Annotated in this window: 65 protein-coding genes and 1 tRNA gene (1 of these 66 only partly in view); 30 read left to right on the top strand and 36 right to left on the bottom strand. The window is 65.1% G+C overall.

Annotation, left to right across the window (positions count from 1 at the left end; translation table 11 throughout):
- Together FYJ91_RS20235 and FYJ91_RS20230 are read left to right on the top strand one after the other, a co-directional pair.
- Positions 1-94, top strand: partial view of an alpha/beta hydrolase gene (locus tag FYJ91_RS20235; RefSeq protein ID WP_149524145.1) — the 3' portion only. It extends 554 nt beyond the left edge of the window; the window shows 94 of its 648 coding nt (coding positions 555-648); its start codon lies beyond the left edge, outside the window; its stop codon occupies positions 92-94.
- Positions 95-108: 14 nt separating this feature from the next.
- Positions 109-381, top strand: a complete 273-nt coding sequence (locus FYJ91_RS20230; protein ID WP_149524144.1) for a hypothetical protein — start codon at positions 109-111, stop codon at positions 379-381.
- On the opposite strand, the gene FYJ91_RS20225 is transcribed toward FYJ91_RS20230, so the two are convergent.
- Positions 382-1458, bottom strand: a complete 1077-nt coding sequence (locus tag FYJ91_RS20225) for a tyrosine-protein phosphatase (RefSeq protein ID WP_149524143.1) — start codon at positions 1456-1458, stop codon at positions 382-384.
- Positions 1459-1601: 143 nt separating this feature from the next.
- Here FYJ91_RS20225 and FYJ91_RS20220 point away from each other — a divergent pair, with 143 nt between their 5' ends.
- From FYJ91_RS20220 to FYJ91_RS20185, 8 genes are all read left to right on the top strand, one after another.
- Positions 1602-2645, top strand: coding sequence for an NAD(P)H-dependent amine dehydrogenase family protein (locus FYJ91_RS20220; protein WP_149524142.1), 1044 nt, complete (start codon positions 1602-1604; stop codon positions 2643-2645).
- A gap of 21 nt (positions 2646-2666) precedes the next feature.
- The gene (locus FYJ91_RS20215) at positions 2667-3890 is read left to right on the top strand and encodes a threonine synthase (protein WP_149524141.1); all 1224 of its coding nucleotides are present in this window, start codon (positions 2667-2669) and stop codon (positions 3888-3890) included.
- 206 nt (positions 3891-4096) lie between these two features.
- Entirely contained in the window at positions 4097-5728 is a 1632-nt protein-coding gene (locus tag FYJ91_RS20210) for an ABC-F family ATP-binding cassette domain-containing protein (protein WP_149524140.1), read from the top strand.
- 43 nt (positions 5729-5771) lie between these two features.
- On the top strand, positions 5772-6188 hold the full coding sequence (locus FYJ91_RS20205; protein ID WP_149524139.1) for a hypothetical protein: 417 nt from the start codon (positions 5772-5774) through the stop codon (positions 6186-6188).
- A 54-nt stretch (positions 6189-6242) separates the two neighbouring features.
- A complete protein-coding gene (locus FYJ91_RS20200; RefSeq protein ID WP_181008610.1) occupies positions 6243-6917 on the top strand; it encodes a TetR family transcriptional regulator in 675 nt (224 codons plus the stop codon).
- Between the two features lie 80 nt (positions 6918-6997).
- A complete protein-coding gene (locus FYJ91_RS20195; RefSeq protein ID WP_149524137.1) occupies positions 6998-7465 on the top strand; it encodes a nuclear transport factor 2 family protein in 468 nt (155 codons plus the stop codon).
- Positions 7465-8391, top strand: coding sequence for an SDR family NAD(P)-dependent oxidoreductase (locus tag FYJ91_RS20190; protein ID WP_149524136.1), 927 nt, complete (start codon positions 7465-7467; stop codon positions 8389-8391). Before FYJ91_RS20195 ends, FYJ91_RS20190 begins: the two co-directional genes overlap by 1 nt.
- Before the next feature lie 159 nt (positions 8392-8550).
- Positions 8551-9651: an alcohol dehydrogenase catalytic domain-containing protein gene (locus FYJ91_RS20185; protein WP_246152779.1), complete on the top strand. Its 1101-nt coding sequence runs from the start codon at positions 8551-8553 to the stop codon at positions 9649-9651.
- Here FYJ91_RS20185 and FYJ91_RS20180 read toward each other — a convergent pair.
- Both FYJ91_RS20180 and bla read right to left on the bottom strand, forming a co-directional pair.
- The gene (locus FYJ91_RS20180) at positions 9648-10742 is read right to left on the bottom strand and encodes a glycerophosphodiester phosphodiesterase (RefSeq protein ID WP_149524135.1); all 1095 of its coding nucleotides are present in this window, start codon (positions 10740-10742) and stop codon (positions 9648-9650) included. The genes FYJ91_RS20185 and FYJ91_RS20180 overlap by 4 nt on opposite strands.
- Complete coding sequence (gene bla / locus FYJ91_RS20175; RefSeq protein WP_149524134.1) at positions 10742-11659, bottom strand: subclass B3 metallo-beta-lactamase; 918 nt, start codon at positions 11657-11659, stop codon at positions 10742-10744. Before bla ends, FYJ91_RS20180 begins: the two co-directional genes overlap by 1 nt.
- Before the next feature lie 107 nt (positions 11660-11766).
- Between bla and FYJ91_RS20170 the strand changes: the two genes are divergently transcribed.
- Entirely contained in the window at positions 11767-12672 is a 906-nt protein-coding gene (locus tag FYJ91_RS20170) for a LysR family transcriptional regulator (protein ID WP_149524133.1), read from the top strand.
- Between the two features lie 86 nt (positions 12673-12758).
- On the opposite strand, the gene FYJ91_RS20165 is transcribed toward FYJ91_RS20170, so the two are convergent.
- Positions 12759-13745, bottom strand: a complete 987-nt coding sequence (locus tag FYJ91_RS20165) for a GlxA family transcriptional regulator (protein ID WP_246152777.1) — start codon at positions 13743-13745, stop codon at positions 12759-12761.
- 220 nt (positions 13746-13965) lie between these two features.
- On the opposite strand from FYJ91_RS20165, the gene FYJ91_RS20160 reads away from it, so the two are divergent.
- Genes FYJ91_RS20160 through FYJ91_RS20150 form a run of 3 tightly spaced genes read left to right on the top strand, consistent with a single transcriptional unit; the run spans position 13966 to position 15720 of the window.
- Positions 13966-14745 (top strand): SDR family NAD(P)-dependent oxidoreductase, encoded by a 780-nt coding sequence (locus FYJ91_RS20160; RefSeq protein ID WP_149524132.1) that lies wholly within the window; start codon positions 13966-13968, stop codon positions 14743-14745.
- A 31-nt stretch (positions 14746-14776) separates the two neighbouring features.
- Complete coding sequence (locus tag FYJ91_RS20155) at positions 14777-15271, top strand: hypothetical protein (protein ID WP_149524131.1); 495 nt, start codon at positions 14777-14779, stop codon at positions 15269-15271.
- Positions 15272-15294: 23 nt separating this feature from the next.
- Entirely contained in the window at positions 15295-15720 is a 426-nt protein-coding gene (locus FYJ91_RS20150) for an OsmC family protein (protein WP_149524130.1), read from the top strand.
- On the opposite strand, the gene cofC is transcribed toward FYJ91_RS20150, so the two are convergent.
- From cofC to FYJ91_RS20125, 5 genes are all read right to left on the bottom strand, one after another.
- Positions 15721-16254 carry a 2-phospho-L-lactate guanylyltransferase gene (gene cofC / locus FYJ91_RS20145; protein WP_149524129.1) on the bottom strand — a complete coding sequence of 178 codons (534 nt, stop codon included), beginning with the start codon at positions 16252-16254 and terminating at the stop codon, positions 15721-15723.
- On the bottom strand, positions 16251-17174 hold the full coding sequence (gene cofD, locus FYJ91_RS20140; protein WP_149524128.1) for a 2-phospho-L-lactate transferase: 924 nt from the start codon (positions 17172-17174) through the stop codon (positions 16251-16253). Before cofD ends, cofC begins: the two co-directional genes overlap by 4 nt.
- 26 nt (positions 17175-17200) lie before the next feature.
- The gene (locus tag FYJ91_RS20135; protein WP_149524127.1) at positions 17201-18118 is read right to left on the bottom strand and encodes a TIGR03619 family F420-dependent LLM class oxidoreductase; all 918 of its coding nucleotides are present in this window, start codon (positions 18116-18118) and stop codon (positions 17201-17203) included.
- A 100-nt stretch (positions 18119-18218) separates the two neighbouring features.
- Positions 18219-18992, bottom strand: a complete 774-nt coding sequence (locus FYJ91_RS20130) for an enoyl-CoA hydratase-related protein (RefSeq protein ID WP_149524126.1) — start codon at positions 18990-18992, stop codon at positions 18219-18221.
- A gap of 54 nt (positions 18993-19046) precedes the next feature.
- A complete protein-coding gene (locus FYJ91_RS20125) occupies positions 19047-20096 on the bottom strand; it encodes an aromatic ring-hydroxylating oxygenase subunit alpha (protein WP_149524125.1) in 1050 nt (349 codons plus the stop codon).
- 110 nt (positions 20097-20206) lie between these two features.
- Here FYJ91_RS20125 and FYJ91_RS20120 point away from each other — a divergent pair, with 110 nt between their 5' ends.
- The 3 genes from FYJ91_RS20120 (at position 20207) to FYJ91_RS20110 (ending at position 23179) form a co-directional block, all read left to right on the top strand.
- The gene (locus tag FYJ91_RS20120; protein WP_149524124.1) at positions 20207-21127 is read left to right on the top strand and encodes a LysR family transcriptional regulator; all 921 of its coding nucleotides are present in this window, start codon (positions 20207-20209) and stop codon (positions 21125-21127) included.
- Between the two features lie 49 nt (positions 21128-21176).
- Positions 21177-22127 carry a TIGR03619 family F420-dependent LLM class oxidoreductase gene (locus FYJ91_RS20115; protein ID WP_149524123.1) on the top strand — a complete coding sequence of 317 codons (951 nt, stop codon included), beginning with the start codon at positions 21177-21179 and terminating at the stop codon, positions 22125-22127.
- A 77-nt stretch (positions 22128-22204) separates the two neighbouring features.
- Positions 22205-23179, top strand: a complete 975-nt coding sequence (locus FYJ91_RS20110; protein WP_149524122.1) for an LLM class flavin-dependent oxidoreductase — start codon at positions 22205-22207, stop codon at positions 23177-23179.
- Positions 23180-23201: 22 nt separating this feature from the next.
- Here the strand turns inward: FYJ91_RS20110 and FYJ91_RS20105 are convergent, their stop codons facing one another.
- Together FYJ91_RS20105 and FYJ91_RS20100 are read right to left on the bottom strand one after the other, a co-directional pair.
- Positions 23202-23966: an SDR family NAD(P)-dependent oxidoreductase gene (locus FYJ91_RS20105; protein ID WP_149524121.1), complete on the bottom strand. Its 765-nt coding sequence runs from the start codon at positions 23964-23966 to the stop codon at positions 23202-23204.
- A gap of 109 nt (positions 23967-24075) precedes the next feature.
- A tRNA-Arg gene (locus FYJ91_RS20100) sits at positions 24076-24152 on the bottom strand.
- A 122-nt stretch (positions 24153-24274) separates the two neighbouring features.
- On the opposite strand from FYJ91_RS20100, the gene FYJ91_RS20095 reads away from it, so the two are divergent.
- Complete coding sequence (locus tag FYJ91_RS20095; protein WP_149524120.1) at positions 24275-24760, top strand: hypothetical protein; 486 nt, start codon at positions 24275-24277, stop codon at positions 24758-24760.
- On the opposite strand, the gene FYJ91_RS20090 is transcribed toward FYJ91_RS20095, so the two are convergent.
- Genes FYJ91_RS20090 through hemB form a run of 3 tightly spaced genes read right to left on the bottom strand, consistent with a single transcriptional unit; the run spans position 24757 to position 26840 of the window.
- Positions 24757-25305, bottom strand: coding sequence for a gamma carbonic anhydrase family protein (locus FYJ91_RS20090; protein ID WP_149524119.1), 549 nt, complete (start codon positions 25303-25305; stop codon positions 24757-24759). The genes FYJ91_RS20095 and FYJ91_RS20090 overlap by 4 nt on opposite strands.
- A complete protein-coding gene (locus FYJ91_RS20085; RefSeq protein WP_149524118.1) occupies positions 25302-25835 on the bottom strand; it encodes a GNAT family N-acetyltransferase in 534 nt (177 codons plus the stop codon). Before FYJ91_RS20085 ends, FYJ91_RS20090 begins: the two co-directional genes overlap by 4 nt.
- A gap of 12 nt (positions 25836-25847) precedes the next feature.
- Positions 25848-26840, bottom strand: coding sequence for a porphobilinogen synthase (gene hemB, locus FYJ91_RS20080; protein WP_149524117.1), 993 nt, complete (start codon positions 26838-26840; stop codon positions 25848-25850).
- Between the two features lie 80 nt (positions 26841-26920).
- On the opposite strand from hemB, the gene FYJ91_RS20075 reads away from it, so the two are divergent.
- From FYJ91_RS20075 to arsC, 4 genes are read left to right on the top strand one after another with little or no spacing between them, the layout of a single operon-like run.
- Positions 26921-27565, top strand: coding sequence for a glutathione S-transferase family protein (locus FYJ91_RS20075; RefSeq protein WP_149524116.1), 645 nt, complete (start codon positions 26921-26923; stop codon positions 27563-27565).
- A gap of 52 nt (positions 27566-27617) precedes the next feature.
- Entirely contained in the window at positions 27618-27971 is a 354-nt protein-coding gene (locus FYJ91_RS20070; RefSeq protein WP_246152775.1) for an ArsR/SmtB family transcription factor, read from the top strand.
- Positions 27968-28633 carry an MIP/aquaporin family protein gene (locus FYJ91_RS20065; RefSeq protein ID WP_149524115.1) on the top strand — a complete coding sequence of 222 codons (666 nt, stop codon included), beginning with the start codon at positions 27968-27970 and terminating at the stop codon, positions 28631-28633. The genes FYJ91_RS20070 and FYJ91_RS20065 overlap by 4 nt, the downstream gene beginning before the upstream one ends.
- A complete protein-coding gene (arsC, locus tag FYJ91_RS20060) occupies positions 28630-29040 on the top strand; it encodes an arsenate reductase (glutaredoxin) (RefSeq protein ID WP_149524114.1) in 411 nt (136 codons plus the stop codon). Before FYJ91_RS20065 ends, arsC begins: the two co-directional genes overlap by 4 nt.
- A gap of 7 nt (positions 29041-29047) precedes the next feature.
- Here the strand turns inward: arsC and FYJ91_RS20055 are convergent, their stop codons facing one another.
- Positions 29048-29398, bottom strand: a complete 351-nt coding sequence (locus FYJ91_RS20055; RefSeq protein WP_149524113.1) for a hypothetical protein — start codon at positions 29396-29398, stop codon at positions 29048-29050.
- A 122-nt stretch (positions 29399-29520) separates the two neighbouring features.
- Positions 29521-30786, bottom strand: coding sequence for a Rieske 2Fe-2S domain-containing protein (locus FYJ91_RS20050; RefSeq protein WP_149524112.1), 1266 nt, complete (start codon positions 30784-30786; stop codon positions 29521-29523).
- Between the two features lie 164 nt (positions 30787-30950).
- Between FYJ91_RS20050 and FYJ91_RS20045 the strand changes: the two genes are divergently transcribed.
- Entirely contained in the window at positions 30951-31583 is a 633-nt protein-coding gene (locus FYJ91_RS20045; RefSeq protein WP_181008609.1) for a TetR/AcrR family transcriptional regulator, read from the top strand.
- Here the strand turns inward: FYJ91_RS20045 and FYJ91_RS20040 are convergent.
- From FYJ91_RS20040 to FYJ91_RS20020, 5 genes are read right to left on the bottom strand one after another with little or no spacing between them, the layout of a single operon-like run.
- On the bottom strand, positions 31580-32200 hold the full coding sequence (locus FYJ91_RS20040; protein ID WP_149524110.1) for a nuclear transport factor 2 family protein: 621 nt from the start codon (positions 32198-32200) through the stop codon (positions 31580-31582). The genes FYJ91_RS20045 and FYJ91_RS20040 overlap by 4 nt on opposite strands.
- A 10-nt stretch (positions 32201-32210) precedes the next feature.
- On the bottom strand, positions 32211-32966 hold the full coding sequence (locus FYJ91_RS20035) for an SDR family NAD(P)-dependent oxidoreductase (protein ID WP_149524109.1): 756 nt from the start codon (positions 32964-32966) through the stop codon (positions 32211-32213).
- Between the two features lie 21 nt (positions 32967-32987).
- Positions 32988-33635 carry a heme exporter protein CcmB gene (locus tag FYJ91_RS20030; RefSeq protein ID WP_149524108.1) on the bottom strand — a complete coding sequence of 216 codons (648 nt, stop codon included), beginning with the start codon at positions 33633-33635 and terminating at the stop codon, positions 32988-32990.
- Positions 33632-34231: a heme ABC exporter ATP-binding protein CcmA gene (gene ccmA / locus FYJ91_RS20025; RefSeq protein WP_149524164.1), complete on the bottom strand. Its 600-nt coding sequence runs from the start codon at positions 34229-34231 to the stop codon at positions 33632-33634. The genes FYJ91_RS20030 and ccmA overlap by 4 nt, the downstream gene beginning before the upstream one ends.
- Positions 34227-34631 (bottom strand): metallopeptidase family protein, encoded by a 405-nt coding sequence (locus FYJ91_RS20020; protein WP_149524107.1) that lies wholly within the window; start codon positions 34629-34631, stop codon positions 34227-34229. The genes ccmA and FYJ91_RS20020 overlap by 5 nt, the downstream gene beginning before the upstream one ends.
- A 50-nt stretch (positions 34632-34681) precedes the next feature.
- Between FYJ91_RS20020 and FYJ91_RS20015 the strand changes: the two genes are divergently transcribed.
- Complete coding sequence (locus tag FYJ91_RS20015) at positions 34682-34975, top strand: 4a-hydroxytetrahydrobiopterin dehydratase (protein WP_149524106.1); 294 nt, start codon at positions 34682-34684, stop codon at positions 34973-34975.
- On the opposite strand, the gene FYJ91_RS20010 is transcribed toward FYJ91_RS20015, so the two are convergent.
- The 3 genes from FYJ91_RS20010 to FYJ91_RS20000 are packed head-to-tail and all read right to left on the bottom strand — an operon-like array spanning position 34972 to position 38424.
- Positions 34972-36423, bottom strand: coding sequence for a glycosyltransferase family 39 protein (locus FYJ91_RS20010; protein ID WP_149524105.1), 1452 nt, complete (start codon positions 36421-36423; stop codon positions 34972-34974). The genes FYJ91_RS20015 and FYJ91_RS20010 overlap by 4 nt on opposite strands.
- The gene (locus FYJ91_RS20005) at positions 36420-37553 is read right to left on the bottom strand and encodes a glycosyltransferase (RefSeq protein WP_149524104.1); all 1134 of its coding nucleotides are present in this window, start codon (positions 37551-37553) and stop codon (positions 36420-36422) included. Before FYJ91_RS20005 ends, FYJ91_RS20010 begins: the two co-directional genes overlap by 4 nt.
- A gap of 55 nt (positions 37554-37608) precedes the next feature.
- On the bottom strand, positions 37609-38424 hold the full coding sequence (locus FYJ91_RS20000) for an SDR family NAD(P)-dependent oxidoreductase (RefSeq protein ID WP_149524103.1): 816 nt from the start codon (positions 38422-38424) through the stop codon (positions 37609-37611).
- 211 nt (positions 38425-38635) lie between these two features.
- On the opposite strand from FYJ91_RS20000, the gene FYJ91_RS19995 reads away from it, so the two are divergent.
- Positions 38636-39265 (top strand): TetR/AcrR family transcriptional regulator C-terminal domain-containing protein, encoded by a 630-nt coding sequence (locus FYJ91_RS19995; protein ID WP_181008607.1) that lies wholly within the window; start codon positions 38636-38638, stop codon positions 39263-39265.
- A gap of 20 nt (positions 39266-39285) precedes the next feature.
- Entirely contained in the window at positions 39286-40149 is an 864-nt protein-coding gene (locus FYJ91_RS19990) for a Coq4 family protein (RefSeq protein ID WP_149524101.1), read from the top strand.
- On the opposite strand, the gene FYJ91_RS19985 is transcribed toward FYJ91_RS19990, so the two are convergent.
- Genes FYJ91_RS19985 through FYJ91_RS19975 form a run of 3 tightly spaced genes read right to left on the bottom strand, consistent with a single transcriptional unit; the run spans position 40122 to position 46275 of the window.
- Positions 40122-41783: a purine-nucleoside phosphorylase gene (locus FYJ91_RS19985; RefSeq protein ID WP_149524100.1), complete on the bottom strand. Its 1662-nt coding sequence runs from the start codon at positions 41781-41783 to the stop codon at positions 40122-40124. The genes FYJ91_RS19990 and FYJ91_RS19985 overlap by 28 nt on opposite strands.
- Entirely contained in the window at positions 41780-44491 is a 2712-nt protein-coding gene (locus FYJ91_RS19980; RefSeq protein WP_149524099.1) for an adenylate/guanylate cyclase domain-containing protein, read from the bottom strand. Before FYJ91_RS19980 ends, FYJ91_RS19985 begins: the two co-directional genes overlap by 4 nt.
- On the bottom strand, positions 44488-46275 hold the full coding sequence (locus tag FYJ91_RS19975; protein ID WP_149524098.1) for a GAF domain-containing protein: 1788 nt from the start codon (positions 46273-46275) through the stop codon (positions 44488-44490). The genes FYJ91_RS19980 and FYJ91_RS19975 overlap by 4 nt, the downstream gene beginning before the upstream one ends.
- Positions 46276-46424: 149 nt before the next feature.
- Between FYJ91_RS19975 and FYJ91_RS19970 the strand changes: the two genes are divergently transcribed.
- The 4 genes from FYJ91_RS19970 (at position 46425) to FYJ91_RS19955 (ending at position 49408) form a co-directional block, all read left to right on the top strand.
- Positions 46425-47714 carry an OmpP1/FadL family transporter gene (locus FYJ91_RS19970; RefSeq protein ID WP_149524097.1) on the top strand — a complete coding sequence of 430 codons (1290 nt, stop codon included), beginning with the start codon at positions 46425-46427 and terminating at the stop codon, positions 47712-47714.
- A 32-nt stretch (positions 47715-47746) separates the two neighbouring features.
- Positions 47747-48724 carry a class I SAM-dependent methyltransferase gene (locus tag FYJ91_RS19965; protein WP_149524096.1) on the top strand — a complete coding sequence of 326 codons (978 nt, stop codon included), beginning with the start codon at positions 47747-47749 and terminating at the stop codon, positions 48722-48724.
- A gap of 9 nt (positions 48725-48733) precedes the next feature.
- Entirely contained in the window at positions 48734-49012 is a 279-nt protein-coding gene (locus FYJ91_RS19960; protein ID WP_149524095.1) for a hypothetical protein, read from the top strand.
- A gap of 210 nt (positions 49013-49222) precedes the next feature.
- Complete coding sequence (locus FYJ91_RS19955; RefSeq protein ID WP_149524094.1) at positions 49223-49408, top strand: hypothetical protein; 186 nt, start codon at positions 49223-49225, stop codon at positions 49406-49408.
- 263 nt (positions 49409-49671) lie between these two features.
- Here FYJ91_RS19955 and lysC read toward each other — a convergent pair whose 3' ends face one another.
- The 9 genes from lysC to FYJ91_RS20745 form a co-directional block, all read right to left on the bottom strand.
- On the bottom strand, positions 49672-49914 hold the full coding sequence (gene lysC, locus FYJ91_RS21135) for an Rz1-like lysis system protein LysC (RefSeq protein ID WP_425474080.1): 243 nt from the start codon (positions 49912-49914) through the stop codon (positions 49672-49674).
- The gene (locus tag FYJ91_RS19950; RefSeq protein WP_149524093.1) at positions 49808-50197 is read right to left on the bottom strand and encodes a hypothetical protein; all 390 of its coding nucleotides are present in this window, start codon (positions 50195-50197) and stop codon (positions 49808-49810) included. The genes lysC and FYJ91_RS19950 overlap by 107 nt, the downstream gene beginning before the upstream one ends.
- Positions 50194-50463: a hypothetical protein gene (locus FYJ91_RS19945; RefSeq protein ID WP_246152773.1), complete on the bottom strand. Its 270-nt coding sequence runs from the start codon at positions 50461-50463 to the stop codon at positions 50194-50196. Before FYJ91_RS19945 ends, FYJ91_RS19950 begins: the two co-directional genes overlap by 4 nt.
- On the bottom strand, positions 50460-50819 hold the full coding sequence (locus FYJ91_RS19940) for a hypothetical protein (protein ID WP_149524092.1): 360 nt from the start codon (positions 50817-50819) through the stop codon (positions 50460-50462). Before FYJ91_RS19940 ends, FYJ91_RS19945 begins: the two co-directional genes overlap by 4 nt.
- Entirely contained in the window at positions 50816-51406 is a 591-nt protein-coding gene (locus FYJ91_RS19935) for a TIGR02594 family protein (RefSeq protein ID WP_149524091.1), read from the bottom strand. Before FYJ91_RS19935 ends, FYJ91_RS19940 begins: the two co-directional genes overlap by 4 nt.
- Positions 51393-51899 carry a hypothetical protein gene (locus tag FYJ91_RS19930; protein ID WP_149524090.1) on the bottom strand — a complete coding sequence of 169 codons (507 nt, stop codon included), beginning with the start codon at positions 51897-51899 and terminating at the stop codon, positions 51393-51395. Before FYJ91_RS19930 ends, FYJ91_RS19935 begins: the two co-directional genes overlap by 14 nt.
- Before the next feature lie 52 nt (positions 51900-51951).
- The gene (locus FYJ91_RS19925) at positions 51952-52236 is read right to left on the bottom strand and encodes a hypothetical protein (RefSeq protein ID WP_149524089.1); all 285 of its coding nucleotides are present in this window, start codon (positions 52234-52236) and stop codon (positions 51952-51954) included.
- Positions 52233-52799, bottom strand: a complete 567-nt coding sequence (locus tag FYJ91_RS19920) for a hypothetical protein (protein WP_149524088.1) — start codon at positions 52797-52799, stop codon at positions 52233-52235. The genes FYJ91_RS19925 and FYJ91_RS19920 overlap by 4 nt, the downstream gene beginning before the upstream one ends.
- Before the next feature lie 7 nt (positions 52800-52806).
- Positions 52807-53130, bottom strand: a 324-nt coding sequence (locus FYJ91_RS20745; protein ID WP_181008606.1) for a hypothetical protein, incomplete at its 5' end; no start/stop codon positions are given.

The following is a 53130-nucleotide window of genomic DNA, read 5'->3' as shown; positions in this document are numbered from 1 at the left end:
GGAAACGCACGCGTCGCCGGGCGTCGCACATAGCGTCGGTCAGGACGGGCTCGTCGCGGCGACCGAGTTCGCCAGGCGCTCTCTATTGCCCTGACGATTGGAAGGCGGATGGCCAAGAAAAAACGCTACCTCATCGCCACGATGGCGGACGGTTACGTCAAGACGATAGGGCCGACGGCGTCGCCCTTCACCCATTATTGGCGGATCGTCGCCTATCGGGGCGAAGGGAAGCCCGAGGTGTTCTGGGGGCATGCCAAGTCACTGAAGGAAGCGACCGGCCGAAAGGCGGCGATTGCCGAAGCGGCGAAGCAGCGCGGGTGGGATCGGTACGATTATGAGGTCGTCGAACTCATCGAAGCCGATTCACCACCCGCCCCGTAATCACTCCAGATAGGTCGCGCGCAGCGTCGCGATGTCGGCGGCGCTGACGCCCAGCTTCTTGTCCAGATAGCCTTCGACCGAGCCATAATCCTTGTCGATCTGATCGAGCGCATAGGTGATGAACGGCGTGCCGTCCGGCATGTAGAGCGGGTTGGCCGGGCGGACCGGCGCATCCTTGGGCCGAGCGAACATCTGCGCGGCGGCGTTGTCCGGATAGGCGGCCGGATCGAACCAGGGCATTTCCCATTCGGGGTGCCGGTTCGGCGTGGACAGCAGATAATCCGCCTTGATCACGTCGCGCGATACGCCGAGCGCCGAGAGGACGAGCGCGGTGGCAAGTCCGGTGCGATCCTGCCCCGCCGAGCAATTGTAGGCGAGCGGGCCGGAGCGATCGAGCAGGCGATCGAACAGCAGCTTCATCTGCGGCGCGAGCATATCGGGCATCTTGCGATAGAGCGCGTCGCCATTGGTGGGCATCGCGTTTGCCGGCGTGCCCGTCGCCTTCATCGCATTGGTGATCTGCGCCATCGAATAACCGATCGCGTTATAGGGCACGCCATAGATGCGCGACGGTGCGAGCTGTCGCTCCTCCGACGAGCGCAGGTCGACCATGTTGGCGAGGTGGAGGCCCGACACCTGCTGCACGTCGGCGTCGCTCAACAGCGGGGTCGCGCCGGATCGGAAGATCATGCCCCATTTGACATGCTTGCCGCCCGCCGCGGCATAGCCGCCGACGTCGCGGAAGTTGGAGCCCTGCGCGAGCGGGAGGACGCGTTCGGCGACGCGGATCGCATCGCCGCTCTTATGGTCGCGCAGCAGGAAATAGGCGCGCTCGCCCGGGCGGACGGTCTGTTCGTGGGCGCCGTCGCGATCGTCGGGCGAGACGAGGGTAGATGCCTTTGCAGTCGCGTCGGCATGATCGGACATCAGCACGTCGGCGCCGTTCGCATCCTTCCAGCTGATCCGCACCTTATCGGGCGCGACGCGGGTGACGGTCGCATCGGTGGGCGCCGCGGCAATAACGGGCAAAGGTATGGCGGCAAGGAGCAGAACAGCCAATCGGCCAGTGATGCGCATATGAGTCCCCTAATTTGACGGTGATCGCCTCATCCGCCCGATCGGCGACAATGTGATGACGAACCGTCCCGCGTTTCGTGCTGTTGTCACCCCTCCATGGGCCATGTAATCGATCGTTTACAAGATAAGTTCGGGAGAGAGACATGGCCTATCGCGTCATCCAGTGGACCACCGGCAATGTCGGCCGGCGATCATTGCGCGCGGTGATCGAGAACCCGCTCTACGAGCTGGTTGGCGTCTATTCGCATGGCACGTCGAAAGTGGGGAGGGACGCAGCCGAATTGTGCGGGTTGGATACGCCCACAGGCGTGCTCGCGACAAACGATGTCGAGGCGCTGTTCGCGCTGAAACCCGACGTGTGCGTCTATAATCCGATGTGGTCGAACGTGGACGAACTGTGTCGTATCCTGGAAGCGGGCATCAACATCGTCGCGACCGCCGCCTTCATCACCGGCCGGTGGATGGGCGAGGAGGAGCGCGCCCGCATCCGCGCGGCCGGCGAAAAGGGCGGCGCCACCCTGTTCGGATCGGGCATGAACCCCGGCTTCGCCAACATGATGGCAATCGTCAGCAGCCAGGTGTGCAACCGCGTCGATCAGGTGCGCGTGCTCGAATCGGTCGACTCGACCGGCTATGACAGCTGGGAGACCGAGGTGAATGTCGGTTTCGGCAAGCTGCCGGGCACGCCGGGCCTGGTCGAGGCCGCCGCCAAGACGACCGAGGTGTTCAGCGACGCGGTCGAGCTGACCGCCGACGCGCTGGGCGTGACCCTCGACGAGATCACGTTCGACATCGATTATGCGGTGGCCAGCGCCGACAACGAGCTGGGTTACGCCACGATCCGCAAGGGCGAGATCACCGCGGTCGACGGCCGCTGGCGCGGGAAGGTGGGCGGGAAGGACCTGATCGTCCTGCGCTTCCAGTGGCTCAAGGGACCGAATGTCGAGAACGGCTTCGACATCAAGCATGGCTATTTCATCGACGTGATCGGTATGCCGACGGTCCACACCCACGTCCTGCTCGTCCCGCCCAAGGACTGGAACGAGGAAAACTATATGGGCCTGGGCATGATCATGACCGCAATGCCGGCCGTAAACGCGATCCCGCATGTCGTGGCGGCGAAACCCGGCATCGTGATGCAGCACGAACTGCCCGCCTATGGCGCGAAGGGGTTCGCGCGCGGCTGACACTCACGCTAAAGCGGCGGCATGAACGAGAATCTTTCCGCCGATCGGCCCAGCTTCGTCACCCACCTCGAATGCTCGATGACGGGGGAGCGATATGAGGCGGACAAGCTTCACGGCCTGTCGAAGGTCGGCCGTCCCCTCCTCGTACGCTACGATCTGGAGGCGATCGGCAAGGCGGTGTCGCGTGACGAGATTGCGGCGCGGCCGACCGATTTGTGGCGGTGGCGCGAGTTGCTGCCGGTGCGACACACGAAGGACATCGTCTCGCTGGGCGAGATCGAGACGCCGCTGGTACCGATCCCCGCAAGCGGCGGCGCGAATGTGCTGGTGAAGGACGAAGGCCGCCTGCCGACCGGGTCGTTCAAGGCGCGCGGGCTGGTGATGGCCGTATCGATGGCGAAGGAGCTTGGTGTCACGAAGATCGCGATGCCGACCAACGGCAATGCGGGCGCGGCGCTGGCCGCTTATGCCAGCCGCTGCGGGATCGAGACGATCGTGCTGTGTCCGGAGGATACGCCCGAGATCAACGTGCGCGAGATCGCGCTGCAGGGCGCGAGGGTGTGGCGGGTCAACGGGCTGATCGACGATTGCGGCGCGATCGTCGGCAAGGGCGCGGCTGAGGGGCGCTGGTTCGACTTTTCGACCCTGAAGGAGCCGTATCGGATCGAGGGCAAGAAGACGATGGGGCTGGAACTGGCCGCGCAGTTCGGCTGGGAATTGCCCGATGCAATCTTCTACCCCACCGGCGGGGGCACCGGCCTGATCGGCATGTGGAAGGCGTTCGACGAGCTGGAGAAGCTCGGCTGGATCGGCAGCAAGCGGCCGCGCATGTATGCGGTGCAGGCGTCCGGCTGTGCGCCGATCGTGAAGGCTTATGATGACGGCGTAGAGCATGCCGATCGCTGGGAGAATTCGCACACGGTGGCGGCGGGCATCCGCGTGCCCAAAGCTGTCGGCGACTTCCTGATCCTGCGCGCGGTGCGCGAGAGCGGCGGCAAGGCGATCGCGGTGGATGACGATGCGATCCTGAAGGCAGTCGACGATACCGCGCGTCAGGACGGGCTACTACTGTGCCCCGAGGGCGGCGCGACGCTGGCGGCCTATCGCGCCGCGCTGGCCGACGGGCTGGTGAGCGAAAGCGAGACGGCGGTGCTGTTCAACTGCGCGACGGGGCTGAAATATCCGATGCCCGAGGCGACGAACTGGCTGGATCGCCACGGCGAGGTGGATTTCGACCGACTCTAATTTCCGATCGTCATTGCGAGTGTAGCGAAGCAATCCATTCCGAACTGCGGACTGGATTGCCGCGTCGCCGTCGGCTCCTCGCAATGACGAGGGTTTACGGGAATAGGTCGGGAGCCTATTCTGCTTCCTCCGCCATCGAAGGATTTTCGCCATGGATTTCTCCCCAACCGCATCGCCCATCTGCCTTGCCGTTCCGGGAATCCACCATGTCCGCTTCGATCGCCCTTTCCGATATCAGCTGGTCCGCGCCTGACGGGACCAGAGTTCTCGACCGACTGACCATCGCCTTCGGTCAGGAGCGCGCCGGGATCGTCGGGCGCAACGGGGTCGGGAAATCGACTTTGCTGCGGCTGATCGCGGGTGACATCCAACCGACCGGCGGGCGCATCAGTATCGACGGGCGGATCGGGGTGCTGCGACAGATTGTCGACGTCGACCCGCAAGAGACTATCGCCGACCTGTTCGGCGTGCGCGACGCGCTGGCGCTGCTGGCGAAGGCCGAGGCAGGTGAGGCAACGGTCGACGAACTGGCCGAGGCCGACTGGACGATCGAGGCGCGGATCGACGAGGCGCTCGCGTCGGTGAAGCTGGCGGCCGATGCGGGCACGCGGCTCGCCACCCTGTCGGGCGGGCAGAGGACGCGCGCGGCGCTGGCGGCGGCGGTGTTTGCCCAACCCGACATGCTGCTGCTCGACGAGCCGACCAACCATCTCGATCGCAACGGACGCGAGGCGGTGATCGATCTGCTGCGCGGCTGGCGCACGGGTGCGATCGTGGTGAGCCATGACCGCGAACTGCTGGCCGCGATGGATGCGATCGTCGAACTGACCAGCCTCGGCGCGACGCGATATGGCGGCAATTATGATGATTTTGCCGAGCGCAAGGCGATCGAACTGGCGGCGGCCGAACATGACCTCGCCACCGCCGAGAAGCGCGTTTCCGACGTCGCGCGACAGGCGCAGGCAACGCGCGAACGCCAGCAGCGCCGCGACGCCGCCGGTGCGCGCAAGGGAGCGAAAGGCGACATGCCGCGCATCCTGATCGGGCTGCGCAAGGATCGCGCGGAGGGCACTGGCGGCGGCAATGCGCGCCTCGTCGAGCGGCAGGCTAGCGATGCAAGCGAGCGACTGGGCGTGGCGCGCGATCGGATCGAGGTGCTGGAGACGGTGCGGGTCGACCTGCCGTCGACGGGCCTCGCACCAGGGCGCGTCGTGCTGGCGCTGGAGAGCGTGACCGGCGGATATGATCCGGCACACCCGATCCTGCGCGACATCGACTTCACGATCGCGGGGCCGGAGCGGGTGGCGGTCGTCGGCCCGAACGGATCTGGCAAGACGACGTTGATCGATCTGCTGACCGGTCGATTGAAGCCCGTGTCGGGCGAGGTGCGGCGCCCGGTACGGATGGCGTTGCTCGATCAGAGCGCCAGCCTGCTCGACCCGGCGATCGGCGTCGCCGACAATTTCGCCGCGCTCCATCCGGGCAGCGACGCCAATGCCGGGCGGGCGGCGCTCGCGCGGCTGGGGTTCCGGGGCGATGCAGCGCTGCAGAGTGCGGGGAGCCTGAGCGGCGGGCAGGCGCTGCGCGCGGCGCTGGCCTGCGCGATCGGGATCGATCCGCCGCCGCTGCTGATCCTCGACGAGCCGACCAATCACCTCGATCTCGATTCGATCGCCGCGATCGAAGCGGGCCTGCGCATCTATGACGGCGCTCTGATCGTAGTGAGTCATGATACCCGCTTCCTCGACGCGATCGGCATCACGCGACGGCTGGTGCTGGATGGCGAAGGGGGCTTGCGCGACGAGCCGGTCAGCCCCAATTCAGGTGCTGCACGGTAAAGCGTGCAATTCCGGGGTCGCACCACGGAGAAGGACGATCGCCATGCGCATCATTTCCACATTGATCCTCACCGCTGCTCTGGCCGCGACGGCCGTCTCCGCCGCGCCGGAGCCGACCAAGACGCAGGTGCGGGGCGAAGCGCGCCTCACCAAGCTGCTCGAAGGGCGCACCGCGGGTACGCCGGTGAATTGCATCAACCTGCGCGACATCCAGCAGACCCAGATCATCGACGGCACCGCGATCGTCTATCGCGTCAGCGGCAACAAGCTGTACGTCAACCGGCCGGTGCATCCGGGCACGCTCGACGACGACGACATCCTGATCACCGACACCCGCACGCCGCAGCTGTGCAACATCGACACGATCCGCCTGATGAGCCGCATCAGCCGTTTCCCGAGCGGTGTCGTGTTCCTGAACAAGTTCGTGCCCTACACCAAGGCGCCTGCTCCCAAATCCTGATGCGGTAAGCCTTACCGCATTGCCCCGGTTCGTCCGCTGGGGCACATGCGGGATATGGGGAAGCAACAGTCAGAGCGGCCGGCGCGTCGCGAACGCGGTTCGATCAGCGCCGAGGAGATCATCGCGGGCGCGCTGGCGCTGGCAGAGGCGGAGGGGCTCGACGCGCTGTCGATGCCACGTCTCGGCCGTGCGCTCGGCATCGGCGTGACCAGCATCTATTGGTATTTCGATAATAAGGACGCGCTGATCGACGCGATCACGATCGAGGCCGCGCGCCGACTCCACGACCTGATCACGCCGCCCGAGGCCGGCGCATGGCAGGACCGGGTCGAACAACTTTACTGCCGGATGCGCGATGCGCTGCGCGACAACGACCTGCTGTGCGACCTGCTCTACATGCGCGGCAGCCGGCTGGGCGAGAATGCGCTGGTCCACCTGTGGCCCGAAGTCGAGCTCAACCTGACCAAGATGACCGCGGCGGGGTTTACAGCCGAAGCGGCGCTGCGCGGGTTGGTGGCCTTGTCGCTCTACACGCGTGGCGCGGTGGTGTTGGAGCGACAGATGCGGCGTTCGGGAATCGATCCGGCGACGCCGACCCCGGTGCCCGCGGACTTCCCATTGCTGTCCGCCGCCGCCGAGCAGCAGAATATGCGCGGCGTGACCGACGACGCCTTTCGCGCGCAGCTCCGCCTGCTGATCGACGGCCTCGCCGCCCTATCGGAAAAGTGACGATCGCGACTTATCGAAAGGTTTACTATAAGCGATTCGCTTGATAGCCTTCCTCCAGCATAAGGAGAGGGCAAAGCCGAATGAGCGACGACATCAAACAATGGGCGGGGCCGATCGCGCCGCCCGATCCGGCCAAGCTGGCGGACATCTATGCGATCAGCCAACTCGCCAAGGTCTATGCGCTGGGCACCGACATGCGCGATCCCGATCTGGTGCTGAGCTGTTTTGCCGAGGACGGCCTGGGCGAAGGCAAGATGGGATCGGCGCCACTGCACGATTATCTGCGCGCCACTTATAAGGGCGCGGCCGGATTCGAGGCCACCCAGCACACGATGCTGAACCAGCACGTCACCGTCGACGGGGATGACGCGACAATGTGGACCTATGCGGTCGCCTATCACATCCGCCCCGCCGGCGATCCCGACGGCAACCTGACCGTTGGCGTCCAGTATCGCGACAAGGTGCGTCGCACCGACAAGGGCTGGATCATCTATCGCCGGCGCGCGGTGATGCAGTGGTCCGAAGGCAAATTTCCGGAGATGAAGTGATGGCGAACAAGGTAGCATTCATTACCGGCGCGAGCCGGGGCATCGGCAAGGCCTGCGCGATCGAACTGGCCGACGCGGGTTATGACGTCGCGATCGTCGCGCGCACCGTGACCGAGGGCGAACAGCGCGAGCATTCGTCCACGCTCAAGGCGTCCGATCTGTCGCCGCTGCCCGGCAGCCTGGAAAGCACGTCCGCCGCGATCCGAGCCAAGGGCGTCCAGTGCATGGCGATCCAGGCCGACCTGCTCGACCTCGCATCGATCGGCGCGGCGGTGACGCAGGTGCTGGAACGCTGGGGCCGGATCGATCTGGTCCTCCACAATGGCCGCTATATCGGGCCGGGCCATATGGACCGCTTCCTCGAGACGCCGATCTCACTGCTCAAGCTGCAGATGGATGCCAATGTCTGGGCGCCGCTGACGATCAACCAGCTCGTTCTGCCCGCGATGATCAAGCAGGGGGGCGGCACCATCGTCAACATCACGTCGGCATCGGGCTATGGCGACCCGGACAAGCCCGCAGGTTCGGGCGGCTGGGGCATGGGCTATGGCCTGTCCAAGGGCGCGTTCCAGCGGATCGCAGGTTTCCTGAAGACCGAGTTGAGCGATCAGGGCATCCGTTGCTTCAACATCCAGCCGGGCCTGATCGCGACCGAGCGCATCGGGCAGGACATGGCGAAGTTCGGCATCAAGAATGACGGCGCGCCGATGGAGGTTCTGGCCAAGGTCACCCGCTGGCTCGCGACCGATCCGGACGCCGACCAGTTCAACGGCAAGAATATCGAGGCGCAGTTCTTCTGCCACGAAAAGGGCCTGCTGCCGGGTTGGGGCGGCCCGAAGATCCATACCAACAACATCACTTATGATGCGTCTGCAGCGAACCTGACGCAGCTGGAGAAGGAATTGCACGAGCGCCTGGGGGCGTGAGTGTTTGGGGTGGGGTGTCTTATGCCGCCCCACCCTCCCTTACCCCGTTCGTGTCGAGCGAAGTCGAGACACGGTCCCGCGCACCCAGCCAACGTGTCTCGACTTCGCTCGACACGAACGGATTTATGTGGACCTCTGCCCCCATAGGGAGAGGACAAGATGATGATCGAAACCCGCGCGGCCGTTTGCCACGCGCCCGACGCGGCGCTGACGATCGAGACGGTGCAATTAGCACCTCCCGGCCCTGGCGAGGTTCTGATCGAGATCTGCGCATGCGGCATCTGCCATTCGGACCATCATCAACGGCTGCGCGAACCACCGTCGGGCCTCTATCCGATCATCCTGGGCCATGAAGGCGCAGGCGTGGTTCGTGAGTGCGGGCCGGGCGTCGAAAGCGTGCGGCCGGGCGATCACGTCATCCCGCTGTCCATCGCCGAGTGCGGCGTCTGCGCCAATTGCCGATCGGGCCGCACCAATATCTGCGAAGCCTTCCTGGCCGACATGCGCGACAAGAGGCCGCGCTTCTTCCTGAACGGCGAACCCGTCGCGGTCATGTCCAACAACGGCGCCTTCGCGCAACATATGGTGATGCCCGAACGGCAGGTTGCGAAGATACGCGACGACGTGCCGCTCGACATCGCCTGTGCGATCGGATGCGCGGTCGCGACCGGGGTGGGCGCGGCGCTCCACACGGCGCGGGTCCGTGAGGGATCGAACGTGGTGATCTTCGGTCTGGGCGGCGTCGGCGTGAACGTGGCGCAGGGTGCGCGCGTGGCAGGGGCGAGCCGGATCATCGGGGTTGACGTCAATCCGGATCGGGGAGCGGCGGCGGCGCAGTTCGGCGTCACCGATTTCGTCGACGCGCGCGCGCATGGCGACCGGTTGGTCGATCATCTGCGCGCCCTCACCGGCGGCGGCGCGGACTATTGCTTCGAATGTGTCGGCGACGCCACCCTGATGAACCAGGCGATCGAGGTGTCGCACATCGGCTGGGGCATGTCGGTGCTGCTGGGCGTGCTCGATCCCAGCGCGACCTTGCCGGTCCCGCTGACATCGCTCCAGATCGGGCGGACCGTGACCGGATCCTATATGGGCAACATGCGCGGGCGGACGCAATTGCCGGGGCTGCTCGACCTCTATGTCGATGGCCGCATCCTGCTCGATCCCTTCATCACCCACCGCCTGCCGATCGGCCGGATCAACGAAGGGTTCGACCTGATGCTGAGCGGGCAGGCGTTGAGGGCAGCGGTGACCTTCTAGAGACCGTCGACGGCCGCGCGGCCGAGGGCCGGATCGTCGGTGAAGAAGCCGTCGATGCCGGCGGCAAGATAGCGGCGCATCTCGGCGACCGAACCCTTGGGATTGCGCGCGGCATCGCCCTGCCCGTCCTTGAAGTCGGCGGCGAGGAAGTCGTTTTCCGGGCGGAAGGTCCAGGGGCGGACGAGCAGGCCGGCGGCGTGCGCATCCTTCACCAGCGCGGTCGGCGCGGTGAGCTTGCCGTCCGGGCCGAGCGGGATGATCGCACGCACCGGCGGCCCCAGCACATCGGCATAGGTCGCGATTTCGGCGAGGCCCTTGGGTGTCAGCATGTCGAGGAAAGTCGTCTTGCCGCCCGCGGCCGCAACATCGGAGGGCGGATAGGGCACGTCGGCGACGAGTTGGAGCAGCTTGATGTTCGCCGGCTTGCCGATCTTTCCACGCAAATAGCGCAAATTGGCGACTTCGAAAGACTGAACCTCGACCGGCGCGGTCTTCGTATAAGCGTGCGCCGCGAGGGTGGCGAGGAAACGATCCTCGACCGGCAGGCCGGCCTTGGCGAAATAGGTCGAATGCTTGAGTTCGGGGACGAGGCCGATCGTGCGCCCGCGCGCCGCCGCTTCGGCCGCGACGAAATCGATCACCTCGTCGAGCGTGAGCAATTGGAACTGCCCGTCAAAGGACTGGCTTTCGGGGCGCAGCTTGCCCAGCCGCTCGATCGCGCGCAGCGTCTTGAGTTCGACAAGGGTGAAGTCTTCGGTGAACCAGCCGATCTGGCTCTGGCCGTCGATCGTTTTGGTCGTCTTGCGCGATGCGAATTCCGCGCGGGTGGCGACGTCGGTCGTCTCGGCGATGTTGTTTTCATGCCGGGCGACCAGCGCGCCGTCGCGGGTGGGCACAAGATCGGGTTCGACATAGTCGGCGCCGTCGGCAATCGCCTTGGCATAAGCCGCCAGCGTATGTTCGGGCCGAAGCGCCGAACAGCCGCGATGCGCGAAGACGGGCACCTTCTTGGGTGCCGCCGCGACGAGCGGCCCTGCCATTAGCAGAGCCGCCGTCGATGCCATCATCTGCCTGCGATCCAACGCGACCATCAGTCCCCTTTCGCAATCTTCTCGTTCAGCGCCTTTTCGAAGCGATCGGCATAGGCGCTGCACGATGCGGGATCGATGTAGGGGTTCGGATCGGACGATTTTGTGAACGCGGCATATTTCTCGTCCCCGCCCGACTGCATCGGATGCGCGGAGAACAGGATGTCGCACGGCAGCTTGCGCACCTTGGTAAGCGTCGCGCGGAAGGTGGCGACCCAGGGGGCATGCTTGCGATCGGAATATTTCCAGTCGGGCGCGGCGGTCGGGCTGAGGCTCGATCCGAACACGATGTTCTTGCAGACATCGCCTTCGCAATCCTTCCACGTCCAGCTCATGCTGCCGGCGGTGTGGCTGGGCGTGGCGACCGCGCGGATCGTCATGCCGCCGATCCGGATCGTCATGCCGTCGCGCAGGCCCAGCACCTTGGGCACGCCCGGATAGGTCGAAAGCCAGCTCGCCTGCGGATCGCTGGCGCTGCCCTTGCCCGTCCGCAGCTCCGCCGCGGCGGGGATGCTCGAAACCACGCGTGCGCCGCTGTCGCGCTGGAGCGCGGCGATGCCGCCGGCATGGTCGTAATGCGGTTCGGTGCTGAGGATGTACTTCACGTCCTTTATGTCGAAGCCGAGCGTACGGATGTTCGCTTCGATCCCGCGCACCGCCTGCGGCACCGCGCCATCGATCAGGACCAGCCCGTCGTCGGTCTTGATCAAAGCGACGGTAAGGCCGTCATAGCCCACAAGATATGTACGACCGAAGACCTTGATCGGCGTCTGCGGTGTCAACCACTGCTTGGCGAAATCGGCGCTGACGGGCGCGAGCAGCGGATCGTTCGCGTCGTCCTGCGTAGTCCCTTGCCCCCACGCCATCGAACCCAGCAGCGCGCCTGCAATCCCCACAGCCAGACCAATTCCGTTCCGCATTGCTTATTCCCCATCTGCCGAATGATGGGGAGAGGATGGCCTGTGCACTGCCAATCGGCAAAGCATCAATTCTCGACAGAAGCATGAAACCAATTCATGCCTGATGCATGGATCGGCCCAACCTGCCCCTCAACGCGCTGCGCGCCTTCGAAGCATCGGCACGGCACCTGAACTTCACCCGCGCCGCGCTGGAACTGTGCGTGAGCCAGGGGGCGGTAAGCCATCAGGTCGCGGCGCTCGAACGACGGCTGGGGACGCGGCTGTTCCGCCGCCTGCCGCGCGGCCTGGCGCTGACCGACGAGGGGCGCGCGCTGGTGCCGGTGCTGGCCGACGCGTTCGACCGGATCGGCGCGACGCTCGATCGCTATGCGGGCGGGCATCTGACCGAGGTGCTGACGGTAGGCGTGGTGGGGACTTTCGCGGTCGGCTGGCTGCTGCCTCGGCTTGACGATTTCGCGGCCAGGCATCCGCACGTCGACCTGCGCGTGCTGACCAACAACAACCGGGTCGATCTGGCGGGTGAGGGGCTCGACCTCGCGATCCGCTTCGGCGACGGGGCGTGGCATGGGACGCAGGCCGATCCGATCCTTGACGCGCCGCTCAGCCCGCTCTGCTCGCCCGCCATCGCAGCGCGGCTCGACCGGCCCGAGGCGCTGGGCGGCGAGATGTTGCTGCGATCCTATCGCGCCGACGAATGGCCGCGCTGGTTCGCCGCCGCCCGCCTGCCCTGCCCTCCCTTGCGCGGGCCATTGTTCGACAGTTCGGTGCTGATGGTCGCCGCCGCGGCGCAGGGGCAGGGCGTCGCGCTCGCCCCGCCGGCTCTGTTCGCGGCCGAACTGGCGGCAGGGCGGATCGTCCAGCCGTTCGACATCACCGTCACGACCGGCCGATACTGGCTCACCCGCCTCCATTCGCGCGCCGAGACCGCAGCGATGCGCGCGTTCCGGGAGTGGGTGGCTGATCAATCCTCCCCCGGAGGGGGAGGGGGACCGCCAAAGGCGGTGGAGGGGTAGTCGCCACAATTACGGACCTTCGCTGCCGGGCAATACCCCTCCACCAGCTTCGCTGGTCCCCCTCCCCCTCCGGGGGAGGATCAAGGTCAGGCCGCCTCCTCCATCGGCGCGGCGAATTTCTGGCGATAGTCGCCGGGGGACAGGCCGATCATGCGGTGGAACAGTTTGCGGAAGGCGGCGGCGTCTTCATAGCCGACGCCCCACGCGATCTGTTCGACCGAGCGCTTCGTGAATTCGAGCAGCTCGCGCGCCTTGCCGATGCGCAGATGCTGGACATATTCGATCGGCTTGAGGCCCGTCGCAGCCTTGAAGCGGCGCAGGAAGGTGCGTTCCTCCAGATGCGCCTCGCGCGCCATGTCGGCGACGCTGACCGCCCGCGCCTCTCGTGCCTGCAGCCAGTGCTGGACCTTCAATATCGCCTCGTCACCGTGCGTCAGCTTCGGCGCGAACGGGGCGTAATGGCGCTGCTCGCGTGAACCCGGATCGAGCAGCAGGAACTTCGCGGTTTCCATCATCAAGGTCTGGCCGAGAAAGCGTTCGACGATGCGCAGGCCCAGATCGGTCCACGCCATCAACCCGCCCGCGGTGAGGATGTCGCCATCGTCGATCACCATCCGATCAATTTCGAGACGCACGCCCGGAAAGCGATCGCGGAAGGCATCGGCGAAATACCAGTGAGTCGTGGCCGGACGCCCTTCGAGCAGCCGGGTCTCCGCCAGCAGGAAGGCGCCGGCACAGGTCGACGCCAGCAAGGCACCCTGAGCGTGATGATCCCGCAGGAAGCGGGCAAAAGGCGCGGCATCCTCAGCGGAGATCAGATTGTGCATGCTGCCCGGAGCAATCAACATGTCGGGGACGGCCCGGCGTTTCACATCCGGGTGGCTGTCGAACGATCGTTCGACCGTGCCGTCGCGCAATTGCCAGTGGCTAACCCGCAACGGTGCCCGATCACGCGCGACGGCAAATCGGCCGGCGACGTCGAGCATCTCGGTCAGGCCGTGGACCATGCCGAGCTGACAATCGGGATAGATGATGATGCCGACTTCGGCCGTCAGCTCGCCCTTATCCACCACCGCGCAGCTCCTTTGTCGGAAATGACCCGCCTAATGTCGTATCCGCCAATCCCGAGCGATCCGCAACCGACCTATTCCTCTGATCACGGAGAGCGACGACGGCCTGGCAATCACACTCAGGTATAGGTGCAACGTCGCCCTCCTTTGATTTCATAAGGGATCGACAGGGAACGCGGACGAAACGATCATCCGCCCTGTCCTCCGAAACGGGAGACTCGACATGAGCAAGGGAACTGCCCTCGTCACCGGCGCATCGATCGGTATCGGCGCCACTTATGCGGACCGGCTCGCGCGCCGGGGCCACGACCTGATCCTCGTCGCGCGCAACGCCGCGAAGCTGGAGCAACTGGCCGAAACGCTGCGCCGCGACACCGGCGTCAAGGTCGAGATCATCGCCGCCGATCTGGGCAAGGCCGAAGACCTTGCGAAGGTCGAGGCGCGGTTGCGCGACGATGCCGCGATCACGACCCTGGTCAACAATGCGGGGATCGCCGGCGAGACCGCCTTCGTCGAAGCCGATCTGTCGCACCTCCAGCAGATGATCGACCTGAACGTCACCGCCGTCACCCGGCTGTCGGCCGCGATCGCCCCGCGTCTCGCCAAGGCAGGCAACGGCACGATCATCAACATCACGTCGGTCACCGCGCTGATGCCCGAGGCGTTCACCGCGGTCTATCCGGCGACCAAGGCATTCGTGCTCGCCTTCAGTGAAGGGCTGAATGCCGAACTGGCGCCGAAGGGTGTGCGCGTCCAGGCGGTATTGCCCGGCATCACCCGCACCGCGATCTGGGACGAGGCACAGCTCGCCAATCTGCCCGCGCACATGATCATGGAGGTCGACGACATGGTCGACGCCGCGATCGGAGGGCTGGATCTGGGCGAGACGATCACGATCCCGTCGCTGCCCGACACGGCCGATCTCGACACCTACCTGACGGCGCGCGGTGCGCTCCGCCCCAACCTGTCCCGCAACCAGCCGGCCGCACGCTACGCCGCGTGATGCCCGCATCGATGATGAAAGGAGACACGTCATGATCCTCGGACTTTCGGTGCAGGCCTTCGTCGCGCTGCACGTCGCCATCAGCCTGATCGGGATTGCCGCGGGGCTGATCGCCCTCCCCGCCATGATCGCCGGGCGGTACATGAAGATCACCACGGCGATCTTCCTCGCCTTTACCGCACTGACCAGCCTGACCGGCTTCCTGTTCCCCTTTGCGGGCTTCACGCCGGCGCTCGGTTTCGGGGTGATCTCGACGATCGACCTGATCATCGCCGCGGTCGCGCTCTACGTCGTCAAACTGCAAGGCATGGCGCGCATCACCTACACCGTGACGGCGGTGATCGCGCTCTACCTGAACCTGTTCGTGCTGGTGGTGCAGTCCTTCCTGAAGGTGCCCGCGCTCAACGCACTTGCGCCCACCGGCACTGAACCGCCGTTTGCCGTCGCGCAAGGCGTGGTCCTGATCGCGAATGTCGCGTTGGGATATCTGATCGCAACCCGTTTCCGTCCCGCCGCGTTGGCGTAACCGTCTGAAAAAGGAGATTTCCAATGAAGATCAATCGCAAGGGCAGTGCCCATTGGGAAGGTGGCCTGAAGGATGGCCGCGGCGCAATCAGCACCGACAGCAAGGCAATCGACGCACATCCTTATGGCTTTGCCAGCCGTTTCGAAGGCGTGGCGGGCACCAACCCGGAAGAATTGCTGGGCGCGGCGCATGCCGGCTGCTTCACGATGGCGCTGTCGCTCGCGCTCGAACAGGCGGGCTTCAAGGCCGACGCGATGGATACCGTCGCGACGGTGACGCTGGAGGATGTCGACGGCTTCTCGATCACCGCGATCAAGCTCGACCTGACGGCCACAATCCCCGGCATCGACAACGCCAAATTCCAGGAGATCGCGGCCGGCGCCAAGGCGGGTTGCCCGGTGTCGAAGCTGTTCAAGGCACCGATCACGCTCGACGCCAAACTCGCCTAACTACCCGATCAGATCCTCGATCCGATCGACATCGTGCATCAGCCCGGGGCTCTCGACGATGAGAGTTCCGGGTTTCGCGCGATGGGCGGCAAAGCTGTTTTCCCCGAATGCGAAGGTGAAAGCGGCGCCGGCGGGCAATGCGATTGCATTCGTCCCGACATGGTGGCGATCGGGGACGATCGCAGCGACGTCGACAGCGTCCGCCAACAACGTCTCGACATCATGGACCGTCAGCCGCGGCAGATCGGCGTGGAGGACGAGCAGATCGCAATCCAGATGCGCGCGAGCACCCTCCAGCTCGGCATTGAGGCCGCGTCCTTCGTCGGCGATCCAGCCGTCGAAGCCGTCTTCGGGCGGTTCGGGTGACAGCAGGATTGCCCGCGCGACCGACGGACTGGCCTTCAGCACTTCGGCGACGTGAGCGAGCATGTCGTCGGTCAGCGCCTCACGCTCGGCCGGCGAGAGATGGGGAGCCAGGCGGGTCTTGCGGTCGGCTGGCGCCTTGATCGGGACCAGAGCGGTCCAACCGATCATTTGAGGCTTTCGGCGAGGGCGAGCGCGGCGCGGGCGACGCGGATGCGGTCGTCAAGATCGTGCATCAGTGTGTCGGCGCGCGCGACCACGACACCGCCGATATCCTCGGGCGGATCGCGTTCGTCGACCAGCAGGCCATCGAGGATGTCGCCATAATGGGCGGCGACCGCCGAGGCGCTGACCATCAGGCCAAGTTCGCCCATCAGCTTGGCGGTCGGCCCCTTCACCGCCGCGCCGCCGACGATCGGCGACACCGCGACGACGGGTGCCTTGGTCTCCGCCAGCGCCGCGCGGATCGCGGGGACGGCAAGGATCGGATCGACGCTGAGGAAGGGATTGGAGGGCGCGATGACGATCGCGCTCGCGCCCATGATCGCGTCGACCACACCGGGCGCAGGCTTTGCGGCATCCGCGCCGTCGAAACGGATCGCCGAAGTCGCGGGGGCGCAGCGCAGGCGGACGAAATAGTCCTGGAAATCGAGCAGGCCCGCGTCGGTTTCCAGCCGGGTCGCGACCGCATCGTCGGTCATCGGCAGGACGGAAAGGCCGATATCCCACTTCGCGGCGAAATCCGCGATGATCGCCGATAGCGGCTCGCCTGCCGCCAGCCGCGCGCTGCGCAGGACATGGAGCGCGAGATCGCCATCGCCCAGATTGAACCAGTCGGGCGCGCTGAGCGACCGCAGCGCCGCCATGAAGTTCCAGCTTTCCCCCGCGCGACCCCAGCCGAGTTCGGTGTTGGACTTGCCCGACAACGTATAGAGCAGCGTGTCGATATCGGGTGAGATGGCGAGGCCGAAATGGCGGAAGTCATCGCCCGTGTTGACGATCGCGGTCAGATCGGCGGCGGAGACGAGCTGCGCGAGCCCCAGCACCAATTTGGCGCCGCCGACCCCACCCGTGAGGACGACGACGCTCATTCAATCCCACCCGACTTCGACACAATTCATCCTTCGAACTTGGCGATCACCTCTTCGCCATAGCGGCGGATGAAGTCTTCCGCATCCTCCGGCGTGTCGCCCATCCCGCCGACGGTGAGCCCGGTGACGCCGATCGCCTGATATTCCTTCAGCAGATCGACCTGCTCGTCCCAGGGGATGTTGGGCATGACGAGGCCGGAGGAGATCACGATGTCGATCGGATCGGTGCGGCCGATCTTCTCCTTATGCTCGAACATTTCGGGCAGCAGGTTCTTCAGATCTTCGACGCTCTCGAGCGCCGGCACCTTGTGATCGGTATTGCCGCGGCTGCGCTTGAGCGGCATCGGCAGCCAGCCCTGCGCGAACTCGGCGACGCGACGGCGGGTGAGCTTGGCGTTGCCGCCCAGCCAGATCGGCGGGTGCGGGCGCTGGATCGCGGTCGGCTGGATCACGACGCCGCGCGCAGTGAAACCCGCCCCGTCATAGTCGACGGGTTCGCCGGTCGATGCCTTGCGGAACACCTCCAGCGATTCGACGAACAGTTCGTTGCGCTTGTCGAAGTCGATCCCCATCGCCTCGAATTCGCCCTGCATATAGCCGATGCCCGCGCCCAGGATCAGGCGGCCGTCGCTGAACATGTCGAGCGTGTTGACCATCTTGGTCAGCTGGAACGGATTGTAGAACGGGATCACCGCCAGATAGGTGAGCAGGCGCAGTTTCGGCGCGACGGCGGCGGCCGATGCCAGGCCGATGAATGGATCGAAGCAATGATGCCCGCCCGGCCCCTGCAGCCACGGCATGACGGGGGCGGGATGTTGATCGAGGCCGACGCCGTAAAAGCCCGCTTGCTCCGCCGCGATCGCGAGCCGGTTGCACACCTTGCCCGACATCAGCGCCTCGTTGACCGGCACGCCGCGCCCGGGGAACAGGTAGAAGAATTTCATGGCCGCCTCTCCTTTTCAGATGCGCCTTCATCGACCACCGCGCGGACGCTGTAGCGCTCCTTTTTGCGATGGATGCGCCGTCCGCGATCGCTTCAGGCGATCAGCGCCCCTTCCACTTCGGTGCGCGCTTCTCGGCGAAGGCGCGCGGGCCTTCGCGCATATCCTCCGAGGTGAAGAGCGCCTTTACGGCGGGCCATTGCGACTGCTGCTTCAGCGCGTCTTCGAGCGGCAACTCCATCCCGCGCACGACCACCTCCTTCGCCGCACGGACCGCCATCGGCGAGCAGCGCAGGATATCGGCCGCGAAGGCACGCGCGGCCTCCAGCACGTCGCCCTCGACAACCTGGTAAACGAAACCAAGGCGATGCCCCTCCGCCGCGCTGACAGGCTTGCCGGTCAGCATCATCGGCATCGCCGCCTTGACCCCGATCGTGCGCGGCAAGCGCAGGAGGCCGCCCGCGAGCGCCGCGACCCCGACGACCGGCTCGGGCAGGCCGAACTGGGCATTGGCCGACGCGATGATCACGTCACAGGCGAGCGCAGTTTCGAAACCGCCGCCCATCGCGACGCCGTTGACCGCAGCGATGATCGGCTTGGTGCAGTCGAACCGGTGGGTGAGCCCGGCAAAGCCGCTCTTGGGAAGCGCGCCCATGCCCTTGCTGACCTCTTTCAGGTCCATGCCTGCGGAGAAAGCCTTGTCGCCCGCGCCGGTGACGATCGCGACCCATTGATCGGGATCGGCGGCGAAATCGTCAAAGATCGCGTCGAGTTCGCGATGCGCGGCGGAATTGAGCGCGTTGCGGCTTTCGGGCCGGTTCAGCGTGACGATCGTCAGCGGCCCTTCGCGCGTGACGGTGACGAACTCATAGGCCATTGCCGATCCCCTCTCAGTTTATGAGGGGCCATCAAGGGGATCGGGCGGATCGGGTCAAGCGGTGAAGAAGCGGCTGAGCCCCATGTCCTTGAGGCCGCGACGATAGGCCATCGAGCTCATGTCGGCCGGGATGTGCGCCTCCATCATCGGATCGAGCGGCAGGCATTCGGGCATCTGCGCTTCGACGATCGCCTTGTCCTCCTCAAACACGCGCTGGTTGAAGTCGTACACCTCCTGCACCGGCCGATCGGTGTCGAAGTTGCGGCCGATCGGCGCGAACAGGCGCGTGACTTTCGCGGAAACCGGCGACGCGGCGTTCATGATCACCAGCCGGTCCTTGCCCGGAAAATGGATCGTCAGCGTCGCTGTGAAAGGCAGGAAACATTCGAAGTGGCGCAGCCAATCGAAGCCCGGGACGCCTTTCTCCACGCCGATCGGATAATTGCCGACCGAGCTCCAATAATCGGCATAGAAGCCGTCCTCGGTCTTGATCGCCTTGTACGCCGGCACCTCAGCATTGTTCGCGTCGCCGAAGGTCGCGGTGTGGACGAAGGCAAAGTGCGCGACGTCGAGGAAACCCTCCATCTGTCGCCCCGCGAAACCGTGGATGTCGATCCATGGGCAGGTGATCTGCTGAAATCCTTCGTCGTCCCAATGCGGCATCGGGCAGATGACCGGATCGGCGCCGGCTTCGGGGCGCAGGCAGGTCCAGACGAGGCCGTAGCGCTCGACCGCCGGATAGGTGGTGACGCGCATCCGATCGGGCGCCGCGCGATCGGGGCTGGCGGGGATATGGTTGCAGCGGCCGTCGGCGCCGAAGCGCAGGCCGTGATAAGCGCAGACGACGCCCGCTTCGGTCTGCGTGCCCAGGCTGAGCGGCACACCACGATGCGGGCAGATATCGCCCGCGACCACGATCTTCCCATTGGCGCGATAGACGACCAGAGGCTCGTCGAGCAGCTTGGTGCCGACCGGCTTGTCGCCCAGTTCGCGGACCAGCGCGACCGGATACCAATGCTTCGCCAGGATCGCCCAGTCATCGGGATCGAAGGTCGATCCGCGCGGGACATAATCGGGGACGGGCGGGCGAAGCTGGGTGGCCATGATGGACTCGTTTGCGACGTTGTTTTGATGCGTCGCAGCATCACCCGCTTGACACGCGCGATCAAACGCAATGATTTTGACGAGGTGTTGCAAAAAAGAGAGCAGGTCCGATGCCAGCCTTCTCGCGCTTCCTGCGCTACTTCATGGTGGTGGGCCGCACCGGATCGATCCGGCGTGCGGCGGAGATCCTGAACGTCTCGGCTTCGGCGATCGACCGGCAGATCCTGCAGGCGGAGGCCGAACTGGGTGCGCGGCTGTTCGAACGGCTGCCGACCGGCCTCAGGCTGACCGCGGCGGGCGAGCAGATGATGGCGGCGGGCGGGCGCTGGCAGAAGGGGCTGGAGGATGTCCGCGCCTCAATCGACGACCTGACGGGTCTGCGGCGCGGCCATGTAGACATCGCCCTGATCGACGCGCTGGCGCGCGGGACGATCCCCCGCATCGTCCGCGCGATCCGCGACGAGCATCCGGGCATCACGATCGGCCTCAGCGTCCTCGACAATGCCAATGTCCAGGGCGCGATCGAGAGCGGTGCGGCCGACTTCGGCCTGTTGCTCGAACCCCGCAGCGGCCGCAACCTCGTAGTCCGCGCGCATGCCGATGTCGTGCTGGGCTTCGTCACGCGGCCCGATCATCGTCTGGCCAAAGGTGGTCCGACCCGTTTCGCAGCCTGCGTCGGCGAACCCGTCGTCGTGCCCGCCGAACCGCTCGCCTTATGCCAACAGGTGCAGGCGCTGGAGGTTGCGAGCGGGGTGCCCATCGAGATCGCGGCGCGCGCCGACAATATCCAGATGCTCAAGTCACTGGTCGTCGAGGGCGTCGGCATCGGCCTGCTCACCTCGCTCGACGTGGCGAGCGAGGTCGCGGCGGGCGAACTCGCCTTCGTGCCGATTGTCGACGCGACCGTGCGCCCGCTGACTTTGGGCCTGTGCGTGGTACCCGCGCGATCGCTGTCGCACGCCGCCAATCTGGTGCTGACGCGGATCGAAGCCGATTTCGGCACTATCGGAAGCGGCGAAAGTGCTCGGTGACGTGATCGATCACCGCCGATAGCTTCTCCTGAAAGACAGGAGAGCATTGATGATCGAACGCGCGGTTCCGCAACTCACGCTGGGCCTCAACAGCTATTCGGCCGAGGATCCGGGCGGCTGGGAGCATATGTTCGCCCGCGCCCGCGCCGCCGATCGCGCCGGGATCGACAGTTTGATGGTGTCCGATCACGTCGTGTTCGGCGAAAATCTGGACGAATATGCCAAGCCCGAAGTCGGCGGCGCCAAGGGCGGCAAGCAGCCCACCGGGCCGGACGGACACTGGCTCGAGCCGCTGACCACCCTGTCGGTGGTCGCGGGGATGACGAAGCGCATCCGTCTGCGCACCCAGATATTGCTCGCCGCGCTGCGCCGTCCGGTGACGCTGGCCAAGGCGGCCGCGACGCTCGACGTGCTGTCGGGCGGGCGGCTCGATCTGGGCGTCGGCGTCGGCTGGCAGCGCGAGGAATATGAGGCAGCGGGCCTCACCTTCGACACACGCGGCCGCCTGCTCGATCACAGCCTGGAGGTATGCCAGACGTTGTGGCGCAATCAGCGCGCCAGCTATTCGGCGCCCGAACTCGGCTTCGACGCGATCCACCAGATGCCCAAGCCGCTCCAGCCAGGCGGCGTGCCCTTCTGGATCGCGGGCACCCTGCGATCCTCGACAATCCGCCGCGTCGCGCACTATGGATCGGGCTGGATCCCCTGGGGTGCGGACGCCGCCAACCTGCTCGATTCGGTCCCGCGCCTGAAGGACGGCGTCGCCGCGGCGGGCGGCAATCCGGATGGGCTACAGATCGTCGGCTATATGCCGCGCGAGGCGAAGGGCGACGACGGCAGCATCGATCCGCGCCGCGCCGCCGATCAGATCAAGGCACTGATGGAAGTCGGCGTCACCGACTTCGTCCTGCACATGGATGTGCCGAACGACGAGGCCGCGGCGGAAGATCTGCTGAGCGGCATTGTCACCAAATTCCGCGAGACGGTTGGGCGCAGCTGACGTCCGTTACAGGTTGACGCGGAAGGGCGAACGAGGCTCATTCCCGGGCGAAAATTAAAAAGCTCCGGGGAGATTCGATGTTCACCTTCCGCTTCGACATGCGCGCGCCAAGCTTCGGCGCGCCTGCGCGCGACCTCTATACGGCCGCGATCGAGATGACCGAGTGGGCGGAGGACAAGGGCCTGCTCGCTGCCTTACTGTGCGAGCATCATGGTGCGGAGGACGGCTATCTCCCCGCCCCGCTGATCCTCGCCTCCGCGATCGCTGCGCGCACCAAGAAGGTGCCGCTGTCGATCGCGATCATTCAGTTGCCCTTCTACGATCCCGTGCGGCTGGCCGAGGAGATGAGCGTCATCGACATCATCAGCGGTGGTCGCGTCTCCTATGTCGGCGGCCTCGGTTATCTGCCGGCCGAATATGAGATGATGGGCGAGGATTTCAAAAGCCGCGGCAAGATCGCCGACGAAAAGCTCTCGCTGCTGCTCAAGGCCAAGACCGGCGAGCCGTTCGAACATGAAGGACGCCGCATCCACGTCACTCCGCCCCCCTTCACTCCCGGCGGCCCGCGCATGGGCTGGGGCGGCGGCAGTCCCCCCGCCGCGCGCCGCGCGGGCAAGCACGGCCTCGACTTCATGGCGCAGAAGGAGGACGCCGCGCTGGGCGAACTTTACGCCGAAACCTGCCGCGCCAACGGACATACCCCCGGCGCCTGTTTCCTGCCCCCGCGCGACATGCCCACCACCACCTTCGTCGCCGAGGATGTCGACAAGGCCTGGGAGGAACTGGGCGACTTTCTGATGCACGACGTGCTGAGCTACGCGAAGTGGAACGAGGGCAATGACGACGTCAGCAGCCTGTCCTTCGTGAGCAGCGTCGCCGAACTGCGCGCCGAAAAGCGCAGCCACCGCATCATGTCAGTCGACGAGGCGGTCGGCTGGGTGAAGGGTGGCATGCCGCTGTCGCTTCACCCGCTGATCGGCGGCCTGCCGCCCGAACTCGGCTGGAAATATCTGCGCATCGTCACCGACAAGGTGCTGCCGCAGCTTAGCTAGGGGACAGCGCCGGCGGCGCGCATCACATATGCGTGCCGCCGTCGATGCGGATCTCGGTGCCGGTAACGAAGGCGCCGTCGTCCGACGCCAGCATCGCCACGACCCCGGCGATCACCTCCGGCCCGGCAAAGCCAGCGCCAATCGCGGGGAGCAGCTTCATGAACATCGTCATGTCCGCATCCTCGGGGATGCCGGGATTGCGGGTCATGCCCGATTCGATGCTGCCGGGGGCAACCGCGACGGCGCGCAGGCCCTGTTTGGCATATTCGGCGGCGATGGCATGCGTGAAGGACTGGATACCACCCTTCGTCGCGGCATAAGCGGCCATATAGGGATGCGCGAAGCTGGCCGAGGTCGAGCTGAAATTGACGACGACCCCGCGGCCCGAACGCAGCAAGGCGGGCAGGCAGTCGCGCGTCATCAGGAAGGTGCTGGTCAGGTTCGTCTTGAGGATATGATTCCACAGGTCCAGCGAAGTCGCGTGCGTGTGGCTCGACCGTAATATGCCGGCGGCGTTCACCAGAACGTCGAGCGACGTATCGCCAAGACCGGCATCCGCGATCAGGGCGGCGATCGGCGCCTCCTCCGAAACATCGACGGTGAAGGTTCGAAGCCGGCCGGCATACCCCGCTTCGGCCGCGCGCTGGCGCGTCGCCTCCAGTCCTTCGGCGCTGATATCGACCGCGATCACCTGCGCATCTTCGGCCAGCACGCGCGCCACGATCGCCTGGCCGATGCCCGAGCCCGCGCCGGTAACAAGCACGACGCGCCCGTCAAATCTGGTCATGGTCAAATCCTCTCCATCACGATCTCTGCGGATCATGGGCAAAGAGGACGCAGCGAACCCGCCACCTCGCAAGGGGTGTTACACGCTGTTCCAGTAATGTGGAGGAAAATGGCGCGCCCGGAACGATTCGAACGTCCGACCCTCAGATTCGTAGTCTGATGCTCTATCCAGCTGAGCTACGGGCGCGCATTTTTCGACGAGGGTTCCATCTGGTGTCAGACCGATCCGCCGTGGGGGGCGTCTCTAGGGGCGGAGATCGAACAACGCAAGCCCGTTGCGGAGAAAATCTGCGCGACTAAGACAGGCGCATGATCTTGCTTCGCCAATCCGCCCCGATCTTCGCCGTGCTGATGCTGGCGGGATGCGCCTCCGACATGAGCGCTTATCCCTCGCTCGCGCCGCGCAAGGTCGAGAAAAGCGCCGAACCAGCGCCCGCAGAACCGGCCCCGCCGATGCCGCCCGCCGGGTCAACCGATGTGAGTGCGATCGTGACGGCTGCGAAGGCGGCCGATGCCGCGTTCAATGCGGAGGTCGCCAAGGCGCGGCCGACGATCGAAAAGGGCCGCAACGCGGCGCAAGGCGGCGACGCCTGGGTCGCGGCGCAGCAGGCCTATAGCGGGGTCGAATCGGCGCGCGGTGGTGTCGGCTCCGCGCTGGCCGATCTCGATCGGTTGCATCAGGAGGCGGTCGCCACGGGCGATCCCGCCCGTCTGGCCGGGGTCGAGGCCGCGATCGCAGAGGTCCAGGCGATCGACGGCGCCGAACAGGCAACCCTGGCGTCGCTTCAGCCCTAGTCGTTCGCCTCCGCCGCGATCGCCGCGGCATGGAGTCGTGCTTTGTCGACATAGGAAGCGGATCCGCGTGGATTGCGGACGATCTCCTCGTCGCTGAGCTTGCGCAGGAATTTGGCGGGGCGACCGGCCCACAATTCGCCCGAGGGTATGCGCTTGCCGGGCGTCAGCATCGCCCCGGCGGCGAGCATTGCGTCCGATTCGATCACGCAGCCATCCATCACGATCGATCCAAGGCCGACAAAGGCGCGATCGTGGATGTCGCAGCCGTGGATCATTGCGAGATGGCCGATCAGCACGTCGTTGCCGATCGTGGTCGGGTGGGTGCCGCTGGTCACGTGGACGACGGTGCCGTCCTGAATATTCGTGCCGCGCCCGATGCGGATCGGCTGATCGTCGCCACGCACGACGACGTTATACCAGAGACTTGAATCGGCGCCGATCTCGACATCACCGATCACATGCGCGCCCGGCGCGACGAAGGCGGTGGGATCGATCCTGGGCACCTGATCGCCCAGCGCGAGGATCGTGTGGGGGGCGACAGTCATGACGGGCGGTCCTTCGAATAGACGATATGGGCCTTGAGCCGTTCGGCGAGGCCGGGCAGCGGATGATCGAAATCGAACTCGGCACGGCGGACCATGCCCAGCCGCTCCATCAACCCCCAACTGCGGCTGTTGGCCACCACCGTCATCGCCCACACCGTATTGCCGGGAAGATGCACGAAGGCCCAGTCGAGGCTCGCCTGCGCCGCTTCGCGCGCATAGCCATGCCCCCAATGATCAGCGGCGAGACGCCAGCCGATCTCGGCACGGCCCTCCAGCGGCGTATCGATCGCGCCGGGCTTCACCCCACAAAAGCCGAGGAACGCACCATCCTCGCGCCGCTCGATCGCCCAGAAACCATGGCCTAGCGTGTCGATGAAGCCATTCTGCCGATCGATCATCGCATCGACCGCATCGCGCGGCTGGGGATCGCCGAGATATTCCATGACGCGCGCGTCCTGGCACATCGCGTGGAACGGCGCGCGATCGGCGTCGGTCCAGCGGCGCAGCAACAGGCGTTCAGTGGAGATCATGCGCCGTCTCGATCACGCGCCCATAAGGCGCGCGGCGTGGAGCGCGTGATAGGTGAGGACGCCCGAAGCGCCCGCGCGCTTGAACGACATCAGCGTTTCCATGACCATCGCATCGCGATCGGCAGCGCCGGCAGCGATCGCATGCTCGATCATCGCGTACTCGCCGGACACCTGGTACGCGAAGACGGGCACCTCGAACCGCTCCTTCACGAGCCGGACGATGTCGAGGTAGGGCAGGCCGGGCTTCACCATCACGCTGTCGGCGCCCTCGGCGAGATCGAGCGCGACTTCGCGCAGCGCCTCTTCGGCGTTGGAGGGGCTCATCTGATAGCCCTTCTTGTCGCCCTTCAGCAGCCCGCGCGTATCGACCGCGTCGCGGAACGGGCCGTAGAAGGCCGACGCATATTTGGCGGCATAGGCCATGATCTGCACGTCGACCTTGCCCGCGCCCTCCAGCGCCGCACGGATCGCGCCGACGCGGCCGTCCATCATGTCGGACGGGGCAACGATGTCGCTCCCCGCCTCGGCCTGCACCAGCGCCTGGGCGACCAGCAATTCGCTGGTAACGTCGTTCAGGACGTGCCCGCTTTCGTCAATGATCCCGTCATGGCCGTGCGAGGTATAAGGATCGAGCGCGACATCGGTGAGCAGGCCGATATCGGGCACCTTGTCCTTGATCGCGCGGATCGCGCGGCACATCAGATTGTCGGGATTGAACGCCTCGGCCGCATCCTCGGTGCGCTTGTCGCGCGGCGTGTTGGGGAAGAGCGCGAGGCACGGAATACCCGCCGCCTTAGCCTCGGCCGCCCGCTCCGCGATCTTGGCGACCGGCCAGCGCGATACGCCCGGCAGCGACGCGATCGGTTCGACATCGTCATTGTTCGAAATGAACAACGGCCAGATCAGGTCGGCCGGGGTCAGCACCGTTTCGGCATAGAGCGCGCGGCTCCAGGCGTGGCGGCGGGGGCGGCGCAGACGAAGCGCGGGGAAAGCTGCGTGGGTCATGCGGCTGTCTTTAGGGCGTGCGCGAAAGATTGGGTAGGGTCGCGCGACAAGCGGCGCGAGTCGACAAAAGGGAGAGGCACATGCTGACGGTCCATCATCTGGGACTTTCGCAGTCGGAACGGATCGTGTGGCTGTGCGAGGAACTCGAACTCGACTACGAGTTCAAACGCTACGAGCGGATCGGCGGCAAGGGCTATGCCCCACCCGAGTACAAGGCGCTGCACCCGATGGGGATCGCGCCGGTCATAAGCGACGGCGCGCTGATGCTCGGTGAAAGCGGCGCAATCTGCGACTATATCTGCGGGCGCTACGGCGACGGGCGGCTGACGCCGGGGCCGAACCATCCCGACTTCGCCGATCATCTGTTCTGGTTCCACTGGTGTAATGGCACCTTCATGGCGACCCTGATGGGCGGCAGCGTGATCCAGTTGGCCGGCACCGACATATCGGCCAGCCCCGGCGCCGCCTTCATCGCCGATCGGACGGCCCGTGCATGGGACATGATCGAGGCGCGGTTGGGCGAAGCCCCTTTCTTCGGCGGCCGCGTCCTGACCACCGCCGACATCATGATGGTCTATGGCCTTACCACCAGTCGCGCGATGCGGGGCACGTCGATCGACGCCTTCCCCAACGTGCGCCGCTACCTTTCCGACATAGGCACCCGCCCCGCCTATCGACGCGCGATGGCGAAGGCGGAGCCTGCAATGGAGCCGGTCCTCACCTGACGCCCCTTGTCGAATCGATATTTCCGGAATAATCGAAATATAGATTCGGAGAATGGGATTCGACATGCAATTGCCGGATGCGGTGGATAGTCTTTCGGCGCTCGCACATGCCAGCCGCCTCGCGGTCTATCGCCTGCTCGTGCGAGCGGGATCGGACGGGATGCCGGCCGGGGAGATCGCTCGACGGATCGACGTACTGCCCAACACCCTGTCGAACCATCTGACGATCCTGGACCGTGCCGGGCTGGTGCAGTCGCGGCGCGACGGGCGGTCGATCATCTATTCGGCAGACTATGATCGTATGCGCGACCTGCTCGGTTTCCTGATCGCCGACTGTTGCGGCGGGCGGCCAGAAATCTGCGCGCCTTTCGTGGGGATCGCCGAAGAGGTCGGCTGCTGCGCATGACGCTGCCCCGCCGGATCGGCGCCGAGTTCGTCGGCACCGCGATGTTGCTCGCGATCGTCGTGGGATCGGGGATCATGGGCGAGCGGCTGGCCGACGGGAACGACGCGATCGCGCTGCTCGGCAACACGATCGCCACCGGTGCCGGGCTGATCGTCCTGATCTGGATGTTCGGGCCGGTTTCAGGCGCGCACTTCAATCCGGCGGTGACGCTGGCGCGACTGTGGCGGCGCGAGACCGATGCGACCGCTGCCGCGGCCTATATCGGTGCGCAATTGGCGGGAGCGATTGTCGGTGTGTGGATCGCGCACATGATGTTTGCCGAGCCGATCCTGCAAATCGCAGCCAAGGCGCGCGATGGAATGGCGCAGGGCTTCGCCGAATGCGTCGCCACCTTCGGGTTGATCGGCACGATCTTCGCGGTCGAACGCCATCGCCCCGATGCCACGCCGATCGCCGTCGGGCTCTACATTGTCGCGGCCTATTGGTTCACCGCATCGACCAGCTTCGCCAACCCGGCGGTGACGATCGCGCGCAGCCTGTCCGACAGTTTCGCCGGGATCGCGCCGCATTCGGTGCCGATGTTCGTTGCCGGGCAGATCAGCGGCACGATCGCCGCGATCCTGTTCTTCGCCTGGTTGCTGCGCGAGGAAGCCGCCGCATGACCGAACCCTTCCCCATCACCATCTACCACAATCCGGATTGCGGCACCTCGCGCAACGCGCTCGCGATGATCGAGGCGGCGGGCTATCATCCGCGCGTGATCGACTATCGGGCGATCGGCTGGACGCGTCCGTTGCTCGAAGCACTGCTCAACGCGCTGCATACCACGCCGCGCAGCCTTCTGCGCGACAAGGGGACGCCTGCGGCCGAACTGGGCCTGCTCGACGCTGCTGCCTCCGACGAAGCGATCCTGACGGCGATGCTGCAGCACCCGATCCTGGTGAACCGCCCGATCGTGGTGACGCCCAGAGGCACGAAGCTCTGCCGTCCGTCCGAAGCGGTGCTCGACCTGCTCGATCGCAGGCCCGCCACCTTCACCAAGGAAGATGGCGCGGTAGTGCCCCTATAGTTCGCGATCAGCGCAAAGGGGTGCGCACCGTGCTGCCGAGACCGGTCGACCGGCCCGGGGTCGCGAAGGGCCGCTTCTCGCGATCATCCTGCACCGCAAAACCGCTCGATCGACCGACGATGTCCTGCGTCATCGGAACGCCGCGCGACGCGAGCTGGAGGGGGGTGCGGACCTGCGTGGTCGTGACGACCTTGTTGCCGTAGAGCTTGCGGATCGCCACGGCCGCATCCGCCGATTGCAGCACGAGCCGGGTGCAACCGCCGGGCAAGGTCTCGATCGAGCTGATGCCCGCGCCATGCTTGACGCAGGCCTGCTGCACATCATCCTGAGGCGCGTCGATGTTGATGGCTCGCGACATGCACGACTCCCACTTTGTAAGCGGGAGCGCGATGTCTCTCAGCCGTCGGTGCTTACAGCAGATTACCGACGATGGCGCCGCTTAGCACATATGCCGGTTTCGGCCTACGCATTTCGGGGCGATCAGCCGGCCGAGCGGTAGAAGTCCACCGCCACATCGCGGTCGTTGCCCGGCGCGATGACATAATGTTCGGGGATAACGTCGCGGAAATCCATGCCCTCTCCAGCGCCCGGCGTGCCTTTGCCCTCCTCCATCGCCGCCAGTGCGTCGAGCAGCAGCTTGTGGGTGCGCACGATGGCGAGATCGGCGGATGAGAGATGATCGAGAGTGCGGTCGACGATCGTGCCCATGCTGGCCTGCGTCACCATATCCTCCTGGATCAGATTGCGTGTGAAGCCGCTGAAATGGCCCTCGCGCATCGCTTGGCGATCCTGCCCGAAATTGTGGTCGCGATCGCCGGTGAAGCGGCCGAAATCATGCTTGTCGAACGGCAAGGTGCCCAGCATGTCGCGCAGCGCCACCGGCACGTCGCCGTCCATGGGGATATCGGTGCCGGGCGAACACATGCCCCAGATCAGATTGTGGTGATGATCGTCGATCGGCGTGACGATGAACAGGATGCCCGCCGCATTCTCGCCGCCCGGCAGGAAGCTGACATAAGGCATCAGATATTGGGTTGTGCGCACATAGACGCTGCCGTCCTGCAGATGCCGATGCGCCTCGGCCGCGAGGCCGTGAGGCTTGTCGCGGACGTAATAACGCGGGGCGAGCGCCGCCAGGCTGTAGCCGTTCGCCTGTGAGCCCTTGGCGCGCTCGATCTTCATATAGCTTTCGTGGAGCGTGCCGATATGCGCGCTGTCGATCGTCGCTTCGACACCCTGCAGCCAGTTGCAATGCGCTTTGGTGATCGTCATCCACACCTGGCTGTCGGGCAGCACGGTGAAGGCCAGTTCGGGGAACGCCGGCGCTTCGCCCTCGCCCAGCCAGGCCCAGACGATGCCGCCCCCCTCATGCAGCGGATATCTGTTTACCTTCACGGTCGCGGCGAAGGCTTCGGGATTCTGCGCCTGGGTGGGCACGTCGATCACCTTGCCCGTGACGTCGATCTTCCAGCCGTGGAAGATGCATTGGAGCGCACAATCCGCGTTGCGGGCGAGAACGAGCGAGACGCCGCGATGCGGGCAGCGTTCGTCGAACATGCCGATCCGGCCGTCGGTGGCGCGGAACGCGACATAATCCTTGCCGAGCAAGCGGACGCGCAGCGGATCACCATCGGGCTCGATCTGCGACGACAGAAACGCCGGGATCCAGTAGCGCCGCATCAGCCTGCCCATCGGGGCATCGCCTTCGACCCGGGTCAGCCGCTCGTTCTGCTCCTTGGTGATCATCGTGTCTCTCCAGCCGTTATCGGGCAGAAGAGTCCGCCCATTCGGCCGATGCGGCAAAGGCTTTTATGGACGCACCGTCCGAAACCGCCGCCCCTTCGGAAAGCGCGAGGGTGCGCTTGGAGCACCATGGCGGCGGGCCTATTCCCATGCGGGGAGACATTGGGATGGCCGACGGAGAGCGGATGTCGAGGCGGCGGCACGGACCCGACGTCATCCAGCGCATCCTGGAAGCGGCGCTGGCCGAGTTCTGCGCGAACGGCTTCGTCGGCGCGCATATCGAATCGATCGCGCGCGGCGCCGACGTGACCAAGCAGCTCGTCTATTATTATTTCGAGAGCAAGGCGGCGCTCTACGAAGCCGTGATGCAGTTTGCGATCGCGGAGGGCTTCGCCGACATCTTGGAGACCAACTTTGCGCGCCTGCCCCCACGCGAGGCGGCGCGGACCTTCTTCGAGCAGTGCTTCGACTTCTACGCGCGTACGCCCGCGCTGATCACGCTGGCGCTCGATTACAACCTGCACGGCGAAAGCCGACGCGACCTGCCCCGCGTGCGGCGCGAGGTTTACGGCGTCTATGAAGCGATCATGCGCCGCGCGATCGACGACGGCCTGATTCCCGCCGACACCGACATCGCCACCTCGTTCAAATTCGCGCTGATGGTGGTGGTCGGCAGCTTTATCGGCGGAGACAAGCCCTTTGGCTATGGCGAGCCCGAACAGGATCCGGTCGAACGCGCGCAGGCACAGCGCGGCAAGGTGATCGCCGCCGTGCTCGCGATCCTCGGACTCAAAAGCTAGCGCACCCGGATCTTCGGCGCTGTCGCCCCGCGCGACATCGTGTCGAGGAAGCCCTCCAACGGCGCGGGTTCGGCGACCGGTGATCCATCGTCGCCCGCGCGCGCCCAGAACTCTTTCCAGCTCGGGAAATAATCGTGATAGCCGCCGGCATAGGCGTCCTGATCGGGCCAGCGCATCTTGTTGTCGCCGATCGGCGGCTTGTTGAGATCGGTGGCGTACCAGTAGAGCGGCAGGCGGCGGCGAAAATACCAGCGGCCGTCGATCCGATCATATTTGTCGACATACATCATCTGCATGATGACCCACTCGTCGCCGGTCTCATGCTCGTTCTTCGAATAGACGACGCCCTTGGCATGATCGGGATCGTCAAACTCGATGATATGCCCGCCGATATGGTGTGATGTGCCGGTAAACTGGAGCCGCATCGTGTCGTCGAACCAGGCGCGCATCGCCGCGCGGCCGACCTGTCCGGCGCCGACCTTCACGTCCTCGGGGAACAGGCCGACCCAGGCATTCGCGTCGCGCATGTCGAGCGCGAGGCTGTATTTGGCGGCGAGCTGGCGGATCGCGTCGATCGATTCGAGCCGGTCGATCCGGGCGAGCAATTCTTCGGACATCTCTTCCTCCTTATCCGCCCGTACGCAGGCCCGCGCCGCCATCGACCGTCCAGCACTGGCCGGTGATCCAGCTCGCGTCGTCGCTCGCGAGGTAATGGACCGCCTTGGCGATATCGAACGGCTTGCCGGTGCGGGCGAGCGGGATCTTCGACGCGGACGATGCCGCAAAGCCGTCGCGCGCGAAGGCGTGGGCCATGCCGTCAGTCTCGGTCGTGCCGGGGCGCACCGCGTTGAAGCGGATACCACGGGGCGACAATTCGATCGCCGCGCTGCGCGTGAAATGGTCGAGCCCCGCCTTAACCGTGCAATAGCTGACGAGGTTCGGAAGCGGCGTCACGGCGGCGGCCGAGGAGATGAACACGAAACTGCTGCCCGCCCGCATCAACGGCGTGGCCTGCTTTACCAGCAGGAAGGCGCTGCCGACGTTGAGCGCATAGTCGGACAGGAACGTGTCATAGGGCATGTCGAGGATCGCGCCGAAGCCCGATCCGCCGCCGACCGTGCCGACCACGATGTCGAGCCCGCCGCCATGCGCGATCGCGGCGTCGATCGCAGCCTGCACATCGGCCTCCGACGTCGCATCGCCCGCGATCGTGGCGATCTTCGCGCCCGCAACCTTGGACGAGAGCAGGTCGCGGGCTGCGTCGAGCTTGGCGACGTCATTGTCGGCCAAAGTGACCGCCGCGCCATCCGCCAGCAGCAGTTCGGCGATCGCCTTGCCGAAGCCGCCCCCTCCGCCGGTCACCAGCGCCGACTTGCCCTGCATCGCCCTCTCCTTCTTGTCGTTCTACTCCCGTGCCGCGCGCAGTGCCGCGCCTGCACCGAAGGGTGCGACCGCGAGTAGCAGGAGACAGGTGGCGGCGAGGAGCTTGATCGCGCCCATTCCGTCACCACCGAAACTGCCCGCCCCGAAGATAAGCAGCGGCACCGCTAGCGGGAGCATCAGCAGCCCCGCGAGCGCCCCTGCCCCGCGCAGGCCGAGGGTCAGCGCACTCGTCAGCAGGCCAAGCGCCGCCAGCGCGGGCGTGCCGATCGCGAGGCCGGCCTCGAGCTTGATAAGGGTCGCGCCGTCGATACGCAGCAGCGCGGCGGCGGGGAGTGCTGCGATCATCAGCGGCGGGCCGAAGCCGAGCCAGTGCGCGACGATCTTGGCGGCCGCCACGCCCTCATCCGACAACCCGCGCACGCAATATTGATCAAGCACCCCGCTCTCGGCATCGGGCGCGAGCAGGCGATCGACGGGCAATAGCGCGGCGAGCAAGGCCGCCATCCACAAGGCCCCGCCGCCGATCTTGGCGAGCAGCACGCCGTCCGGCCCGACCGCGAAGGGAAAGAGCGTCGCGACCAGCAGAAAGAAGACGACCGGCAGCACTGCGCCGCCGCCCGAATAATGCGCGCGCAGATCGCGCAGGACGATCGCGGTCCAGGCGCTCATGCGACAGGCGACTCATTGTGGGGTTTCAGGGCTATCGGCATCGCATCGTCGAGGCCCAGCGGCTGGTGGGTCGCGGCAAGGATGATGCCGCCTGCCTTGCGATGATCGGCCATCGCCTGTGCGAGCCGATCGAGCGAGGCGGTGTCGAGGCCGTTTCCGGGTTCGTCGAGCAGCCACACCGGCGCGTTGCCCGCGATCACCCGCGCCAACACCGCGCGCTTGCGCTGCCCGGTCGAGAGCATGCGGACGGGCACAGGCGCGAGATTGGCGATCCCCATCGCATCGAGCGCGCGGGCGACATCGCTCTCCCCCGCCCCGTCGAGCTTCGCCCAGAAACCGAGCGCATCGCCCAGCGGCAGACGCGCGTCGAGCGCCGCCGTCTCGGCTGCCAGCGCGATCCGGCCGCTGCGCTCGACCGTGCCAACCGCGGGCGGGAGCAGGCCAGCGGCGATGCGTAGCAGGCTCGACTTGCCGACGCCGTTGGGGCCGGTGAGCAGGGCCGCCTGCCCCGCACTCAGCACAAAGCTCAGCCCCTCGAACAGGAGGCGGTCGCCGCGCAGGCAGGACACCTTGTCGAAGGCCAGCCGCGCCTCAATCAACCGCGAGTTCCTCCAGCGCGTGCATGTCGGCATCGCTCAGGCCGAAATGGTGGCCGATTTCGTGGATCACGACATGCGCGACGAGCGCCTCGATGCTCACCCCGGTTTCGACCCATTCGTCGAGGATCGCGCGGCGATAAAGGTGGATCATGTCCGGCAGCGTGCCCGACAGGTCGATCGACTTCTCCCCGATCGGGCGGCCGGTGTAGAGGCCGGTCAGTTCGAAGGGATTCTCGATCCCCATTTCGGCGAGGGTCTCGTCATCGGCGAAATCCTCGATCCGCAGCACAACATCGCCGATATGCGCTGCGAATTCGGCGGGCAGTTTCGCGATGGTCGCACGGGCAATCGCTTCCAGCCGGTCGGCATCGGGCGCAAATGTTTGACCTTCGCTCATCGTCCGCGACATAGAGTGCGCGAAACGAACATGCCAGCCGGAGACCTGATATGGCGATCGAAGCCCTGAGCGATGCCGAACGCGCCGATGCGCTCGATGCCTTTTCGGACTGGGACTATGAAGAGGGGCGCGACGCGATCAAGCGCACCTTCACGTTCAAGGATTTCTCCGAAGCCTTCGCCTTCATGACGCGCGTGGCGCTGCTGGCGGAAAAGGCCGATCACCACCCCGAATGGTCGAACGTGTGGAACCGCGTCGAAATCCTGCTGACCACGCATGATGCGGGCGGGCTTTCGGCGCGCGACGTCGCGATGGCCGAGGCGATCGAAGCGCTGCTAGACTAACGCCGGGCCCATTCGGCGAGGTAAAGGCCGATCCCGAACCTGCTGCGCGTCGCGATCCAGCGCGGATCGCGCGCGAACAGCGGCTCGACATCCTTGTTGTCGCGCCTGACTGTCGCGAACGGACGGTCGGCGACGAAGGCCGTCGCCTGCGCAGGGAGGATGTTGCGCACGCCGGACAGTCCACGGAACCAGTCGCGCTGCGCCGTCGGATCGACCGCGACGATGGTGAGCGGGCAGGACGCCCCGCAATAATAATCGATCGCAAGCGCGACGCTTTCGTCATGCACCAGCACCGGCCGTTCGGGGTGCGCACGAAGGGCGACAGCGAGATCGTCGAACCGCTCGGCCTCGCGGTCGGGCAGCCACGCCAGATGCTGGACGATCGACGCCGTGATGAGCACCACCAACGCGGACAGGCGCCAGCGCGGGTTCGGCAGGCCGGCGATCGCGATGCCCAGCCCCAGCGTCAATAACATGCCCGGCCAGAAGATCGCGCGCGGGCTATAGACCGGCACCTTCAGGCTGATCGCATAGAGGATGGCGGGCACCGCGAGCGCACCAGCGAGGAGCAGCACTATCCGCCCGCGTCGTCGCCCCTGCCAGAGCGCGTAACCAAGGCTGGCAAGAATCACGAGCACCGCCACGCGCCCGGCAATGCCATAATCGACTGGCACCCACGTCTCGCGGATATCCCAATAAACATCGGATAAAGGCGGCGCGGTCATCCAGGTGATGTTCGATCCACCGCCGCCAAGCTGCTGCCAGGTGATCCAACCCCACCACGACCAGAGCAGCACGACGATCGCGTTGGTGACGATCCACGGCCCCGGCAGTCCGCGCTTCCGGTCCCACCGTATCGCGATGACACCGAGGACCGCGATATTGGCGAGCATCACGAACAGCACCAGCATCGTGTGGCTGTAGAGCGCGATCAGCGCGCCGATCGCGTAGCGGGCGAGTGCGGGCCAGACGGGCATATCGCGCGTGCGCACCAGATCGATCAGGCCATGCACCGCGATCAGCACGCCCAGCGCCGCGAGAATGTAGGCGCGCGCCAACTGGCTCATCAGGATATGTTCGGGCGATACCGCCATCAGCGTCGCGACGCTCAGCCCCGCCCAGACACCGCCGAGCCTGCGGCCCGCGCCATAGCCGACAATGATCGTCGCGAGGCCGATGACGGCGGGCAGCGCCTTCACCGCGATATCGCTGGATCCGAAGATGTGGATCCAGCCATGCAGCAGCGTGTAGAAGAGCGGGGGATTGGTCTCCCGCACCATCCAGCCGCTCCACAGGCTGGAAAGCGGCTGACGCGCGAACACCATCGATGCGATCTCGTCGAAGCTCAGCGCATAATCGATCGAGCCGAAGCGCAGCCCCGCCGCGACGAGCAAAATGACGATCAGAGCGATGCGGCCGTTGCGGATCGCGGCGGCGCTGTCCCTCATGCGGCGGCCTTGCGGCGGCGTTTCGCGCGGCGCCCCCAGATCAGGCTGGTCGCCGCGCCGAAGTTGAACACCGCGCCCATGACCGCGCCTGCGATCCCCGCGATCGACCAATTGTCGGTCTGCCGGATCGCCAGCTCGGCCACGCCGACATTGGCGAGCGCGCCGATCGAACAGACAATTGCGAAGGCGAACGCACCGACCACCGCGTTGACGCCGGTGAGGCGCTTGTCGCGATAGGTGAACTCGTTGTTGAGGACATAGTTGAACAGCATCGCGCCGGCGATCGCCGATATTTGCGACGGCAGGAAACCGAATCCGAGCAGGCCGAGCCCGTTGAGGATGACGAGGTGGATGCCAAGACCCAGCCCGCCGACGATGCAGAACAATACGAAACGCGGTGGGATGAGCCCCCGCGACAATTTCTCGATCAGCAGGAACAGGAATTCGGCGAACACCATCGGGCCGATCTTGCTCTCGCCCTCGCGACGCCCGCGGAAGATATAGGGCACTTCGGCGATGCGGAGGCGGCGCGGTGAGGAACTGATGATGTCGAGCAGGATCTTGTAGCCCTGCAGCGACAGATCATAGACCGACGCGGCAAGCACCGCGCGGCGGACCATGAAGAAGCCGCTCATCGGATCGGTGGTCGCATCGCCGATCAGCATCCGCCCCATCCGCGTCGCCAGATCGCTGATCGCGACCCGTGTCGGATCCCAGTCGCCCACCCCGCCGCCACGGCCATAGCGGGTCGCGACGACCAGATCGGCATCCTGATCGATCAGCGTGCGGTACATCACCGGCAGACGCGTCTCGTCATGCTGGAAATCGGCATCCATCACCGCGACGACATCGCCATTGGCCGCCAGCGCGCCTTCGATCACCGCCGACGCGAGCCCGCGCCGGCCGACGCGGCGGATGCACCGGACGTTGGGATGCGTGCGCCCCACCGCCGCGACGACGTCGAACGTGTGATCGGGGCTGTCGTCGTCGACGACGATCATTTCCCACGCGATCGCACCCAGCGCCGCGCCCACCGCATCGACCAGCGGAGCGATGTTGGCCGCTTCGTTGAACGTGGGGATGATGATCGAAAGCAAAGGAGCGTGATCGTCGACGTCTGGCGTGGTCATGCACGGCTCCCCTGCCGCGCGAAATTAGAGTCTTGGATGCCCCCTGCGCAACCCGTCAGTTCACCGCCGGCGAATTGCCCCCGTCGACACGGAAATTCGCGCCGTTGATGAAGTCGCCCAGCGGGCTCGCCACCAGCGCGATGACATTGCCGATATCCGCGGGGATTCCGATCCGATCGACCGTCTGGTGGACGACAGTGTCGAGCACCCACGTCATGCTCTTCGCCCTATCCCCCGGCCAGCCGCGCGCATCGGCGATTCCGTCCAGCCAGGCATCGACCGCGGGCGTCTGGATCATACCGGGGCTGATCGTGTTGACGGTGACGCCGGTGCGCGACAGCGCCTTGGAAAGACTCACCGTCATGTTGATCATCGCCGCCTTCGACGCCGCATATTGGGGCGAGTTGGCGCTGGGCGATGTGCCCGCCGCGCTCGCGATCTGGATGATCCGTCCCCAGCCGCGCTCCTTCATGGCCGGCGCAAGGCGGCGGATCAGGCGTACGGCGGCGACCGTGTTCATCTGATAGGTATCGGCCCAGTCATTCCCTTCGGCCTGCAGCCAGTCCGCCACGCCATTGTCGCTCGATCGCCCGCCGGCATTGTTGACGAGGATATCGATGCCCCCGAACGCCGCGAGCGCGGCATCGGCAACGGCATTGCCCCCCGCATCGGTCGACAGATCGCCGCACGCAATCGCCACCTGCCCGCCGGCTGCCCGAATCCGCTGCGCGGTGGCTTCGGCCCGGCCGGTATCGCGGCCATGAACGACGACCGATGCGCCCTCGCGCGCAAGGATTTCGGCCACGCCCGCGCCGATCCCACCACTCGATCCCGTGACGAGCGCTCGCTTGCCGTCCAGCTTCAGATCCATCGTCTCTCTCCTATCGCTGGCGCCAGAAGCCGGGGCGTCAAGACATCGGTCAATCGCGCTCGCTGCGCGTGCCGTCCACCCGGAAACGTATTTCCAATTGCGTTTCGGAAATTAGATCCGTATTTCACGACTCATGCGAGACAGGGATTCAGATTCACGCGGCCAGGCGCGGCGCTCGGTAGGACGTCCGCGGTCGTTGACGCTGCGACAAGTGGTTGAGGCCGGTAAGGAACTGGGTCTCGAGCATCTGAGCATCAGCGCGGTGGCGATGCGGCTCGGCGTCGGGCTCGGCACGATCTACACCTATGTCGAGAATAAGGATGAGCTTTACAGCCTCGTTGCCGTTGCGCTGTCGGAACGTCCGGCGATCCGGGATGATGGCCAGCATTGGGCCGACATCATCCGCGCCAATGCCGCGCATGATTATGAACTGCTGGCCCGCGAGCCCGAACTGCTGCGCCTTGTCGTGTCGGGCGCGGTCGGGCCTGAAGAAGGGCTCATCGCGCTGGAGACGCAGGTCGCCCTGCTCGTCACACGCGGCTTTACGCCCGAAAAGGCGTTCGAACTATGCCGCGAAAGCGGACGGATTGCGGTGGGTGCCGCCGTTTCCGCCGCGATGGCGCGTGCCTGGGAACGGCAGGGCGAGACCCGCCGCGTCAAGGTCACCCGCGCTTTGCTCGAAGCGCCAGACGACCAATTCCCGCATCTGCGCGCGATCGGCTCCGCGTTGACCGACGACGAACGCTATTCCGATTATCGTCCCCTGCTGGAACGGGTGCTCACGCAGGTTGCCTTCGAGCGCGGGGAAGCACTGCCACCAGCATCGATTCTGTCGATCTAGATTTCCTGGGAGAGAGATCCATGAACGAGATGACCACCATCGAGAAGAAAGAGACCGGCAATTACGAAGGCGGAATGACCGCCGACCAGGCCGCCTACATGCGGATGGGCATGGAGCCCGTCGCCGGCAGCGTGCCGATGTCGACCTCCAAATATCTCAACAGCCCGCTCTATGTGCACGCCTTCACGACGATGAGCCTGCGCCGGATGGGCCACGATCTGCCGACGACCTACGACATTCCGAACATGTCGCGCGCGTTGGCCGACGTTGCCGATCTGCAGGAAGGCACGCGCCTGATCGCCGAAGAGCGCGAGAAGAACCCCGAATTCGCCGCGTGGCTCGACGCGCGCAAGCCGGTCACGCTCAGCCTCGATCGGGTGAAGGACTGCGCCCCCGGCACGCTGGGCGCCGCGCTGCGCGAGTTTCTGGGCAAGGGTTACAAGGCCGACTTCGTCCACAATTACGAGCCGAAGAGCGACCTCGACTATCTGATGAAGCGGATCGGCCATACGCACGATCTGCAGCACCTGCTGACCGGTTTCGGCCCGAACCACGGCGGCGAACACGCGCTCGCCTATATGAACATCGCGTCGACCTATAAGCACTTCACGCCCGAGTTCGCGAGCTTCCTGACGATGGCGAACAAGTTCGTCAGCGTGGCGCTGCTCACCCGCGTCGGCCTGCACTATCCGCAGGCGATGAACATCATCCTCGAAGCGACCCGCTGGGGCATCGAGGCCGGGCAGAACCTCAAGACCCTGCTCTTCATGGTCGATTATGACAGCTATTATGACTGGCAGATCGATGACATCGTCAAGGATCTCGGCATCACCTTCGGCCCCGACGCCGGCTGGGATTATACCGAGGAACTCTGCAAGGGCTGATGCTGTGCCGTTGCCTGCCCGGCTTCGGCCGGGCAGGCAACGCGCAGAACGAAGCCCGCGCGTACGGTGAGCACGGGCTGATAGGTGCAGTGCGCTTCGGCCAGAGCCTTCAGCAAGCCGTCGCGGCGCAAACGGTTACGGATTTCCTGATCCTTCAGATCGGCGTGCGACGCCACGATCAGGAAGGGCTGCGCCCGCGGCGCTTCCGACAGCAAAGATCGGGCCGCACCTCGATAGTCGCCAAGCAACCGATAGACGACACGGTTAGCATTACCGCCTTTCTCACGCCGTCCCGCTTCGATCCGCGCGACGATCCGGTCATAAGGCTGGCTGAGAAACTGCTTTCCGAGCAGCGCCTTGGGCACTGCTACCGATCTTTGATCGACCTTACCGAAGTAGTGATGCTTGCCGATCGCCGGGGCGAACGGGCGATAATATTGAACGACCGACTGAGTTCCCTGCCACATGCCGATGGCGCTGGCGGGCTGGGCGGAAAGCCAAGCGACCAGTTCGTCATTCGCTTCGCGCATGCCCGCATGCGGATTACGCAGCTGCCGTAGCGCAGGGGGCAGCGTGGACAGCACGAGCAACGACAGAACGCCAATCGCCGCAAAGCGGAGTGATGTGGGCCACAGGCTTTTCTGCGCCACTAGCGTCGAGACAGCGTTCAGCACCACGAACAGCGCGATGCCGTTGAGCCAAGCGAGATGCCGTGGCGAGGATGCGGGATAGAGACCGGCCATCGCGAGGATTAGGAACACCGTCACCGCGCACGCCGACAGCAGTAGCACGCGGCGGCTAGGCCCGCCCCCGCCCAGCCCAATCGCACCCGCGACCAATATCATCGGCGCGCCGCGCGATGTCAGAATTCCATCCACCGCCTGTACAAAGCGCCGCGCGCTCGCCAGCCCGCCGCCGCCATAACTGTCGGGATAGTTGTTGATCTGGATCGAGGTGCCGAAACGGATCGCCGCATAATAAGCGATCATCGCGAAGCCGAAAAGCAATCCCAGCGCCAGTTCACCCGCGCCGATCCGCCCCCGCCGATGCCACGACAGGAGAGCTGCAATGGCGAGCGCCAATGCCGCCAGCACCATCGTCGAGATGCCGCACAGCATCGCCGCGATCAGTATCGCAATATCCCGAAAACGCAGGGGTTCGCGCGATCGGCGCGCCATGAACCAGGCGGCGACGATGCCCGCACCCAATGTCTCGACGCCATAATATTTGAACTCAGTCGCATAAATCAGCAGCGAAGGGATCGCGATCGGATAGCCGATGACCAGCAACGGCGCCCACCACCGACGGAAAGCCAACCACGCGACCGCCGCCAGCCCGCCGATGACCAGCAACGCCAGCATCGACCGCGCGATAGCTGGCGGCATCGCCACGATCGCCGAGCCGATCAGATTGAAAAGCGGAGGAGCGGCCTGCGAATAATAGGGCAGCGGCGCGAACAGGCCAACGAACCCGGTGACCGGATAGTTGATCATCGCCATCGTCTCGTCGATCCACAGAGGACGATGGACGAACCGCCACGCCAACAACGCGAAGGTGCCGCCGACAATCAACGCGAGAATGATACGCGCGGCAAACACCGCAGCCGAACGGCGGTCGGACGTTGCCGAACTCATTTGCTCGTCAGCGTCCAGACGCCATCCCAATCCGCCGTCGGCGGGGTCTCGGCGAACGTCCTCGCGCGGTCGAGATACATGGCGGAGGGACCGTCTCCGGGCATTGCTTGCAGCGCGAGACGGAAGTTCTCTTGCGCGTCGCCCCAAGCGCGCGCGCGATATGCCGCAAGTCCCGCAGCATAGCGTTCCAACATCAGCCCCAGCCCGCGATCGAGTTCGCCCGCGCGATAGCCGAGCGCCTCGTGTACCGCGACGGGGAAGTCCTTGCCCTTCACCCGGATCAGATCGATCTCGCGGGTCAGATGATCGGCGGTGAGCCCACGCTTGGTGAATTCGGAGAACAGGATCTTCGACCCATAATATTTGTTCGCGCCCTCAAGCCGCGAGGCGAGGTTCACGTTGTCGCCGATCACCGTATATTCCATGCGCTTGATCGAGCCGATATTGCCGACGATCACGTCGCCCGTACTGATCCCCAACCCGATATCGATCGCCTTCGCCCCGTCGGCCGCGCGGCGGGCGTTGAGCGCGGCCAGCTCGACCAGCATCTGGTTCGCAGTGCGCACCGCATTGTCGGCGTCATCCGGCCCCGCGAACGGCGCCCCGAACAAAGCCATGATCGCATCGCCGATATATTTGTCGAGGATGCCGCCATGTTCGAAGATGACGTCGACCATCTCGGTGAAATATTCGTTGAGCATCGCGACGGTGCCGCGCGCGCCGATCGTCTCGGCGATCGTCGTAAAACCGCGCACGTCGGAAAAGAGGATCGATACGGTCTGGTCCTTGCCGGTCAGCTCGCTCTCGCCCGCCTCCAGCAGCTGATCGGCGACCTCCTTCGACATGTAGCGCGCCATCGTCGAACGTACGCGCTTTTCGGCGGTGATGTCCTCCAGCACCAGCATCGATCCGATGACGGCTTCGTTGGCGTCGATCAGCGGCGCGGCGGTCAGGTTGACCGAGGCCGCGCTGTCGCCCGCGCGGGCGATTTCGGCGTCGACCGCGAGGTTCGATTCCTTCGCGCGATCGGATCGTTCGAGCTGTTCGGCGATCCACGCATTGACGCCGCTGAACGCCTCGCGCGCCGGCACGCCGGTCAGCGTGTCGCTGACGCCCAGCAGGCGGCGGGCGGCCTCGTTGGTGGTGACGATGCGATCCTCGTCATCGAAGGTGATGACCCCGTTCGACGTCGATTTGAGGATGCTCTCGTTGTAATTCTTCATGCTCAGCACGTCGTCGAACAGCCGGGCATTTTCCAGGCACACCGCGATCTGGGCCGAGAAGGCGCGGAGCCGCGCCTCGTCCTTCGCGGTGAAGCCGCCGCCGCCATGCTTGTTGAGCACCTGCGTCACACCGACGCAGCCGCCCTGCTTGTTGAAGATCGGGTGGCAGAGGATGGTTTCGGTGTGGAAACCCGTCTCGCGATCGACCGAGGCGTTGAAGCGCGGGTCGGCATAGGGATTGGCGATGTTCTCCGACACGCCCGATCGGAACACCGCCCCCGCAATGCCGGTGTCGGACGGGATCCGGATTTCGTGAATCAGGTCGCCCTCCGCGAACAACGAAACGAGCTCGTCGGTCTTGGGATCATAGACGAACAGGGTCGATCGTTCGGCGTTGAGCAATTCGGTGGTTGCCCGCATGATCCGCGCGATCAGCAGGTCCAACTGCAACTCCCCCGCCAGATCGTTGCTGATCGCAAGGATCAACTGCTCCTCGCGCAACGCCTCCAGCATCAATTCGAAGCCGCGGAAGATGTCGGCATATTCGTCGGTGGAGACGACCTCGATCCGCACATCCTCCAGATTGCCCAGTTCGACGTCGCGCATGCCGCTGACCAGCAGGCTCGCCGATCGCGACACTTCCTGCGCGGTCAGCAGCGCCATGATCACCGACCCCAGCACGCACACCAGCAATACGCCCGCGATCCAGATATAGAAGGGCGCCATCTGCCCGACGGTCGGCTGCACCCCCGACAGGCGCAGCATGCGCTCCACCTTGAACACCATCGAAAGGCCGAAGAAGATCAGCGGCAGCGCGGTCACGAAGATCGCCAGATAGAGCAATTTGCTCTTGAGCCGGATCGACACCAGCCGCGCCTGATATTCGGGCGGCAGCACCCCGCCCATCGCGCTCGACAGCCGGACGATGATCGGCACCATCACCCGGCTCACCCCGAAATATTCGAAGATCGCGTGGGTGGGCGACGCGAAGAACATCGTCGTCGCGCAGAAGGCCAGGATTTGCCAGAGCTGATATTCGGTCCCGAACAGCAGGTTCGCACCGGGCAGGACGATCGCGGTCAGGATCGTCACCAGCGGGCCGTGCACGAACGTCACCCGCATGAACGAGTAGAAGGGCAGGTTGAGCGCCCCGACCACCGCCTCCGCCAGCACGTCCGTCGGCGGACGCTCCCCACGGTCGAGCATGTCGAGCGCACGGCCGATCGGCCGGTGGTGGCGGGTGATCAGGACAACGTCGGGAATGTTGTAGCCGGCGACGACCAACGGGGTCATCAGCGACAGCACGATCCACTGATAGAGCGTGAACTCCTCACCCAGGAAGGCGAGGAACATCACGATCACGATCGCCGCCGCACAGCCGCCCTGGTAAAGCCAGAACAGCCGGCGGAACAGCGCGCGCGAACTGCCGCTGCCCTTTGCGGGCGGGGCGTCGGGCTTCAGCGATATGGATTCGAGCGCGGTCATCGCGCGGAGGCGATATCGACCGTGCGGGTCATGTCCATCTCGCTTTCGATCATGCCCGCCAGGTCACGCAACAAACTCTGTTCCTCTTCGGTCATCACGCGCGGCCGCGTATCGATGATGCACAGCGTTCCGATCGGCTGCCCACCCGGCGCATAGATCGGCGCACCGGCGTAGAAGCGCAGGCGCGGCCCACCTTGCACCATCGGATGATCGCGGAATCGGGCATCCTTGAGCGTGTCGGGCACCACCAGCATTGATCGCGCCGCCACCGCATGCGCGCAGAAGCTCAGCTCGCGCGGGGTCTCGCTCATGTCGGCACCGAAGCACGACTTGAACCACTGCCGGTCGCTGTCGATGATGCTGATCAGCGACACGGGCACGCGGAACAGGGCGGCGGCGAGCCGGGTGTGGCGGTCGAAGCGTTCTTCCTGCGGGGTATCGAGAATGTCGAGCGCGCGCAGCGCCGCCATGCGATCGGCCTCGTCCACGGGGATCGGCGGGCGTTCCCAATGCGCCTCGCCGCGCAGCAACCAGGTGCGGATGCGGGTGCGCGCATATTCGACCGACCAGGGTTCCTCCAGCCGATCGACTGCCACGCCGCTCGGTGGGCCTTCGCCACCGACAAGGACCAGCGGCACATCATGCCCCGCGTCGCGCACGATCTTGGCGACCAGATCGTCAATGCCGGGCGTCGCCGCCTCGGCAAGCAGGAGCGACGGCACGCGGCGACGGGCCAGCTTCACGCTCTCCTCCGCGATCGGCGCATAGCTCAGGTGGACGGGCTCATCGGCGACCGCCTTTCCGATCCGTTCCGCGATCGAAGGATCTGCGGCGATCAGCAGCATCGAAGGCACCGTCGCAATGGCGCCTTCGCGGATCGCGCTGGGCGCCTCCTGCCCCAGTCGGAGCAAGGTCGGCGTGCGCGCGGGGGCGACGTCGATCACCATGCCTTCGGCCGCGGCGAACAGCTCGGGATCGTCGGGCAGGGTGCGTGTCGAAAGCTGCGCCATCACATCGTCGACCGCGCCATCGTGACGCGAGGGATCGTGATGGGTGAGCGCCAGCTTGCGCGCCCCCGCCGCGCGGCCGACGCGCAACGCATATTCCACCGTCGAATGGCCCCAGCCGCGCTTGGCCGCAAATTCGGGCGCGATATATTGCGCGTCGTGGATGATCAGGTCGGCCCCGCGCATGAACTCGGCATGCGCCAGATCCTCGCCGCACAGATCGCCCTCTCCATCGGCCATGTCGCGCGAATGGGGTTCGTGATCGCACGCATAGACGACGACCGCGCCGCCTGCTTCGAGCCGGAAAGCCACCGTAAGCGCGGGATGATTAAGGTAGCGCGTATGGATCGTCACGTCGTCGATCGTGAAGCTGCCCTCCCCTAGATTGTGGTAGCGCAGCTTGCCCCCGAAGGCGTCGAGCGTGATCGGGAAATAGGTATATTCCATCTGCCCGGCGAGCGCGTCCTTCAGCGACTCCTGGAAGCCCTGCGGCGCATAGAGATCCCACTCGTGTCCCGGCACGAAGAAAGGCGTGAAAAAGGGTATGCCCTGAATATGATCCCAGTGGGTGTGGCTGATCAGCATATGGCCGCGCGAAGGCTTGCCTTCGGCCATGATCGCATTGCCCAACTCGTGCCCGCCCGTCCCGCAATCGATGACGAGCCGCGTGCCGGCCGGAGAGACCACCTCGACGCACGACGTGTTGCCGCCATAGCGTAACGTCGACGGTCCGGGCTTGGCGAGCGATCCGCGCGTGCCCCAAAAACGTACCCGCATGGCGAGATCTCCCTGTGATCTCAGTTGCGGCGCGGATTTGATAGTGAAGCGCCGTGTTTGTCCAGTGCCGACTGGCGGAGAGTCCTGATTTGACTTATGTCGTTTCGCGGGTGCGCCCTATTGAGGGACCGAAAACGGGGATCGTGGCGATGCGTATATTGTCGTGTGGCCGGGCGACCCTCGTTGCCCTGGCGATTATTGCCGCCGTGCCGGCCAAGGCCACCAGCTTCTATCTGGCCGAACAGTCGATCCGCGCCGCGGGCCACGCCTTTTCGGGCGAGGCGACCGATCAGGGATCGGACATGCTGTGGTGGAACCCCGCATCGATCGCCGGCAGCCCCCGCACCCACGCGGCGATCGGCGCGGCGCTGATCCTTCCCGACGCCAATGTCCGCGACGCCGGGACGCGGATCCAGCGCCCCGGTCAGCCCGCCGCGCCGGTGGGTGGCGATCTGACGCCGGGCAATCCGGCCAAGAAAGGCATCCTTCCTTCCGCCTCGATCGCGGTGCCGCTGAATGATCGCATCACGGTGGGTATCGCTCTGTCGTCTCCGTTCAGCCTGACGACGGACTATGAGGCAGACAGCTGGACCCGTTACATCGCCGACAAGACCAAGCTGATCACGATCGACGTCCAACCCTCGATCGGCATCAAGCTGACCGAACAGTTCCGCGTCGGCGCGGGCCTCAACATCGAATATGCCGATGCGACGCTGCAGAAGCGGCTGCCCAATGTGCTCGCGACCCTGCCCGACGGATCGCAGGCGTTGAAGGGCAACGCGCTCGACCTCGGCTTCAGCGCCGGCGCGCAATATGTGGGCGAACGGGTGAGCCTGGGCCTCAGCTACAAGTCGGCGATCAAGCATAAGTTCGGCGGCGATATCACCATTTCGGGGCTGCTCGGCCCGCTCGCCAACTCGAACACCAAGTTCGACACCACCGCGACCTTCATGACGCCGTGGCAGATCATCGGCGCCGTGCGGGTGAAGGCCACCGACGCGCTGACCCTCAACGCGCAAATCAGCCGTTTTGGCTGGGCGAAGTTCGATCGTATCCGCCTGGCCGTGCCCCCCGGCGCTTTCGTGCCCGAGGATTATCGCGACACATGGACGGTCGCGGCGGGCTTCGACTATCAGATCAACCCCGAAATCACGGTGCGAGGCGGCGCCTATCGCGACCAGACCCCCACGCAGGACGGCCGCCGCGATCCCAACGTCCCCGACGGCAACCGCACCGCGATCGCTGCCGGCGCCAGCACGAAGCTGAACGAGACGATCACGCTCGACGCCGCCGCCGAATATATACTGTTCGACAAGGAAAGCGTCGATCGGCAGGCGATCGCGTTCGAAGGAACCCCCGTCGCGACCTCGATCCTGACCAACGGTACCACCGACGCGCGTGCGATCGTGTTCGGGGTAGGTGCAAGGTTCGCATTTTGATAGCAATAAGAAGAAATTCAGGATCAGGCCGGATGAACGAACAGATGCATAAGGATGAAGTCGCTCAGGCCGTTGAATCGGCATACTTCTGGATATTAGGCCGACAGGCAGATCCGGGCGGCCTCGATCATCATGTAGCTCGAATCCTGCGTGGAGAGACTGATTATCGAGGTCTCCGCGAGGGAATGCTGTCTAGCGATGAACTCAAGGGTAAAGGAGCCGCTCTGGGCCGTGCGATTTACGAACGCGACAATCCCATCGAAACCGACTGTTCCCAAGAATTGCTAGCTACTATGCTCACGCGCATTCAGCAGTCATGGACCACCCTGGGCAAAGAGGCGGCACATTGGTCCGTGATAACCGGGAACGAGTTCACACCAGAGAACATTGAGGCGAACCTCGACAACTTTTATCAGTCGGGATCGACGCTGTGCCACATGATTGATTGCACGCTACGTCGCGTTGGCATCGATCCTTCTCAGTTGGCGACGGTGATCGACTATGGTTGCGGAGTTGGGCGAATCACGCTTAATCTAGCCGAGCGTTACGACGCAGTTATAGGTGTCGATATTTCGCCCGAGCACCTGCGCCTCGCCTGCCAGCGGGCAGAGCAGACTTCCGCTTCGAACGCTGAGTTTCGCCAGATATTGAAGATCGAGGATATCAGCACACTGCCTGAAGCCCATCTTATCGTCTCCTTTATCGTCCTTCAACACAATCCGCCGCCGGTGGCACTGTCCATCCTCGCATCCTTGTTGGACCGTTTGCGCCCAAGCGGCGTGGCGATATTCCAAATCCCGACCTTCATCGAAGGCTATCGATTCGATCCAGCGATCTACATGGCTACCGAACAGCCTCTCATGGAAATCCACGCGATCCCGCAGCACGTCCTTTTCCGCAGGTTTGCTGCATCCGGATGCGAGGTGCTCGAAGTCCGCGAGGATATGGCGATCGCTGATATGCCGGCCATATCGCAGACATTTGTGGTGCGAAAAAGCCGTTTGGATTAAGAGTATCCAATGGATTTCGATCAGCTCCTCGTCCAATTCTTCGGCACCCAGGACATTGCCGACCTCCCGCCCGAGGCGCTCGTCGCCGGGACCGACCGGCTGCGGCTGCAGTTCGGGCTGGAACGCGATGAGGGTCGCCGTTTTGCCTTGTGGTCGCTCATGTACATGCTCGGCGTCGCCCCCGACCTCGAAGACGCGTTCGAGGATGAGGATGAGCGCGAGAGCGCGCGCGAATTCATGGACATGGTCGACGCCGAAATGGACGGCGACGAGGACGAAGACGCTTGAAATCTGGTGCCGGCTGAGGGGATCGAACCCCCGACCTTCGGTTTACAAACACGGCGCTCGCACGCCGCAATGCCCGGAAACGCTAGGTTCTGCCCGCCCACGCTTCCGCGATGTTCCGGCTTTGTCCGCCCATTCCGGGGTTCAGAGGTTCATAGCGAACCCTAGAGCAAAGGTTGCCACCCCCTCCGCCCTGAACCGGGGAGCGGGGGCGTGAGCAATGTCGTGTATCTTGAGCCGATGATCGACTTTGACGGAGACATCTTGGAGCAGTTTCGCGCGCTCTCAACGCCCATGCTCAAGCGCATGTGGGACAATGTTGATCGCTGGGGCGTCTACTGCGACGAAATATGGCAAGCGATGCAGGAGGGCGGTGAAGGTGCCTACGTCGCGATTTGAGACCCCCGCCGCCGGTGGGAGGGTATAGGGAGAGCCCCAACAGCCGGGGCGTGATCGCGGGCTATCTCTTCTTCAGCCTGAGGCTAGTGCGAGATGGGCCATACAACTGCCCAGCGTAAGACGCCGCCGCGATCACCGGGAGGGTGTAGCATGGGTGGGCGAAATGGGGTAGTTTATAATTACGGGATTTGCCCGTATTTAACCCGTAAGCCGTTGCGATCGCTCGTGGAAATCGAACTATTCGGAATTTCCGAATAGTTGCCCTACTGGCCCGTTGCCCAAGCCCTCAACGCCTCATATCGCGCCCTGACATTGCGCAGCGCCCCTCGCAGATCCACGATATACTGCCCCGCCGTCGCCTCGTTCACCACCTCGGGCACGGCAGGATCGGCCGGTAGATCAGCGACCAGTGCTGGCGGCGGGGGCGCACTCTCCACCGCGATCTTTGGTCCGCAGGCAGTCGAGCAGAGAAGCAAGGCCAGCGGAAGCGGGTGCCGGGTTCGCATGGTCGATTGTCCTTTCGAGGATGGCTTGATCCTTGGCCGTGTCCGTCGCGGCTTGTGCGAGGCCCGATGACAGCGCCGTCAGCCCAGCCACATCCTTCCGCCGCGCCAGTTGCTCGGCCGCCAGGTCGGTTTGCAGTTTCCCGATCGCCGCCGCCTGCTCCTCCACCGTCTCGCGCAGCCCGTTGATCCACAGGCACACGCCGCCGACGACCAGCGCGAAGAACAGGTAGGGGAGTGCCGCGAGCAGCTTGGGCTTGAGCCATGCGAGTGCGAGGGGGATCATTGCGCGGGCTCCTGCGGAACGACGCTGACGGGGTCGGCCGGTGTGCCCGTAGGCGTCTCGTCCTTGGCCTTCCCGGCACTCGACGAACCCAGCCAGAAGCCGAACGCCAGTACCGCGAACGACTTCCACGTCCCGATCACGTCGCCCTTCATCGCCGCGTCCTGCGACCACAGCACGACCCACAGGCTAAACCCGGCATAGCCAAGGATCGCCATGATGGTGGCCGCGACCACGATGCGGAGGTGGGGGACGCGGGTGGGGGTCATCGCTCGACCCATTCGAACTTGGCGTCGAACACGCGTTCGGCTTCACGGTTGACGACCGTATCCCGGCGGACCAACTCGGTCACATATGCCGGGATGAGAGCGGATGGCAGTCGGTCTGGGGTCCGAAAGCTGAGGCTGGACGATCCATCATCGAAAAATCCGATGATCAAAAAGCCATCGAGCCTTGACCCCTCTGTGTCGAAGTCGACGACTTGCTTGGCGTGTTGCACAATCTTGCCGAGCAAGTTTTCAGGATCACCATTCTCGTTCTTATGAACGCGCGGCGTATGAAGCACATGCACGTCGGCGCCGTCCTTCATTCGGACGCGGCGAACGCGGGCGGCGAAGTCGGTCATGCCTCACTCCCTACCAAAGTCCCGCGCGGCATCACCGGCAGCGACAACCCAGCCACCGCGACGGTCGAAGGCCACCGAAAACTGTCGATCACGTCGACCGGGAAGTCGGCGATGTTGACCCCGTTCGACTGGTTCGCGCCCAGCCCCTTGTAGAATTTGCGATCGGCGGTGATGCCAACGATCATCGTGACGTGGTTGCCGCCAACGCGAGACTTCACGCCCACCGCGCCGACTTGAGGCGTGCAGGGCATTCCCCAATCGCGCCAGTTCGCCGCCCTATACGCCTGTGGAGGTGGAGCGATCCCGGCCTGCGTCATCCAAGCGGCCATTGCCGTTCCGCACCACGGTGTCTCGTCGTCGCTAAATGGGTAGCGCAGCAGCTTGAGCATGTTGATGATCCGGGGCGCGTGCTGGGCGCCGGGGATTTCCTTCAAGCCCAAATCCTTGCGGGCTTCGATCAACCATCGCGGGTCGGTGCCCGGCTGCAAGCCATCCAGCACAGCGTTGACCGCATCGACGTCGGCTTGCGTCAGGGGGTGGCCCTTTACCTCTCGGATCTTGTCAAAGAGCGCCTTACGGTCGAACATCGGCCAAATCCTCGTCCGTGGGCTTGGCAAGTGCCTTGAGCGTTTCCGCCCGAGCCGCCATGAAGGCTTCACGTTCAGCGTTTTCCGAGTTGTCGATGTCCTTGAGCTGCCCCCGAGTCCGCTCGACAATTTCGGAGATGCGGGTTGGCGCCAACTCCAGTAGATCGAGCAGGGTGACGATCACCTGGCGGCTGTTGCGCATCTGGTGGCGGCGCATCTGGTCGAGGGCTTCGGCCTGCTCGCGGACAAGCCAGCTATGCTGCTCCACGCGGCTGATCCGCGCCTCGCACGCATCACGCTCGCGCTTCATCTCGGCTTCGAGGGTCGTGACGCGCTCTTTCAGAGTCTCAACGAGCGTCAGGGCTACGCTGTCAGTCTGGGCGCGTTTGCTGCGCAGGTGGTCGAGGACGACCTTGATAAGCCCGCCCCCCAGCATTGCAGTAATGAGGGACCCAAGCGGCACCAGCCATTGTGCGGTCATGGCGAAGTTCATGGAAGGCGGCGATCCCTCTAGGTTTCGCCGAGGCTATGTCCTTGGTTTCGCGTCAGTTACCGCCGTCAGGCGCCGGGCCGGGCGCGAACTTCAACACGCCGGCCATGCCCACCTTGATCGCGTTGATGCACGGCCCGATCACCGCGTCGGCGGCCAGCTCGGCCGGCAGCGCCTCGACCGCAGCCTTGAGCGTGCCGAATGCCTCCGACGCGGTGATCGCCATCAACGGTGCGATCCGCTCCGCATTGGCCGCCGCCGTATCCATCGCGCGACGCTGGGCTTCCGCCGCCACCTGCGACTGCAGCTGCTGATATTCTTCATCCGTCATCGCGTTCATGCCTCTTCTCCTTCCAAAGCGGCGGCGCTGACTGCCGCCCAATCGACTTGCTCGGCCGCCACCATCGCCGGAATGTTGCCGGCGAGCGCCGCCGCCTTCGCCTGTTGGCGGGCGGCCTCGATTGCAGCGCGGATCTGCTGGCATTCCTGCGCCCGCTGGATCACCGCCGCCGCCACGTCCGCGAGCGACTGCCCGCTGGCGTCGGCTTCGGCTCGCAGCATCGGTGCCGCCGCGTCCGGATCGGCCGAAAGCGCCTCGGCCTCGGCCAGCTTGGCTGCGTAGGTGCCAGCCATGCCGGGTGTCAGGTGGCGGGCCAACTCGGCCACCGCCCCCGCGTTGATGCGATCGATAGAGGAACGACGCACCGCGACCATGTTGATCGAGGCGCGCGGCACGCCGGCTTCGTCCTCCTCGACGATCAGCGCATCCTCATCGACCGCAACCGCGCCCCACGGCCGATCGGGCGGCGCCTGGCGCGCGACCTCGCTTTCGAGGACCGGCCCGCCGCACTGGAGGAGAGCGCCGGATTCGAGATGGTAGAGGATATAGTGGACGTACTTCATGCGGCCCTCATTTCATTGCCGGATCGACGATAAGATTGGCAGCTGTCAGCGAAATCGTGTTGTCGAGACCGAACCATTCGAGGTCGATCGTGTACGTTCCCGCTGGCAGACTGGTCATGCCGTTGATTGACGGGACGTCGGTGTAGGCACCCGCACCACCACGCGCTTCGACCACGTTTCCGTTGGCTTTGAACCGCGCCGTCCAGGTTTTGACGCTTGAGCTGTAGCTTTGCTGCATCGACGCCTGAAGGATCACGTCGGCGGCGTAGGGCAGCGTCACCACCCTCGTGCACACCGTCAACCACGAGTTGGTGCCGGCGTTCGCACCACC

It is taken from the genome of Sphingomonas montanisoli (genome assembly GCF_008274695.1).
GTDB lineage: Bacteria > Pseudomonadota > Alphaproteobacteria > Sphingomonadales > Sphingomonadaceae > Rhizorhabdus > Rhizorhabdus montanisoli.
This window is presented reverse-complemented; position numbering and strand designations above follow the sequence as displayed.

Coding starts and splice junctions, on each gene's coding strand:
- FYJ91_RS20230 (WP_149524144.1), top strand. CDS start 109: ATGGCCAAGAAAAAACGCTACCTCATCGCCACGATGGCGGACGGTTAC.
- FYJ91_RS20225 (WP_149524143.1), bottom strand. CDS start 1,458: ATGCGCATCACTGGCCGATTGGCTGTTCTGCTCCTTGCCGCCATACCT.
- FYJ91_RS20220 (WP_149524142.1), top strand. CDS start 1,602: ATGGCCTATCGCGTCATCCAGTGGACCACCGGCAATGTCGGCCGGCGA.
- FYJ91_RS20215 (WP_149524141.1), top strand. CDS start 2,667: ATGAACGAGAATCTTTCCGCCGATCGGCCCAGCTTCGTCACCCACCTC.
- FYJ91_RS20210 (WP_149524140.1), top strand. CDS start 4,097: ATGTCCGCTTCGATCGCCCTTTCCGATATCAGCTGGTCCGCGCCTGAC.
- FYJ91_RS20205 (WP_149524139.1), top strand. CDS start 5,772: ATGCGCATCATTTCCACATTGATCCTCACCGCTGCTCTGGCCGCGACG.
- FYJ91_RS20200 (WP_181008610.1), top strand. CDS start 6,243: ATGGGGAAGCAACAGTCAGAGCGGCCGGCGCGTCGCGAACGCGGTTCG.
- FYJ91_RS20195 (WP_149524137.1), top strand. CDS start 6,998: ATGAGCGACGACATCAAACAATGGGCGGGGCCGATCGCGCCGCCCGAT.
- FYJ91_RS20190 (WP_149524136.1), top strand. CDS start 7,465: ATGGCGAACAAGGTAGCATTCATTACCGGCGCGAGCCGGGGCATCGGC.
- FYJ91_RS20185 (WP_246152779.1), top strand. CDS start 8,551: ATGATGATCGAAACCCGCGCGGCCGTTTGCCACGCGCCCGACGCGGCG.
- FYJ91_RS20180 (WP_149524135.1), bottom strand. CDS start 10,742: ATGGTCGCGTTGGATCGCAGGCAGATGATGGCATCGACGGCGGCTCTG.
- bla (WP_149524134.1), bottom strand. CDS start 11,659: ATGCGGAACGGAATTGGTCTGGCTGTGGGGATTGCAGGCGCGCTGCTG.
- FYJ91_RS20170 (WP_149524133.1), top strand. CDS start 11,767: ATGGATCGGCCCAACCTGCCCCTCAACGCGCTGCGCGCCTTCGAAGCA.
- FYJ91_RS20160 (WP_149524132.1), top strand. CDS start 13,966: ATGAGCAAGGGAACTGCCCTCGTCACCGGCGCATCGATCGGTATCGGC.
- FYJ91_RS20155 (WP_149524131.1), top strand. CDS start 14,777: ATGATCCTCGGACTTTCGGTGCAGGCCTTCGTCGCGCTGCACGTCGCC.
- FYJ91_RS20150 (WP_149524130.1), top strand. CDS start 15,295: ATGAAGATCAATCGCAAGGGCAGTGCCCATTGGGAAGGTGGCCTGAAG.
- cofC (WP_149524129.1), bottom strand. CDS start 16,254: ATGATCGGTTGGACCGCTCTGGTCCCGATCAAGGCGCCAGCCGACCGC.
- cofD (WP_149524128.1), bottom strand. CDS start 17,174: ATGAGCGTCGTCGTCCTCACGGGTGGGGTCGGCGGCGCCAAATTGGTG.
- FYJ91_RS20135 (WP_149524127.1), bottom strand. CDS start 18,118: ATGAAATTCTTCTACCTGTTCCCCGGGCGCGGCGTGCCGGTCAACGAG.
- FYJ91_RS20130 (WP_149524126.1), bottom strand. CDS start 18,992: ATGGCCTATGAGTTCGTCACCGTCACGCGCGAAGGGCCGCTGACGATC.
- FYJ91_RS20125 (WP_149524125.1), bottom strand. CDS start 20,096: ATGGCCACCCAGCTTCGCCCGCCCGTCCCCGATTATGTCCCGCGCGGA.
- FYJ91_RS20120 (WP_149524124.1), top strand. CDS start 20,207: ATGCCAGCCTTCTCGCGCTTCCTGCGCTACTTCATGGTGGTGGGCCGC.
- FYJ91_RS20115 (WP_149524123.1), top strand. CDS start 21,177: ATGATCGAACGCGCGGTTCCGCAACTCACGCTGGGCCTCAACAGCTAT.
- FYJ91_RS20110 (WP_149524122.1), top strand. CDS start 22,205: ATGTTCACCTTCCGCTTCGACATGCGCGCGCCAAGCTTCGGCGCGCCT.
- FYJ91_RS20105 (WP_149524121.1), bottom strand. CDS start 23,966: ATGACCAGATTTGACGGGCGCGTCGTGCTTGTTACCGGCGCGGGCTCG.
- FYJ91_RS20095 (WP_149524120.1), top strand. CDS start 24,275: ATGATCTTGCTTCGCCAATCCGCCCCGATCTTCGCCGTGCTGATGCTG.
- FYJ91_RS20090 (WP_149524119.1), bottom strand. CDS start 25,305: ATGACTGTCGCCCCCCACACGATCCTCGCGCTGGGCGATCAGGTGCCC.
- FYJ91_RS20085 (WP_149524118.1), bottom strand. CDS start 25,835: ATGATCTCCACTGAACGCCTGTTGCTGCGCCGCTGGACCGACGCCGAT.
- hemB (WP_149524117.1), bottom strand. CDS start 26,840: ATGACCCACGCAGCTTTCCCCGCGCTTCGTCTGCGCCGCCCCCGCCGC.
- FYJ91_RS20075 (WP_149524116.1), top strand. CDS start 26,921: ATGCTGACGGTCCATCATCTGGGACTTTCGCAGTCGGAACGGATCGTG.
- FYJ91_RS20070 (WP_246152775.1), top strand. CDS start 27,618: ATGGGATTCGACATGCAATTGCCGGATGCGGTGGATAGTCTTTCGGCG.
- FYJ91_RS20065 (WP_149524115.1), top strand. CDS start 27,968: ATGACGCTGCCCCGCCGGATCGGCGCCGAGTTCGTCGGCACCGCGATG.
- arsC (WP_149524114.1), top strand. CDS start 28,630: ATGACCGAACCCTTCCCCATCACCATCTACCACAATCCGGATTGCGGC.
- FYJ91_RS20055 (WP_149524113.1), bottom strand. CDS start 29,398: ATGTCGCGAGCCATCAACATCGACGCGCCTCAGGATGATGTGCAGCAG.
- FYJ91_RS20050 (WP_149524112.1), bottom strand. CDS start 30,786: ATGATCACCAAGGAGCAGAACGAGCGGCTGACCCGGGTCGAAGGCGAT.
- FYJ91_RS20045 (WP_181008609.1), top strand. CDS start 30,951: ATGGCCGACGGAGAGCGGATGTCGAGGCGGCGGCACGGACCCGACGTC.
- FYJ91_RS20040 (WP_149524110.1), bottom strand. CDS start 32,200: ATGTCCGAAGAATTGCTCGCCCGGATCGACCGGCTCGAATCGATCGAC.
- FYJ91_RS20035 (WP_149524109.1), bottom strand. CDS start 32,966: ATGCAGGGCAAGTCGGCGCTGGTGACCGGCGGAGGGGGCGGCTTCGGC.
- FYJ91_RS20030 (WP_149524108.1), bottom strand. CDS start 33,635: ATGAGCGCCTGGACCGCGATCGTCCTGCGCGATCTGCGCGCGCATTAT.
- FYJ91_RS20020 (WP_149524107.1), bottom strand. CDS start 34,631: ATGAGCGAAGGTCAAACATTTGCGCCCGATGCCGACCGGCTGGAAGCG.
- FYJ91_RS20015 (WP_149524106.1), top strand. CDS start 34,682: ATGGCGATCGAAGCCCTGAGCGATGCCGAACGCGCCGATGCGCTCGAT.
- FYJ91_RS20010 (WP_149524105.1), bottom strand. CDS start 36,423: ATGAGGGACAGCGCCGCCGCGATCCGCAACGGCCGCATCGCTCTGATC.
- FYJ91_RS20005 (WP_149524104.1), bottom strand. CDS start 37,553: ATGACCACGCCAGACGTCGACGATCACGCTCCTTTGCTTTCGATCATC.
- FYJ91_RS20000 (WP_149524103.1), bottom strand. CDS start 38,424: ATGGATCTGAAGCTGGACGGCAAGCGAGCGCTCGTCACGGGATCGAGT.
- FYJ91_RS19990 (WP_149524101.1), top strand. CDS start 39,286: ATGAACGAGATGACCACCATCGAGAAGAAAGAGACCGGCAATTACGAA.
- FYJ91_RS19985 (WP_149524100.1), bottom strand. CDS start 41,783: ATGAGTTCGGCAACGTCCGACCGCCGTTCGGCTGCGGTGTTTGCCGCG.
- FYJ91_RS19980 (WP_149524099.1), bottom strand. CDS start 44,491: ATGACCGCGCTCGAATCCATATCGCTGAAGCCCGACGCCCCGCCCGCA.
- FYJ91_RS19975 (WP_149524098.1), bottom strand. CDS start 46,275: ATGCGGGTACGTTTTTGGGGCACGCGCGGATCGCTCGCCAAGCCCGGA.
- FYJ91_RS19970 (WP_149524097.1), top strand. CDS start 46,425: ATGCGTATATTGTCGTGTGGCCGGGCGACCCTCGTTGCCCTGGCGATT.
- FYJ91_RS19965 (WP_149524096.1), top strand. CDS start 47,747: ATGAACGAACAGATGCATAAGGATGAAGTCGCTCAGGCCGTTGAATCG.
- FYJ91_RS19960 (WP_149524095.1), top strand. CDS start 48,734: ATGGATTTCGATCAGCTCCTCGTCCAATTCTTCGGCACCCAGGACATT.
- lysC (WP_425474080.1), bottom strand. CDS start 49,914: ATGCGAACCCGGCACCCGCTTCCGCTGGCCTTGCTTCTCTGCTCGACT.
- FYJ91_RS19950 (WP_149524093.1), bottom strand. CDS start 50,197: ATGATCCCCCTCGCACTCGCATGGCTCAAGCCCAAGCTGCTCGCGGCA.
- FYJ91_RS19945 (WP_246152773.1), bottom strand. CDS start 50,463: ATGACCCCCACCCGCGTCCCCCACCTCCGCATCGTGGTCGCGGCCACC.
- FYJ91_RS19940 (WP_149524092.1), bottom strand. CDS start 50,819: ATGACCGACTTCGCCGCCCGCGTTCGCCGCGTCCGAATGAAGGACGGC.
- FYJ91_RS19935 (WP_149524091.1), bottom strand. CDS start 51,406: ATGTTCGACCGTAAGGCGCTCTTTGACAAGATCCGAGAGGTAAAGGGC.
- FYJ91_RS19930 (WP_149524090.1), bottom strand. CDS start 51,899: ATGAACTTCGCCATGACCGCACAATGGCTGGTGCCGCTTGGGTCCCTC.
- FYJ91_RS19925 (WP_149524089.1), bottom strand. CDS start 52,236: ATGAACGCGATGACGGATGAAGAATATCAGCAGCTGCAGTCGCAGGTG.
- FYJ91_RS19920 (WP_149524088.1), bottom strand. CDS start 52,799: ATGAAGTACGTCCACTATATCCTCTACCATCTCGAATCCGGCGCTCTC.